Raw genomic sequence first — 55,538 nt, forward strand, 5'->3', positions numbered from 1 at the left:
TGATCTGGCACTTGACGTAATGGCATCGGAAGCCGCGGTGGCCGATTGGAGTGGTGTTGACCTTGAACTTCCTCAGCAGCCTCCGTCCGCCTCAGGAGAAGGCCCCCGAACACAATTGATGACAGTACAACTGCTGACTGAAGCGGCCATTCGCGATGCCAGTCTCGAGCTGATTGATGCCGCTCGCAGCGGTGACCGTCTCGATATGGCGGCCTTCTATCTCGCGCATCGACAGGTGATCACGGCGCTCAAGGAAGCAGAACAGCGAGGCGCGATGGTACGTGTGCTACTGGACCCCAACCGGGAGGCATTTGGTTTTGCCAAGGGTGGGCTTCCCAACCAACCGGTGGCAGCCGAGCTGCACGATGCCGGTGTCGAAGTGCGCTGGTGTCTGACGGCAGGCGAACAGTGCCACAGTAAGGTTCTGCATCTGGCGGCTCAGGGGGGCAAGGACCGCTTGATTCTCGGTTCGGCCAACATGACCCGGCGCAATCTGGACGATTACAACCTGGAAACCAGTGTGTTGTTGAGTGCCGATGCCTCCGAGCCGACCATGCAACAGGTCGATCGCTGGTTTGAGCAGCGCTGGCAATCCTCCCCGCAGCGGCGTACCAGCCGCCGCTGGCAGCCGACGCAGCGCAGTGGCTGGTTCGACAGCTGGCGTTATCGAATCATGGAAGCGACGGGGCTATCGACCTTCTAGTCAGCCCGCTGGAACCCCTCGTCAGGCCGACTTGACACCTCGTCGGGGGCAACCCATCTTTCCCTGGCATGGACAGCTCGCGCTGTCCCTGATTTAGATGACTGGCGGACAGGCCTTTGTTGACGTGATAGGGAGATGACCATGGAAAGATTCTGGTTGGTGCTCAAGGTCATCAGTCTTGCGCTCATCGCTATTCTGGTGGTGCAGAACATCGACATGGTGCACGTCCAGGTGCTGGGATGGACCATTACCATGCCGATGGCGCTGTTGGTGGTAGTGATCTATCTGCTTGGCATGCTCAGCGGGCGTGGTCTGATGGGGGTGATTCGTCGTCTTCGCCATCAGGAGCACAGGAACTGACCGATAGCAGCGGGGCTGTTCGGGCGCTTGGCGTGCCGGGCGGAACATGCCAGGGCAACCCAAGACGACTGTTGTGTTCCAGGTCGGCAATGACCTGGGCACCGAGCAGCAGTATCGCGGCACCGATTTCCAGACTGAGCAGAATCACCACCAGAGTGGCCAGCGAGCCATAGACCTCGTTGACCAGCGACAGGTTGGCAAAGTAATAGACCAGTACCAGGCGCGCGGCTTCCCACATCGAGGCTGCTGCGAAGCCTCCCGCCAGTGCACGGCGTAACGAGATTCTTACCACCGGAAGTATCTTGTAGATCGAGCTGAACAGCAGAAAGACACCGGTAAAGCTGATCAGGTTGAGTATCGGATCCTGAAGCGAGGCAACCGGCAGGGACTGGCCATACATTGCCATCCACAGCGCATTGGCGGTGTTTGCCAGGCTGACGGCGATGGCCAACGAAAACAGCAGCGCGGTCCATACCAGCATGAAACCGTAGGGTAGCAGGAAGGATACCCACAGGCTGCGGCGATGCTTGACGTCCGGCTTGTGGAAGATGATGGCCAGGGCATCTTCAAGCATACGGAAGGCAAAGGAACTGAACACCAGCAGTACTGGAATGCCATAGAGACTGATCAGTGCGCTGGAGTCGATCAGACGACTCACCGAGTCGAGCATGATGTCGGCGTGAGCTGGCGCAATATGCCTCGCCTGCAGCTCCAGCACCATCATCAATTGCTGTTCATCCACCACCTGAGCGATGGCGACCACCATCAACGCAAACAGTGGGACGGTCGACAGCAGGATATTGAAACCCACCCCTCCGGCCAGCAACATGCCGCGATTGTGAGCGAAATTGACCAGCACTCTCCAGAAGAACATCGCGAGACGCGGTGCCAGCGTAAGTAATGATAGATAGTAGCGGTGAGCCGGGCTCATGGGCCTGTCGTCCTTGAGTAACGGCCCATGATAGCTGCCTGGGCGGGGCCGACGTCAAACCTGGCCAAGCGTTGCCTTGATGTGCTGAATCAGCTTTTCAGGCACCGATTTCCATGCAATGTCATCGCCAGAGGAGGATTCTGTACTGAAATAACGCTGTTGATGAGTTAACACAAAACGGGAGATCCCTATGGGTAGTAACGATACGCAGGACAATTCACAGGATAGCCCTGAGGATAAACCACAGAACACGCCACAGGAGAAACCTCGACAGGAGGATACTCCGCGGGAAGGGGCCGGCGGGCAGCCGTCGGCGTCACTGGTTGGGTTATTCCGGGATAATCGGGTCAAGGGGCTGGCTGCTATCGCCGCAGTCTGTTTCATATGGGCTGTTATTGCGCAGGTCACCGCGAGTTCAAATGGCAGTGCTGTGGACGATCTGAGGGCGCAACTCGAGGATCGTCAGAGCGGGATGGTTGCACTGGAGGAGCAGGTTGCCGGTCTGGAGCAGGAGCTGGCCGACTGGCGTGAGTCCAGCACGACTCTCGAGCAATTGAGGGCAGACGCGGAGGCTCTGAAGGCAGGTATGGAAGCATCGCGTGCCGAGCGGGCCGCGGCAGAGGAAAATGCGGCTCTCGTCGAAGCTGAGCTTCAGCAACTCGAGGCGACGAGGGCCAGTGTTGAAGCCGAACTCGTGAAGGCACGCAACAGCCTCGAGCAGGTGGCGGAGGAGCGAGAAGCCCTGGCAAATGATCGCGATGCCCTTGCCGATGAGATGGGGACACTCGAGAGCAATATTGCAGAGGCTGAGGTTCGCGTTGAGGAACTGGCGACTGGTATCGAGGAGCGTCGCAGTACCATTGGCGGGCTGGAAGAGCAGGTCGCCACTCTTGAGGCTCAGCGACAGCAGGCTGAGGAGCAGCAACAGCAGGCGCAGGCCGAGCTGGAAAAGACGCTCGCAGAGATCGAGAGCCAGCGAAGTGCCGCTGAACAACAACTCGAACAGGCCAGAGCGGATGCTGAGCAGGCGGCGGAAACACGTGACCAACGGGAGGCCATGGTGGCTGAGCTGAACCAGAGCATTCAGGTTCGGCAGGGCCGCCTCCAGCAGCTCAATCAGCAGCTTGCAGCCTGGCGTACGTCTCTGACTGAGCTGGCCGAGTCGGTTCCTGAAGTGCCTTCAGCGCTGACCGACCAGGGCCGAGGAACCGATAGTGAAGGTGAAGACTCAGCGGCAACGGATAAGCCCGCTCGAGAGAGCGTTGAGTCCGGCGAGAGCGACGACGGGCAAGCCACTTCCGGCAAACCGTCTGACAGCGGAGAGTAAGCGTCCGCAGGTGAGGCGCCTTCTGTCCAGCATGGTATTTCGGATCGAGTATTTCGGACTGTCTCGATCCGTCGGCGGCGAGCCCCAGGGCTCGCCGTTTTTCGTGAACGCGCCGTCGGTTACGGCATCGCCTCAGCCAGGACGGGGGCGTATACTGCGGGGATGAAGTGAAGATGGCACGGTAGTTATCGTGCCCATCCCGACAACAGGAGCCAGTCGTGATCGAAGGGGTGAAGCATATTGTCGCCGTTGCCTCCGGAAAGGGAGGTGTCGGGAAGTCCACGGTTACCGTCAACCTGGCGCTGGCCATGGCCGCGGAGGGTTATCGTGTCGGTGTTCTGGATGCTGATATCCATGGCCCCAGTCAGGCGCAGATGCTGGGCGTTGCGGAGGGGACACGACCGAAGGCGATCGGTGAGAACCGCTTTCAGCCACTGGAGGCTCACGGTATTCAGGCCATGTCGATGGCATTCATGGTCGATGTCCGCGAGCCGATGGTATGGCGTGGCCCGATGGTCGCCGGTGCCTTCCAGCAGATGCTCAATCAGACAGCCTGGCAGGATGTTGACTATCTATTCATCGACATGCCGCCGGGTACCGGGGATATCCAGTTGACTCTGGCCCAGAAGGTGCCGGTATCCGGGGCGGTGATCGTGACCACACCCCAGGACATTGCTCTGCTGGATGCGCGCAAGGGCATCGAGATGTTCCGCAAGGTCAAGGTGCCGGTACTCGGCGTCGTGGAGAACATGAGCCTGCACACCTGCTCGCAGTGTGGCCATACCGAGCCGGTCTTCGGTGAGGGCGGCGGTGAGCGTATTGCCACGGAGTATCAGACCAGCGTGATCGGGCGGTTACCACTGTCACTGGATATACGTCAGCAGGTGGATGGTGGGCGGCCCAGTGTCGTTGCCGAGCCCGACGGCGAGGTCGCCACGACCTTCCGGGAGATGGCCCGTCAGGTGGCGGCGCGGATCGAGGCTGACAGCGGAGACGCTGGGCCCTCCATCAGCTTCAGCGATTGAGCTGCAGCATGCAGAAGGCCGAGCAATCGTGACGAGAACCGCCGGGGTGGGTATCATGTTGCCCCGTTTCCGAATCACCCAGCAGGAAGTCCCATGAGCATCAAGTCTGACCACTGGATTCGCCGTATGGCCGAGAACGAGGGCATGATCGAGCCGTTCGAGGCTGATCAGGTTCGCTACGTCAACGATCGGCGGGTCATCTCCTACGGGACCTCCAGCTACGGGTATGACGTGCGCTGTGCCGATGAATTCAAGGTCTTCACCAATATTCATTCGGCTGTCGTTGACCCCAAGGCCTTTGATGAGAAGAGCTTCGTCGACGTCAAGGGCGACGTCTGCGTGATTCCGCCGAATTCCTTCGCCCTGGCACGTACGGTGGAGTACTTCCGTATTCCGCGTAGCGTCCTGACCATCTGTCTGGGCAAGTCCACCTATGCGCGCTGCGGAATCATCGTCAACGTCACACCGCTGGAACCCGAGTGGGAAGGGCACGTGACTCTGGAGTTCTCCAATACCACCAACCTGCCGGCGAAGATCTATGCCAACGAGGGTGTGGCGCAGATGCTGTTCCTGGAATCCGACGAGGTCTGTGATATTTCCTACAAGGACCGCGGAGGCAAGTACATGGGCCAGCGTGGTGTAACGCTGCCGAGGACGTAAACGCCGAGGACCTGGGCGTCGAGACGTCTGGCGACGAGCTGTAAGCTGTAAGTCAGAAGCTGTAGGAAGAACACCCCGCCAGTACTGCTGGCGGGGTGTTCTCGTATCATGGCTTCAGAATGACAAGCTGGCTGCTTATAGCTTATAGCTTATAGCTTATAGCTTATAGCTTATAGCTTATAGCTTATAGCTTATAGTCATTCTTCCTCATCCAACTCTTCGGCGGCGTCCTCATGGGAAAGCCGCATACCTCCGAAGGGGAGCGGGTGCCCGTCGATGGTCGCCTGGTTGCCCTGGAGGCGCAGGCGGCCTTCAAGGAACCAGCGCACGGCGATCGGGAAGATCAGGTGCTCGCGAGTCAGCACGCGGGCCTTGAGGCTTTCCTCATCGTCGTCCGGCGTTACCTGGACGGCGGCTTGAACCAGCACCGGTCCCCCGTCCAGTTCCTCGGTGACGAAGTGAACGCTGCAGCCGTGGTCACTGACGCCGTCCTGCAGGGCGCGGCGATGGGTATGCAACCCCTGGTAGGCCGGCAGCAGCGATGGATGGATATTGATCATGCGCCCGAGGAAGCGCTGCACGAAACGCGGTGTCAGAATGCGCATGAAGCCGGCCAGTACCACCAGGTCGGGTTCATGGCGCTCAACCACCTTGATCAGAGCCGAGTCGAAGGCTTCCCGAGACTCGTACTCGTGGTGGGGGAGCGCGACAGCATCGATACCCGCATCGCGTGCTCGCTTGAGGCCGTAGGCATCGGCGACATTGGAAATCACCGCCACGATCTCGCCGCCCAACTCGTCATGCTGTTGGGCGTCGATGAGTGCCTGCAGGTTAGTGCCGCCGCCGGAAATCAGCACCACGACACGTGGTATGCGAGAGTCCTCGGGGGTGAAGCCATTCAGGGTGTCGTCACTCATGCTGCCGACATCTCCAGTCGAACCTGCTCCTCATCACCCTGGCGCGCCACGATCTGACCGATACGGAACACGCTCTCGCCCTGGCCCTGCAGGTGGGCACGCATCTGATCGGCCTTGTCGGCGGGGACCACCATGACCATACCGATGCCGCAGTTGAGGACCCGATACATCTCGCGATCCTCGACGTTGCCCTGTTCCTGCAGCCAGTCGAACACGGCGGGGCGTTGCCAGCTGTCGGTATCGATATGTGCAGTGAGATGCTCTGGCAGTACCCGCGGCAGGTTTTCCAGCAGCCCGCCGCCGGTGATGTGCGACAGCGCGTGGATCCGATAGTCGTCGTGACGCAGCAGTTCGAGCAACGGCTTGACGTAGATACGGGTCGGTGCCATCAACGCGTCGGCGAGACTCTGGCCGTCGATCTCGCGCTCCAGGTTGGCATCGGCGACTTCGAGAATCTTGCGAATCAGCGAATAGCCGTTGGAATGTGGGCCGGAAGAGGCCAGGCCCAGAAGCACATCACCTTCGCCGACCTGGCTGCCGTCGAGGATTTCATCCTTTTCGACGACACCGACACAGAACCCGGCGAGGTCATAGTCACTGCCCTCATACATGCCGGGCATCTCGGCGGTCTCGCCACCAACCAGAGCACAACCGGCCTGCTCGCAGCCAGCACCGATGCCGGTAACCACATCCGCGGCGATATCGACATCGAGCTTGCCGGTGGCATAGTAGTCGAGGAACAGCAGGGGCTCGGCACCGGCAACGATCAGGTCGTTGACGCACATCGCCACCAGATCGATACCGATGGTGTCATGACGACCGAGGTCCATGGCCAGACGCAGTTTGGTACCAACGCCATCAGTGCCGGTGACCAGCACGGGTTCGCGGTAGCCGCTGGGCAACTGGCAGAGCGCGCCGAAGCCGCCCAGCCCACCCATGACCTCGGGACGAGAGGTGCGCTTGGCGACGCCCTTGATGCGATCGACCAAGGCATTGCCGGCGTCAATATCGACACCAGCGTCCTTGTAGCTGAGGGATGCCCGTTCGGGGCGGGATGAGTCGCTCATGACAGATCCTGTGGATAGGGTTGCGCGCGCCGTTTTGAGCAGTGTTTCTGTTAGTGCGTCGCTGGGCGAGCGTGAGACAATAGGTGGATTCGGGGGCCGAATTGTAGCACTACGTTGACCGGCCCGCATCGCCAGGTCGCAGTTTCGCAAGGAGAGAGAAATGCGTAGGCAGTGGTGGATCGTTGCAGCGGTTGTTGCAGTCGCATTGTGGTTCTTCGTCAGTATAGAGCCTGTACTGGCACCGTTCTTCGTCAGCATGGTGCTGGCCTATCTGGGAGACCCGCTGGCTGATCGGCTCGAGGATCGCGGCCTGTCACGGCGGCTGGCGGTGACGGTGGTGTTTGTGCTGTTGAGCCTTGCGATCATCTTGACCCTGGTGCTGGTCGTACCGGTGTTGGGGCGTCAGGCCGGGCAACTGGTCGAGGCCTTCCCGGCGATACTCAACTGGATCCAGACGGCCGTGTTGCCTGAAGTGCAGTCGTTGACGGGACTTGATCTGAGCACAGACTTCGATGAGCTGCGCAAGGCGGTGGTCGAGAACTGGAAGGAAACCAGTACCATTGCCGCGACCCTGTTGGCTCAAGTGTCGCGTTCCGGTTTGGCACTGGTCGGCTGGCTGGCCAACCTGGCACTGATACCGGTGGTGACTTTCTATCTGTTGCTCGATTGGGATGTACTGGTCGGCAAGATTCGCCAGTCACTGCCGCGTCAGTGGGAGCCGGCAGCTGTGCGACTGGCGAGTGAATGCGATGAGGTATTGTCCTCCTTTCTGCGTGGCCAACTGATCGTGATGCTGTGTCTGGGTATCATCTATGCCATTGGCTTGACCTTGTTGGGAGTGCGCTTTGGTCTGTTGATCGGGCTGCTCTCCGGTCTCGCCAGTATCGTGCCTTACCTCGGGGTGATCGTGGGTATTACGGTGGCTGGCCTGGTGACCTTTTTCCAGTTCCATGACTGGTTGATGTTGCTCGGCGTGGCCCTGGTCTTTGGCTTCGGTCAATTGGCCGAGAGCGTGGTCCTGCAACCCAAGCTGCTCGGTGACAAGATTGGGCTGCACCCGGTCGCGGTCATTTTCGCTGTGCTGGCGGGGGGCCAGCTGTTTGGCTTCACCGGGGTTCTGCTGGCGCTGCCGGTTGCCGCGATGGTGATGGTAGTCTTGCGTTATCTGCACGAGAATTATAAAAACTCCACTCTTTATGATGCTGGACAGAAGGTCGCCGATCGACCCTCTGAGTCAGCATCCGACGAGGAGAATACATGAGTCGAGCGCCCGCGCAGTTACCCCTTGGGGTCGGGCTGCGTGATGATTCCACTTTCAGCAACTTCTACCCGGGCGCCAATGCCACTCTTGTCGATCATCTCAAGCGACAGTTCGAGGAGGACGGCGAGCCTTTCCTGTATCTGTGGGGGCCGCCCGGGTCAGGACGCAGTCATTTGTTGCAGGCTGCCTGTCACGAGGCCTCGGCACGGGATCTGCGTACGCTCTATCTGCCGTTGGAGGAGCTGGGGCATTTCCCGCCCTTGATGCTGGAAGATGTTGAACGCCTTGATCTGGTGGCTATCGACGACCTCGAGCGGGTGATTGGTCGCAAGCGTTGGGAGGAGGGACTGTTTCATGCCTTCAACCGCTTGCGTGACAGCGGCAGGCGTCTGGTGATCTGCGCGGATCGACCACCGCGCCAACTGGAGGTGACGCTACCGGATCTGGCCTCGCGCTTGACCTGGGGGGTGACCTTTCACCTGGCGCTGCCGGGAGATGAAGATTGTATGCGTGCCCTGCAGTTGCGGGCGAAACTCCGCGGCATGCAGCTTCCTGACGAGGTGGCGCGTTATATTCTGCATCGCGGCTCCCGTCAGTTCGGTGAGTTGTTGAGGTGCCTGGAGACGCTCGACAGTGAGTCATTATCTGCTCAGCGCAAACTGACCATTCCCTTCGTCAAGAAGGCATTGGGCTGGTAGTCGCCAATCCGAGTGACATGTGCAAGCAAGAGGCCGCCAATCTGGCGGCCTCTTGCTTGACGGTCGAGGGAATCTCGCGCATCAGCGATGCAGATCCACTTCCGTACGATGACCGTTGCGCAGCGTGGTTTCCTTGATGATGATCTGCCGCTGTCCGGTGGTGGGGTCGACGACAGTGCCGGAGACGTAGAAGTCGCCTGGCGGTAGATCTGTCAGTTGGAAGTAGCCGTTGGCATCGGTGCGGGTGGCGTGGGTGTATTCACGGGCACGAGGGTCGGCGCGTTCCACGGCTCGACCTGCCAGCGCCTGAGCGGCGGCCTCGGCGGAGTAGGTGGTGATCGGTGCCACGGAAACGCCTTCGTTGGCGCCAATCACGGTGCCGCCCCCGATATCCATGCTCAGGCGCCCGCTGACGGCTGCCGTGCCGGTGGTCGGCAACTGGGCATACTCTTCGGGATTGAAGACGACTTCACGCGCTACGCGGCCTTCGTCCTTCGGTGGCTCCTGGGTCTCGGGCGGTGGCTCGGTTGGGCCGGTGCCATCCTCGATATCAATCACTTCGGGCTGGCGAGTCGTGCCGGTGGGGGCGATCGTTCCACAGCCAACGAGGCTCAGGGTAACGATGGCGGCCATCGTGGCCAGCGGCCAGCGGCGCTGGGTAGTTGTCATATCAAGATCCCTCCTGGATGAAATGGCGTGGTGCCCTGTGGGTCAGCACGAGTTGCAGCATGCTGAACTCCCGCCGGGGCGGTGCGGTCATCGTTCCGGCGATGGCGTGGGTTGGTGACCTTGCGCAGCACCGTCCTTGAAATGCACGACGTTCTGATAGCCTAACGCAAAATGGCCCCCGGTCCAGTGACCGGGGGCCATGTCTTGATGTGAACCTGTCTTGTCAGGCCGACATCGAGAAGTCTACCGACAACTTACTTGGCGTTGGCTGCCTTGGTCGCAGTGTCGGTGGCCTTCTTGACGTTTGATTCGGTCAACTTCTGGCTCTCGGACACGAAGTCCTGCTGCAGAGCGACGACCTTCTCGGCATCACCCTTCAGGCGCTCGGTCAGCTCCTTGGCGACCTTCTGCTGGCCTTCCATGTAGCTGCGCAGGCCTTCAGCATCCTTCACCGCAGTGAAAGCGCGGACCTGAGCCAGGCCAGTGTCGGTGTAGGACTTGACGGCGTCCAGCTGAGCGTGAGCCAGCTTTTCGGTGAAGTCGACAGTCAGGGAAGTGTAGGCGCGAGCCGGAGCGAAGAACATATCTTCAAACTGGCTGGCGTCGAAGAAAGCCTTGGTGTCAAAAGTGCGCATCGTTGAATCTCCTGGGATGATGGAGGTTAGGTCAAGGCGTTGACCGTTTGGGTCGATGCCTTTCGTTTCTTCAAGAAATCTGTTGCAGGAAGTGGTCATCAAGCAAATATCCCTTCCTGTTGCAGTGCACAATAGCAAAGGGTTTTGTGCACTGCAATATGAATTTCCGATGGCCGGTTGCAGGAGGGCGCAGGTTGCCTGCCCGAGCACAGCATGCAGCGTCCGCACCTGAACTCAGGGCTTCAGTGCTGTTGGCAGGGTAGGCCGGGGTGATGACATTGAGATGACGCTTGAAAGTGACGTAGTGGGGCGCCATTGTGTCCAACGGACCGTGGCGCGACCCTTGTTTCAGGAGCAGTGCATGACTCAAACACGAATTGAACGCGACAGCATGGGTGAACTCGAGGTGCCGGTGGATGCCCTCTATGGTGCCCAGACTCAGCGTGCCATCAATAACTTCCCGGTCTCCGGTCAGCCCATGCCGTCGGCCTTCATCCACGCCATTGCACGAATCAAGCGTGCAGCGGCCACCGTCAATCAGCAACTGGGGCTGCTGGACGATGCCCGTGCCGCCGCCATCGTCACGGCTGCCGACGCCATCATTGCCGGGCAGCATGACGAGCAGTTTCCCATTGACGTCTTCCAGACAGGTTCCGGAACCTCGAGCAACATGAACGTCAACGAGGTAATCGCTCATCTGGCATCCACTGATTCACTGCAGGTTGGCCCCAACGATCACGTCAACATGGGGCAGTCCAGCAATGATGTGATTCCCTCCGCGCTGCACCTGTCGGCGGCTATAGAGGTGAATGCCACTTTGCGACCAGCGCTGGTGCATCTGCGTGAGACCATCGATGCCCGTGCAGCGGAACTGGATCAGGTGATCAAGACCGGTCGCACCCATCTGATGGATGCCATGCCGCTGAGCATGGGCCAGGAGCTGCGTGGCTGGTCGAGTCAGGTGGGGCAGGCCATCGAGCGCTTCGACAGTGCACTGGTTCGCCTGTGTCGCCTGGCCCAGGGCGGTACCGCGGTGGGTACCGGTATCAATGCCCACGCTGAGTTTGCCGAGCGCATCGCGGTGGAACTGGCCGCTCAGACCGGACTGAGCCTGACGCCCAATGACAGCTTCTTTGCCAGCCTGGCATCCCAGGATGCGGCCGTTGAGTTGTCCGGGCAGCTACGAGGCCTGGCGTGCGTAGTGATGAAGATCGCCAATGATCTGCGCTGGATGAACTCGGGGCCATTGGCAGGGCTGGGCGAGATCGAACTGGAAGCGTTGCAGCCGGGCAGCTCGATCATGCCGGGCAAGGTCAATCCGGTGATTCCCGAGTCTGCTGCCCAGGCGGCGGCCCAGGTCATCGGTCTGGATAGTGCGGTGACGGTTGCAGGGCAGAGCGGCAACTTCCAGCTCAACGTGATGTTGCCGTTGGTCGCCAATAACCTGCTGACTTCCATTCAGTTGATGAGCAACACTGCTCGGCTGCTGGCGGACCGGGCCATTGCTACCTTCAAGGTACGTGAGGATCAACTGCGTGAGCCTCTGGCCCGAAATCCTATCCTGGTCACGGCGTTGAACTCGGTGATCGGCTACAACGCGGCGGCGGCCATTGCCAAGAAGGCCTACAAGGCTGGTCGGCCTATCATCGACGTGGCTGAGGAAGAAACCGACCTGGCACGCGAGGAACTGGAACGTCTGTTGGACCCGGCTGCGCTGACCCGGGGCGGCATTCCGAGCTGAGTCGGCTTCGATCCCGCCGAGGTGGGATCGAGCTGCTCAGGTCTGAGGGCTGGAGAGCGACAGGGAGTCGCTGTCATCGGTCTGGTCTCCGGCCTCGATGCATGGATGCTCATCGTCGGTGATGCCTTGCCTGACGAGGTGGCTCTGCGCCGGCGCGAAATATTCCTCGAGACGTTGTTGTGCCTCATCGCCGAACAGGATTTCGCAGGCTTCACGCAGGCCCGGCGACTGCTGGATCTCAGCCTCGCTGACCACCAGCGAAATCTTCGAGCGGCGGCGCAGGAAGTCTTCCAGCCGAGTGACCATCTCGCGACTGCGAGCATGCTCCAGCTCGCAACGCAGGTACTCGGTGCCCTCGATCAGCAATTCCGCCTGACGGGGATCCTCGTTGATGCGCTCGAGCATGCTGAAGGCTTCCTCGCCATAGCGTCGCCACAGTCGTACGCTGAGAGACTCGCTGGAGGTTGTCGGCGTCCGTTCGTCCAGCCCGATCTGACCCGCACGCTCGATAAAGGCCTGACGCCGCTCGGCGCCGGGCTCCCCATACCAGCGTGCCTCCGGGTCGGGAATTTCGATGCCCAGTTGACGCACCTCCTCGACGACCTCCTCGCCGACATTCAGGCAGTCGGTGAGTTTGCCACCGAAGATGCTGATGTGTGCGTCTTCGGCGTTGATATCAACGGCATGCTTGCGCGACATCTGCAGGAAGTCACGTCCGCCGTTCTGGTCGGATCTGACTGCCAGAGGACGTACGCCACAGCGTGTGGAAATGATGTCATCACGGGTGAGAGGGGCTTCCAGGCGCAGACGCTTGTTGATGTTGTCGAGCACGAAGTTGATGTCGCCATCGGTGATCTCGACTTCGGGGCGCTCCTCGCGAGTGTCGGTGGTGCCGATGCAGGTGCGAGGCCCCATGGGAATCACGAAGAACAGGCGACCATCGTCGGCGAAGAAGGCCAGTACGCGACGCTGTTCGGTCAGCCGTGGCACGATCAGGTGAATGCCCTTGGAAAAAGCATGGTGATGATCGGTGCTCTGGCCGGTCAGCTGGTTATGCCGGTCGACCCAGGGACCGGCTGCGTTGATGACCACACGAGCTCGTACTTCAAAGCTGGACTGGTCTGTTACATCACGGACTCGGCAATGCCAGAGTCCGTCCTCGCGTCTGGCGCCGACGGACTCCACATAGTTGGCGGCACAGGCGCCTGCGTCCAGCGCATTGCGGATGAAGCTGAATACGAAGCGTGCATCGTTGTCGTGCAGGTAGGCATCGGAGTACTCGAAACCACCCAGCGCCTCATCGGTGTTGATGATCGACTCTTCGTGACGGATGTCCCGCGGTTTGAGAAAGCGCGGAATGCGAGTGAAGCCATTGCCCATCAGCCAATACAGCCAGGTGCCCGCCCAGAGCGTGCGAGGGTGGAAACGAAAACCCTTGCCGATGGTGGTAAGAAAGCGAATTTCCTGAACCGAGGAGGGGAAGCTCTCGATCAGGTGGTTGCGACTCCGGCATAGCTTGCGTACCAGCGCGAAGTCATGGCTCTCCATGTACTTGATACCGCCCCAGACCAGGTTCGAGGACTGCTGGCTGGTGGCGCTTGCGAAGTCGCCTCGATCGATCAGCGCCACCTTGACGCCCTTGCCGGCCAGGGCCGCAGCCGCCGAGGCGCCGTTGATGCCGCCACCGACGATCAAGACGTCGAAGGTATCATCCGACAGGCGTTGTAGATTGCTGTTGCGCAGTTGCATTGGCTTGGCTCCCCGGTGGCGCCTGTTGGTTAATCGCGTTCCCAGCCCATGGTGCGTTCCACGGCCTTCTTCCAGCCCTTGTAGCGCTGCTCACGGTCTGCGGGGGACATGGTCGGCGTGAAGGTGCGCTCGATCTCACCCTTGTGTGCGACCTCGTCCTGAGTCCACATTCCTACGGCGATACCGGCGAGGTAGGCCGCGCCCAGCGCTGTGGTTTCGGTCAGCTTCGGACGCTCGACATCGACACCCAGCATATCGGACTGGAATTGCATCATGACGTTGTTGGCGACCGCGCCGCCGTCGACCCTCAGCGACTTCAGGGTGATGCCGGAGTCCGCCTGCATGGCATCGATGATGTCGCGGGTCTGATAGGCCAGGGCATCGAGGGTGGCCCGGGTGATGTGTTCCTTGCTCGATCCACGGGTCAGGCCGAAGATGGCGCCACGGGCATACATGTCCCAATAGGGCGCGCCGAGCCCGGCGAAGGCCGGAACCACATAGACGCCACCGGAATCCTCGACCTTGCCGGCGTAGTACTCTGAGTCCTCGGCGGAGTCGATCATCTTCAGTTCATCGCGCAGCCACTGTACCGCGGCACCGGCGATGAAGATCGAGCCTTCCAGCGCATAGGTCACCTTGCCGCCGACTCCCCAGGCGATGGTGGTCAACAGTCCTGAACGCGAGGGTACTGGCTCTTCGCCGGTATTCATCAGCAGGAAGCAGCCGGTACCGTAGGTGTTCTTGACCATGCCCTTTTCGAAACACGCCTGCCCGAACAATGCCGCCTGCTGATCGCCGGCGATACCGGCGATCGGCATTCTGGCGCCACCGAACATCTCGCCATCCGTGTTGCCATAGATCTCGCTGGAGGGGCGTACCTCGGGCAACATCGCACGGGGAATATTCAGTGCTTCCAGCAGGCGGTCATCCCATTGCAGAGTATGAATATCGAAAAGCATGGTGCGCGAGGCATTGGTCACATCGGTGACATGGCGTTCGCCTCGGGTCAGGTTCCATACCAGCCAGGAGTCCATGGTGCCGAACAGTAGCTCACCGCGTTCGGCGCGTTGCTGGGCTCCCTCCACGTTGTCGAGGATCCAGCGAATCTTGGTGCCCGAGAAGTAGGCATCCACCACCAGACCGGTGGTATCGCGGATATGTTGCTCGAGCCCCTGCTCCTTGAGGGCGTCGCATAGGGGAGCCGTTCTGCGGTCCTGCCAGACGATGGCATGGTGGATGGGCTTGCCGGTTTCCTTGTCCCAGACCACCGTGGTCTCGCGCTGGTTGGTGATGCCGATGGCGGCCACTTGCGAAGGCTTCACGCCCTGGGTTTCCAGTACCTCGCGGGTAACGCCCATCTGGCTGCCCCAGATTTCCATGGCGTCATGCTCGACACGACCGGGCTTCGGGTAGTGCTGCTGGAACTCCTTCTGGGCGATACCGACGATGCGGGCGTCACGATCGAAGAGGATGGCACGACAACTGGTCGTGCCCTGATCCAGGGCGAGGATGTAGTTGGCGGTGGAACTGGTGGTGGAGTGGTCAGTTGGCGTGTTCCGGGCTTCCATGGTGGCGGCTCCTGAGTGGATCTAATTGTTGGGATGCAAGAGGTCGACAGAATCGTGTGAGTGTAAACGGGGCTCGAAGAGAGGTCAGTCGCAACCGTCGCGTTCGAGTGCTGCAGCCTGACGGCGGGCACCGATGACAGTCCAGGCCAGCCACAGGGCAAGGCCGCCAATGGCCAGACCCGGTAACAGCGTATCGCCACCGATGAAAACGTGGCTGTAGAACTGTGCTCCTGCGAGTCCACCAATCAGCGGGCCGACCACCGGAATCCAGGCATAGCGCCACTGGTTGCTGCCCTTGCCGGGAATCGGTAGCAGGGCATGGGCGATACGCGGCCCGAGGTCACGGGCAGGGTTGATGGCATAGCCGGTGGTACCGCCCAGTGACAGCCCGATGGCCAATACCAACAGGCCGACGATGAGGGGGTTGAGGCCGTCGGTGAAGCGATTGGCCCCGATAGCGAGGATGCCCAGCACCAGTACAAAGGTGCCGATGATCTCGCTGATCAGGTTGGCCAACGGGCGGTCGATGGCCGGGTCGGTGCAGAACACTGCACGTTTGGCGTCACTGTCGCTGGTGGCCTGCCAATGCGGCGCATAGTGCAGCCAGACCACGCTGGCCCCAACGATGGCGCCGAGCATCTGCGCCAGCACATAGCCAGGCACATCTCGCCACGGAAACTCGCCGATACTGGCCAGTGCCAGGGTGACGGCTGGATTGAGATGAGCGCCACTGAATTGACCAACCGCATAGATGCCCATGGCCACGCCGAGGCCCCAGCCAAAGGTGATGACGATCCAGCCTCCGGCAGCCGCCTTGGATTCCTTGAGCACGACACCGGCTACCACGCCGCCGCCAAAGATGATCAGTAGCATCGTGCCAACCAGCTCACCGACAAACGGAGTCATGAAGAGGGGTCTCCCATTTTTCAATACCGGGTCCATCAATGAGGCAATCAACCCAACACCAGAGCCTGCAGGGGCAATATCTCGGGTTTATTGATTTCGTGACCGGGTATCGGATGGTTTGTTGTAGTGAATCCCGAACGTCCAGATGTTCGAAATACGCCAATTAGGTTCGAATACGAACAAACAATAGTGCGATAGCGAACAACCGACAAGCCCAAAAGAGCTCGAAGGGCTACACCTTTGGTCGTAGGGATAGTTGCGAAGGTGGGCGCTGAAAAGGGTTTTATGGCGGTGAAATCAGCGAATGACGGGGCTAGTGGCTATGGCAGAGGGCGCAGCGGGTACCGCAGGAAGGAGCGGTGGGAAAGGCATGTTCGGTGTTGATATCGAAATGTTCGAAAATGATGGCTCAAACGTTCAGCCATCCTGTTGAGGGGCGCAGGAGCGGAGCGGTGACGGCCGTCCGATGACGGCGTCAGGCGATATGTAGACGTACATCATGCTCGCGCAGTAGACGCGTGATGCTGGTGGGTGGTTCTCGGTCGGTGAAAAGGGCATGGAGCTGCGAGACATTGCCCTGGCGGACTACTGGGTTGCGATGGAACTTCGAGTGATCGGCAGCAAGAAAGACCTGGCGAGAGTTGCCGATGATCGCCTGGGCGACACGAACTTCCTGGTAGTCGAACTCCAGCAGCGAGCCGTCCTCGTCGATGCCACTGATGCCGATCAGGCCGATATCGACCTTGAACTGATGAATGAAGTCGATGGTGGCCTCGCCGATGATACCGCCATCCCGAGCTCGCACCTGGCCGCCGGCGACGATGACATTGAAGTCTTCCTTGTGGTGCAGGATGGCGGCGACATTGAGATTGTTGGTAATAATCTCCAGGCCCTGGTGTTCGAGCAGGGCCTCGGCGACCAGTTCATTGCTGGTGCCGATATTGATGAACAGTGACGCATGATTGGGTACCTGATGGGCAACGGCAGCGGCGATACGTCGCTTGGCGTCCAGGTTGAGCGTCTTGCGGGTGGCATAGGCGGTATTGACGGTGCTGGATTCCAGGCCTGCTCCACCGTGTACGCGACGTACACGTCCTTCGGCGGCCAGGGCATTGAGGTCACGGCGTATGGTCTGGGGAGTAACCGCAAAGTGTTCGGTCAACTGTTCGATGCTGGCGTAGCCTTGCTGGCTGACCAACTCGACAATGGCCGCATGGCGTTGTTGTTGATTCATGGAGGGTTCCGTCTTGAGGGACCATGGCATGATCGTAAACGAACATACGAGTCTTGGCGATGGGGAGAGGAGCGGCAAAGCGATACTGTCTTCCTGTACGTAACTCAAGGACTTGCATTTGTCTGCCAGCTGGGTAAAATACGCATCCGTTGTCAGGGCAGTCATTGCCCCGGAGCAGCTACAGGACCATAGCTCAGTTGGTTAGAGCGCTACCTTGACATGGTAGAGGTCGGCGGTTCGAATCCGCCTGGTCCTACCAGTATGCTGTTACCCGCCGGACATTGCAGGACCATAGCTCAGTTGGTTAGAGCGCCACCTTGACATGGTGGAGGTCGGCGGTTCGAATCCGCCTGGTCCTACCAGATTCTGGCAGCTGGTTGTCTGACAGCCTGACGTTGAAGGCCGCAGCATCGAACATCGAGAGATGCTCAGCCGAGAAGGTCTTCAAGCAAGATGCTCTTCAAGAGTGATACTCTTCAAGAGAGTTGCTCTTGAAAGAGAAGGTTTCCAGGACCATAGCTCAGTTGGTTAGAGCGCTACCTTGACATGGTAGAGGTCGGCGGTTCGAATCCGCCTGGTCCTACCAGAACGAAGCCCCGCAGCAATCGCTGCGGGGCTTTTTCTGTTCTTGGGGAAAGAGCTGTAAGCTATAAGCTGTAAGTAGTCCTCCGAAGCAGAAGGGTTGCCGGAAGTTGTCGCAGATTGGATGCTTTCCACGGCTTACGGCTTACGGCTTACGGCTTACGGCTTACGGCTTACGGCTTACGGCTTCCCCAGCTCCGTCACTTCCCGAAACACTTCCACCAGCCCTTCGATACCTGCCTGATCGTGCTCGCTGAAGCGGTCGGCTTTCGGGCTGTCCAGGTCGAGGACTCCCCACAGCGCTCCGCTGGCGTCGATGATCGGTACTACCAGCTCGGATTGTGAGGCGCTGTCGCAGGCGATGTGGTCAGCTATGGCGTGGACATCGTCGATGCGCTGGGTCTGGCGGCTGCGAGCCGCGGCACCGCATACGCCTTTGGAGAAGGGGATGGGGTTGCAGGCAGGTTTGCCCTGGAATGGGCCGAGAGAGAGCAGTTCCGGCTGGCGTTGCAGGTAGAAGCCGGCCCAGTTGAGGTCGGGAATCTCCTGCATCAGAAAGGCGCTGGTCTGGGCACTGTTGATCAGCCAGTCGCGGGTGTCGAGCAGGGCTCTCAGTTGGCGGGCGAGCAGGGCGTAGTCGGTCATGGGTGTTGCGTTCCCGGTAGCCGGAATGGAAGAAGGCCGGCACAGTGCCGGCCCTCCATCGATCAATACTGCGATACTTGTCTCAACAGGATGCGATCATTCCCAACCGGGAACGGCGGCACCCTTGAACAGTTCTTCGGCCTTGGCGGCGACTTCGTCAGTCTGGTAGGCCTCGACCATTTGTTGAATCTCCTCGCGGTCTTCGTCACCGGCCCGTACGGCGATGATATTGACGTAGGGGGACTCGGGACCTTCGCTGACCAGGGCGTCATCCAGCAACAGGCCTGCTGGCTGGGCAAAGGTGTTGTTGATGAAGGCCATGTCGACATCGGGCAGGATGTGCGGCAACTGCGCAGCCTCGATTTCCTGGAAGTCGTAGTCGTGCGGATTCTCGACGATGTTGAGCGGCGTGACTTCGAGGTTTTCCGGGTCGTCGAGCGTAATCAGACCCTGGTTGTGCAGCAGGATCAGCGAACGGCCCTCGTTCGATGGGTCGTTGGGCAGAGCGATGGTGGCGCCGTCCGGCAGTTCGTCGAGGCTGTCGTACTTCTCGGAATAGGCACCGATCGGATAGACAAAGGTGCGCCCGGCGATGGCGAAGTCGAAGCCGCGGTCACGCACCATGGCGTTCATGTACGGCTCGTGCTGGTAGGCATTGGCGTCGAGGCTGCCGTCCGCCAGCGCGGCATTGGGCGTAACATAGTCGGTGAACTCGATGATCTCGACTTCGAGGCCAAACTTCTCCTCGGCGATATCCGCTGCCACCTGCATGACATCGGTTTCCGGGCCGGCCACGGTACCCACCTTGATGTGGTGTTCATGGGCCAGTGCCTGGCCGATGGACAGTGACAGAGTGGATAGCGCCAGCGCGCCGATCAGTGTCTTGCGCATCGTTGTGTCTCCCTTCAACTCTCGTGACCAACGTGTCTCGTTGGCAGGTTTCGTCAGTTATGTTCGCCCGTTCCATTCATCGCTGGCTACTGCTTGACGACTACTGATTGCCAGCTACTGGCGTCAGTAGGCCATGGCGATACTGGTGCCAATGATAACGGAATAAGCAGGGGCTGTGTAATGCTGTTTGGTTATCAGTCCGATCAAGTCACTTGTGGTTGCTTCTGCGCACCAGATAATCGCCCAGGCTCTGCAGACCCTGAACCATGACCACCAGAATGACCACAGTGATCAGCATGATCGTTTCGTTGTAACGCTGGTGTCCATAGCGGATGCCCAGGTCGCCGAGTCCGCCGCCACCAACCGCTCCCGCCATCGCAGAATAGCTGATCAAGGTGACCACGGTGATGGTCAGTGCCGTGTAGATGCCACCACGCGCCTCGGGCAGCAGTACCCTGGTGATGATCTGCCAGGGGGTGGCCCCCATTGATTGTGCAGCCTCGACCAGACCCGGTGAGATTTCATTGAGCGCGCCCTCGACCAGTCGGGCCACGAACGGAATGGCGGCAATGGTCAATGGCACAGCGGCAGCCATGGTGCCGATGGATGAACCCACCAGCAGGCGGGTGAAGGGCACGATGGCCACCAGCAGGATAATGAAGGGGATCGAGCGGCCGATGTTGGTGACCACACTCAGTACGGACTGCAGTATCGGCTGGGCCAGAATCTGTCCCGGGCGAGTGACATACAGCAGTACACCCAGCGGAATGCCTGCTAGCGCAGCGATGATGCCGGAAATGGCCACCATGTAGATGGTCTCGAGAGTGGCCTCGAGGATCAGGTTAATCATTGCGCTGGACATGACCAAGCACCTCCACGTTTAGATCATGGGCCATCAGATAGTCGATGGCGCGTTGTGTGTCGTCAGCGTCGCCCATCAGTTCGGCGATCATCAGGCCCAGGGTGCGTTCCTGGATCGACTCCACCTTGGCCTGGAGAATGCTGACATCGACCCCGCACTCACGTGCCAGGCGCGAGATCAGTGGCGTGGCCACGGCATCGCCGGAGAAGCCCAGGCGCACCACTGGGTGGGTGTGCTCTCCAGAGGCATCGAGCAGGCGATCGATCAGAGCTCGGGGCGGCTCCAGTTCGAGGAAGTCGTTGAGGAAGTGGCGGCCGAGGCGTGTACGCGGAGCGGTAAAGAAATCGCCGACATTGGCCTCTTCGACCAACTCGCCGTCACTGATCAGGCTGACGCGATGACAGATGCTCTTGACCACTTCCATCTCGTGAGTGATCAGCAGGATCGTCAGGTTCAGTTTGCGATTGATGTCCTGCAGCAGCTCGAGGATTGATGCCGTGGTCTGTGGGTCGAGGGCTGAGGTTGCCTCGTCGCACAGCAGTACACTGGGTCGGCTAGCCAGTGCTCGGGCAATGGCGACGCGTTGTTTCTGACCGCCGGATAGCTGCGCGGGATACTGGCGCGCCTTGTCGGTGAGGCCGACAAGATCCAGCAGGGGCGTTACACGCTCGCGGATCTCGGTGCGTGATACACCCATCAGCTCCAGCGGCAGGGCGACATTATTGAACACGGTGCGTGAGGTCAGCAGGTTGAAGTGCTGAAAGATCATGCCGATGCCGTGGCGGGCCTTGTTCAGGTCTTCGCCTGACAGGAGGGTCAGTTCCTGACCGTCAACATGAACCGTGCCAGTGCTGGGGCGTTCGAGCAGGTTGACGCAGCGGATCAAGGTCGACTTGCCGGCGCCCGAAAGCCCGATCACGCCATGGATCTGTCCTCGGGGAACCTCGAGGTTGATGTTCTTCAGTGCGGTGACCGCGCGCGGGCCACTACCGAAGGTCTTGGAAACATTCTGCAGTCGTATCATCTCAGCCACTCGGTGGTGCCGATGACTGCGGGGATGGGCAAGGGGAAGGCAGGGTAGCCAGAGGGGCAGGGTGAGCGAAAAAAAGGCCACCCTTACGGGTGGCCATCAACGCTGGACACACCCTTTTAGCTGCACTTCACCCGACAACGCCTTGTGAGCGCTGACGTGCTGGCGCCCGCAATCCGGGTACAAATCGGCGCCTAAAAATGTAGCGGGCAAGCATAGGGGCGGCGGGGGCAAGTGTCAATGATCTGTACAGTAGAGATGGATATTCTGGCTGGAGATCTACCTCATTGGAGAAAAGTCCACTGACCTTGCAGCTGTATAGAGGATCTCCTGCTACGTCACTCCGATGCCAGGCAGCGGTATGCCAGACGTTCTCCGGATGCGCGAGGCGGGGGAAAGTGGTATCAATGAGCGCCTTGCCGAGCGGCGTATTCGGATACCCGCAGGCCATCAGCGAAGGAAAGTGAAGGGAGAGATTGCATGTTTACCGGTATCGTTCAGGGCACCGCTCGGGTGCTGGCCATCGAGGAGGCCGAGCAGTTCCGCACCCATGTCGTGGCGTTGGAGGACGACCTGCGCCAGCGGCTCGAGCTGGGGGCGTCGGTTGCTCACAACGGCGTGTGCCTGACGGTGACCGCCATCGAAGGTGAGCGCGTCAGCTTTGACCTGATGCGCGAGACTCTCAGGGTCACCAACCTGGGCGCCCTGGTCGTTGGTGATCGCGTCAATATCGAACGCGCGGCACGCTTCGGCGACGAGATCGGAGGTCATGCCATGTCCGGTCATGTCTCAGGCATGGCCGAGATGATCAGTCTGGATGAGGCCCCCAACAACCGTAGGCTGTGGTTCCGGTTGCCTGATGGCCTCGAGCGCTTCGTGTTTGCCAAGGGTTATATTGGTGTCGATGGCATCAGCCTGACCATTGGCGATGTTCGCGCCTTTGAGGGAAAGCAGGGCCGCGAGTTCTGTGTTGACCTGATACCCGAGACGCTGTCGCGAACCACGCTGAGTGATCGTCAACCCGGTGATCACGTCAATATCGAGATTGACCCCCAGACCCAGGCTATCGTTGAGACCGTAGAACGAGTGCTGGCTACGCGTAACTGAGCGAAAGGTGACGAATTCCACGCGAGGCGCGCCTATACCGACATATTGCCTATTCTGGTAGAGTGTCGCGCTTTTGCGGACGGCCTCGTCTCGTGCCTGGGCGTTGACAGCAACAGGTGACATCCCCTTGCGGGGTTCACACAAGCGATAGCGATTTCCTTTCGGCGATCTCACTTCAGGATCTGGCACATGTCCCATCCCGACTCCAGCAAGACAGAACACCATAACAAGAGTCTTCTCGACCGCTACTTCCGGCTCAGCGAGCATGGCACCAATGTCAGAACGGAGGTGATCGCCGGTATTACCACCTTCCTGACCATGGCCTACATCATCTTCGTCAACCCCAGCATTCTGGCCGAGGCCGGTATGGATGGCGGGGCGGTGTTCGTGGCGACCTGCCTTGCAGCGGCCATCGGCTGTCTGGTGATGGGGTTGTGGGCCAACTATCCGATCGCGCTGGCACCGGGGATGGGGCTCAATGCCTTCTTTACCTATACCGTGGTGCTGAGCATGGGCCACACCTGGCAGGTGGCGCTGGGAGCCGTGTTTCTTTCCGGCGTGACCTTCTTCATTCTCAGTGTGCTGCGTATCCGGGAGTGGATCATCAATTCGATTCCGCTGACGCTGCGCCTGGGCATCGCCGCTGGTATCGGCCTGTTCCTCGCTATGGTGGCACTGAAGAATGCCGGCATCATCGTCGACAATCCGGCCACCCTGGTGTCGGTGGGAGATCTGGCTCAGCCGGGACCGTTGTATGCGCTGGCTGGCTTCTTCGTGATCACGGCGCTGGCCTATCGTCGCGTTACCGGTGCGGTGATGATCGGCATCCTCGGTGTCACTCTGGTGGCGATTGCGCTGGGGCACAATGAGTTCGCTGGCCTGGTTTCGATGCCGCCGTCGGTGATGCCTACCCTGATGCAGATGGATATCGCCGGCGCCCTGGATGTGGGCATGATCAGCATCATCTTTGCCTTCCTGTTCGTGGATCTGTTTGATACCTCCGGTACTCTGGTGGGGGTTGCCCATCGCGGTGGCCTGCTCGACAGGGATGGCAAGCTGCCGCGTCTGGGGCGTGCGTTGATGGCAGACTCCACGGCAACCATGGCGGGTGCTGCGCTGGGTACCTCGACGACCACCAGCTATGTCGAGAGCACCTCGGGTATTGCCGCTGGTGGGCGCACAGGCTTGACGGCCGTGGTCGTGGCGGTACTGTTCCTTGCCAGCCTGTTCCTTGCGCCGCTGGCAGGCTCGATTCCTGCTTATGCCACGGCTGGTGCCTTGCTGTATGTGGCTTCGCTGATGGCCGGCAGCCTGGCCAGTGCCGATTGGGACGATGCCACCGAAGCCGCACCGGTACTGATCGCTGCTCTGGCCATGCCGCTGACCTTCTCGATTGCCGAGGGTATTGCGCTGGGCTTTGTCAGCTACCTGGCCATCAAGACACTCGCCGGTCGTTTTTCCGACCTCAATCCCGCAGTGGTGGTGTTGGGTCTGCTGTTTGCGATCAAGCTGATCTTCATCGATTGATACCCTGCACACCAGCCCAGTGACGACGTGATTTCACTGGGCTGTGTGGAGCATGGTTTCCACCCCTGCGACGAACACCGCTTCAAAGAGACATGTGATGAGTATCTACGGCGACTATATCAAGTCAGTCATTCGTACCGTTCCCGACTGGCCCAGCCCCGGGGTCAACTTTCGTGATATCACGCCGTTGCTGCAGAACAGCTCGGCCTTCCGCAAGTTGATCGACAGCTTCGTGCATCGCTATCAGGAGATGGATCTCGACGCCATTGCCGCCATCGATGCCCGGGGATTCATCATCGGCGCGCCTGTGGCTTATGAGCTGGGCTGCAGCTTTGTGCCGGTGCGCAAGAAGGGCAAACTTCCCTTCAAGACCATCAGCCAGACCTACACTCTGGAATACGGGCAGGCTGAGGTGGAACTGCATTCCGATGCCTTCCGTACAGGCGATCGAATCCTGATCATGGATGACCTGATTGCCACCGGTGGCACCATGCTGGCAGCCGCCGAGTTGATCTCCCGCTCCGGTGGACAGGTCGTGGAAACTGCGGCCATCGTCGACCTGATTGAGCTGGGTGGCTCGCAGAAGGTTCGCGAGGCAGGGCACAGTGTATTCGCCGTATGTTCCTTCACCGAGGACGAATAAGCTCATGAGCAGCCGATATCACCAGCATTTCACCGTTTCCTGGGACCAGCTCCATCGCGATGTTCGTGAGCTCTGCCACCGGCTGATGGAGCGTGATCTCAAGGGCATCATTGCCATTACGCGTGGTGGCCTGATTCCCGCGGCACTGGTTGCCCGCGAACTTGATGTTCGCCTGATCGATACCGTGTGCATCAAGAGCTATGACCACATGGACCAGGACGAACTTCAGGTTCTCAAGGGTGTGGATCACGATGGCGAGGGCTGGCTGCTGGTCGACGATCTCGTCGATACCGGCAAGACCGCTCGGGCAGTGCGCGAGATGCTGCCGCGTGCGCACTTCGTGACCATCTACGCCAAGCCGGAAGGGCGCCAGTTGGTGGACCAGTATCTGACCGAAGTGGCTCAGGACTGCTGGATCCAGTTCCCCTGGGACATGGGTGTGGCCTATGTCGAGCCGCTGGTCGACCAGCATCGTTCCACGGCGAAATGATGGCACTACCCCGGACGTGGTGACTCTGTTCTGGGGTAGTGACTCTGTTCTGGGGTGGCGAATATGCTTCAGGGATGGTGAACATGGCTCAGGAGTGGTGACGATGACTCAAGTGCTTCCCGACAGTTGGCAGAGATGGCTGGGTAGCGAGTTCGAACAATCCTATATGCAGGCATTGCGTGAGTACCTGAGGCGCGAGAAGGCTGCCCACAAGGTAATCTATCCGCATTCCTCGGACTGGTTTCGTGCCTTCGAACTGACGCCTCTGGACCAGGTCAAGATCGTGATCCTGGGCCAGGATCCCTATCACGGCCCGGGCCAGGCTCATGGTCTGTGCTTCTCGGTCAGGCCTGGTGTACGAACGCCGCCCTCGCTGGTCAACATCTACAAGGAACTGGCCCAGGATGTCGGCTTTCGGCCGGTGAACCATGGCCATCTCGAAAGCTGGGCTCGTCAGGGGGTGTTGCTGCTGAATACGTCGCTGACGGTCGAGCAGGGCAATGCCGGTTCACATCGCGGACAGGGCTGGGAAACCTTTACCGACAGAGCCATTGCCACAGTCAGTGCCGAGGCACCGCCCTCGGTGTTCCTGCTGTGGGGCAGCCATGCACGGCAGAAGAAGGCGCTGGTCGACACCCAGCGGCATCTGGTGCTGGAGTCGCCACATCCGTCGCCGCTGTCGGCTCATCGTGGTTTCTTCGGCAACCATCACTTCTCGCGTGCCAACGCCTTCCTGGCGGAGCAGGGACGCGAGCCGGTGGATTGGCAGCTACCCGAGCAACCCTGAACCTCATCGGAACGTTACCCCGGGAGGCGGCTTTATCGAACGTTATAGATGCGGTTAAAATGGCGCGCAATTTTGGGTTCACTGGTGATCAGTCGGTGTTCCTGTCCTGCCCGTCATCAGAGAGGTCTGCCCATGAGCGTCCATGCCATCAATCATCCCCTGGTTCAGCACAAGCTCGGCTTGATGCGCGAAGCCGGTATCAGTACCAAGAGCTTTCGCGAGCTGGCAGGAGAGGTGGCCAAGCTGCTCACCTACGAGGCAACGTCGGATCTGGAAGTGGAAGACTATCCCCTCGATGGCTGGAGTGGCGAAACCATCAACGTCAAGCTGCTCAAGGGCAAGAAGGTCACCATCGTGCCGATCCTGCGTGCAGGGCTTGGCATGCTGGAAGGGGTCACTGACCTGATTCCCAGCGCGCGCATCAGTGTGGTGGGGCTCTACCGCGACGAGGAAACGCTCGAACCGGTACCGTACTTCTCCAAGTTCGCCGGCGACCTGGACGAGCGCATGGCGATTGTCATTGACCCCATGCTGGCAACCGGCGGCTCCATGGTGGCGACTCTGGATATGTTGCGTGAACGTGGCTGTACCCAGATGAAGGTGATCGTACTGGTTGCTGCGCCAGAAGGTATCAAGCGGGTTCAGGATGCCTATCCGGATATCGAGATCTATACCGCCTCGGTGGATGAGCGCCTGGATGAGAACGGCTATATCGTGCCGGGGCTGGGTGATGCCGGAGACAAGATCTTCGGCACACGCTGATTCTTCTCTGGTTGGTGTAACCCGCGGCGCATGATTTCCGCTGTAAGCGACATGAAAAGCCCGATGTTCGTTATTGAACATCGGGCTTTCTGCGTTCTGGGGGCGACAAATGGAGGTATTCTTTCGTCGAGGTAGACAAAAGTAGGTTTAACGGAAGAAATTATTGTTAATCAATGTTCTGAAATTTATTGGCTGTTCTTCAAGCGGGAAAATGTCCAGTTTCGTTTAAGGACATCCGAGCGCAACTTCGAATCCAGGATACGTTAAATGAGGTATGCCCTGGCATTATGCCGAGGGATGGATTCGACAGCAGGATGGACGAACGCGTACATGTCCCTGAGCCTGGAAGCGGTTTCCCGTGTGGTGGCCAATGAAACACACCTTGATCAGATTTCCCTGACTCTGGACCCCGGGTCCTTCAATGTGTTGCTGGGGCGAACCCTGGCCGGCAAGACCTCATTGATGCGCCTGATGGCAGGTCTCGACCGTCCGAGCAGTGGACGTATCCTGATGAGCGGTGAGGATGTGACCGAGCGCGGGGTGCGCCAGCGCAACGTCTCAATGGTCTATCAGCAATTCATCAACTACCCCCATCAGACGGTGTTCGACAACATCGCATCGCCGCTGAAGATTGCGCGCGTGCCGCGTGACGAGATCCAGGCTCGTGTACATGAGGTGGCGAAGCTGCTGCATATCGAGCATCTCCTCGAGCGTATGCCGTTGGAACTTTCCGGAGGGCAGCAGCAGCGTACTGCCATGGCCAGAGCGCTGGTCAAGGACGCTGATCTGGTGCTGTTCGACGAGCCGCTGGTCAACCTTGACTACAAGCTGCGTGAGGAATTTCGCGAGGAGCTGGGCACACTCTTTGCCAGCCGCGACTGCATCGCGGTATACGCCACCACTGAGCCTGCGGAGGCGTTGGCGTTGGGCGGCCATACGGCGATTCTTCACGAAGGGCGCCTGATCCAGTACGGCCCGACGCCCGAGGTCTATCGGCAGCCGATGTCGCTGACTGCTGCCGAGATGTTTTCGGAGCCGCCGATCAATGTGCTGGATGGCTATATCCGTGGTCGAGAAGTGACCTTTGATGAGGATGTGCACTTTCCCCTCGATGAGGCGCTGTCTGCCCTGGCCGAAGGCCATTATCGATTTGGTGTCCGCCCGTCACATCTGGCGCTGGAGCGCCAGGCTGTCGATGATCTGGTGCTGGATGTGCAGGTGGATCTTGCCGAGATCAGTGGTTCAGAAACCTTTCTCCACGTGCACAACGACAAGGTGTCGCTGGTGGCCCATCTAGCGGGGGTGCACAGTTTTGCGGTCGATCAACAGGTAAGCCTGTACTTCCCGGTACATGGGCTCTATGCCTTTGATGACAGTGGTGCCACCGTGCATGCACCCGACGCATCTCCGTCGGCCGGCTCCCGGGGAGGTAAATAGATGGCCGAGATCACGCTTTCGCAATTGGCTCATAGCTATCAGGCCCAACCCTCTGGGGAGGCAGACTACGCCATCCGGCGAATGGATCATGTCTGGGAAGAAGGTGGTGCCTACGCCTTGCTGGGGCCTTCCGGCTGCGGCAAGTCAACCCTGCTCAATATCATTTCCGGGTTGCTGGCGCCCTCGAGCGGTGAAGTGCTGTTCAATGGCCGGCGGGTCAATGAACTGCCGCCGGAGGAGCGCAACATTGCCCAGGTGTTCCAGTTCCCGGTGGTCTACGACACCATGACGGTCTACGACAACCTGGCCTTTCCGCTGCGCAATGTGAAAACACCGGAGGAGACTGTTCGCCAGCGGGTCATGGAGGTGGCTGACAGCCTCGACCTTGTGGCGCAGCTCGATCGCAAGGCCCGTAACCTGACCGCGGACGAGAAGCAGAAGGTTTCCATGGGGCGCGGCCTGGTACGCGATGACGTGACTGCCATCCTGTTCGACGAGCCATTGACGGTCATCGACCCGCAACTGAAGTTCAAATTGAGGCGCAAGCTCAAGGAAATCCACCAGCGCTTTGCCGTCACCATGATCTATGTGACCCACGACCAACTGGAAGCATCGACCTTCGCCGATCGCATCGCAGTGATGTACGACGGGCAGATCGTCCAGTTCGGCACGCCTCAGGAGCTCTTCGAGCGCCCGACCCACACCTTTGTCGGCTACTTCATCGGCAGCCCCGGCATGAACTTCATGTCCATGGCGCTGCAGGGGGAAGGTGCTGATGGAGAGGAGGGCGATGAGCTGGTGGCCGATGGCCAGTCATTGGTATTGAGTCAGGCATGGCAGCAGGCGGTGCGCAAGGCACTGGCGCAGACCGACAACGTCAAGCTGGGAATCCGACCAGAGTTTGTAGAACTAGCTGTAGAGATGGTTGACGAGGAGGGCGATGACCGGGTGGAGGCTTTCCTGACGATGGTGGTGGAACACAGCCAGGATCTCGGTACCTATGCCATCTTCACGCTGCAGCGCGACGACCTGCGCCTCAAGGCGCGCGTCGAGGAAGGCCACCCGCTGCCCTTTGATGTTGCCCCGGGAACGGAAGTTCGGGTGCGTTTCCCTGCTCAGCGCTTCGGGCTCTACGTCGATGAATATCGCTGGGAGGTAGAGGCATGAACAAGGTTCGCAACAACCGGGCCTGGTGGTTGATCCTGCCGATGCTGGCGCTGGTGGCGTTCTCGGCCATCATTCCTCTGATGACGGTGGTCAACTACTCGGTTCAGGACGTCTTTGATCCGCACACTCGCTTCTTTACCGGCACCGAGTGGTTTGTGCAGATGCTCAATGATCCGTCGTTGCAGGCGGCACTGCTGCGTCAGTTCGGCTTCTCGCTGACGATTCTGGCCATCGAGGTGCCGCTGGGGATAGGTATCGCCCTGCTGATGCCGAAACGTGGTTGGCAGGCCTCGGCGGTGTTGATTCTGGTGACCTTGCCGTTGCTGATTCCCTGGAATGTGGTGGGCAGTATCTGGCAGATATTTACCCGTGGTGACATCGGACTGATGGGCTGGAGTCTGCGCGAGGTTGGCTATGCCTACAATATTACCTCCAGTCCGCTGGATGCCTGGCTGACCATCGTGTTGATGGATGTCTGGCACTGGACCTCGTTGATCGCGCTGCTCTGTTACAGCGGACTGAGGGCCATTCCTGAAGCCTACTACCAGGCGGCGCGAATTGATCGCGCCTCGCGGTGGGCGATTTTCCGCTATATCCAGCTGCCCAAGCTCACCAATGTGCTGGTGATCGGGGTGCTGCTGCGTTTCATGCACTCTTTCATGATCTACGCCGAGCCCTTCGTGTTGACCGGCGGTGGGCCCGGAAATTCGACCACATTCCTCAGTCAGTCGCTGGCGGTGATGGCAACCGCCCAGTTTGATGTCGGTCCGGCAGCCGCCTTCTCGCTGATCTACTTCCTGATCATTCTGCTGGTGTGCTGGGTGTTCTATACCCTGATCATGAATATGCAGAAGGATCGCGTGCCGGGAGGTGACCATGGCTGAAGTCACCCGCAAGGGATTTGTGTTGCGCCGTACGCTGTTGATGGCCGCCTACCTGGTCTTCGTGCTGCTGCCGATCTACTGGCTGGTCAACATGTCACTGCAGAGCAATAGCGAGATTCTCGGTGAGTTGACGCTCTGGCCTCAGCAACTCACCTGGGCCAATTACGCTCGCATCTTCACCGACTCGAGCTGGTACATGGGCTATGTCAACTCGATCATCTATGTGTTGATGAACATGGCCATCAGCATGGCGGTCGCATTGCCGGCTGCCTATGCCTTCAGCCGTTACAGCTTCATCGGCGACAAGCATCTGTTCTTCTGGCTGTTGACCAACATGATGGCACCGCCGGCGGTCTTTCTTCTGCCGTATTTTCAGCTCTATTACACCGTCGGGTTATTCGATACCCACATCGCCGTGGCTCTGGCGCATTGTCTGTTCAATATCCCGCTGGCGGTGTGGATTCTTGAAGGCTTCATGAGCAGTGTGCCGCGGGAGATCGACGAGACGGCCTTCATTGATGGCTACAGCTTCCCGCGCTTTTTCGTGCGGGTGTTCCTGCCGCTGATTCGCTCCGGCATCGGTGTCACTCTGTTCTTCCTGTTCATGTTCTCCTGGGTGGAGTTGCTGCTGGCGCGGACTCTGACCTCGACGGAGGCGCAGCCGATCGCGTCAGTCATGACACGCACACAGACGGCGTCGGGCATTGATTGGGGGACGCTTGCCGCGGCGGGTGTGTTGACCATTGTGCCTGGCATCCTGGTGGTTTTCTTCGTTCGTCATCATATCGCCAGGGGTTTCGCCCTGGGACGTACCTGAGGAGGCGGCTATGGACTGGATGGTCTGGACAGTACCGACTGCCATCTTCTTTGCAGCAATCGCGGCCCTGCTGGTCGGCATGACCATCTGGGAGCTGGTGTCACCCACGGTGGAGCGGCGGGGGTTCCTGCCGATGGCCACTACCCGTGGTGATCGCTTCTTCATCGGTATGCTGTCCGTCGCCTGGATTCATCTGCTGATGGGAGGTTTTACGTCATTGAGCCTGTGGCTGGCACTGGGCGTTTCGGTGGTCTGGATGCTGGTGCTGGTGCGTTGGGGTTAGTGCGATATCAACAACAAGAGGTGATTATGAAAACGACGTACAAGGCAAGTGCCTGGCTGGCTGCCGGGGCAATGCTCGCCAGTATGGGTGTGCTGGCTCAGGAGGATCGAACCGCTGTCATTGAACGCCTGGCAGATGAAGTGTTCGCCGACTCCACCCTGAGTCGAGAAGAGAAGATTGCCGAGCTGGAATGGTTTGCCCAGGCTGCCGAGCCATTTCGTGGCATGGAGATCAATACCGTTGCCGAAGGTCTGACCACTCATACCTGGGAGCGTGACGTTCTGGCGCCGGCATTCGAGGAACTCACCGGGATCAATGTGACCCACAACATCATCGGCGAAGGTGATGTTGTCCAGAACATGCAGACTCAGATGCAGTCCGGGCGCAATATCTATGATGCCTATATCAACGACTCCGATTCCATCGGCACCCATATTCGCTATGGCGCGACGGTCAATCTGAGTGAGGCGATGGACAATGAGTGGAAGGATCTGACGCTGCCGACGCTGGACCTCGAGGACTTCATCGGTATCCAGTACACCACCGGACCTGACGGCAGTATCTATCAGTTGCCGGACCAACAGTTCGCCAATCTCTACTGGTTCCGCTATGACTGGTTCCAGCGCGAGGATCTCCAACAGCAATTCCAGGAGATCTACGGATACGACCTTGGTGTGCCCACCAACTGGACGGCCTACCAGGACATCGCCGAGTTCTTCTCGGAGCATGTGGGGGAGATCGATGGCACCAAGGTCTATGGTCACATGGACTATGGTCGCCGCGATCCCTCGCTGGGTTGGCGCTTCCATGACTCCTGGCTGTCCATGGCGGGCATGGGAAGTCCTGGCGTGCCCTTCGGTAACCCGGTGGACGACTGGGGGATTCGCGTCGACGAGGAGAGTCATCCGGTCGGAGCCAGTGTCAGCCGTGGCGGTGCCACCAATTCACCGGCTTCGGTGTTTGCGGTCACAAAAATGGTCGAGTGGTTGCGTGACTATGCGCCGCCTGAGGCACAGGGTATGACCTTTGGAGAGGCCGGACCGGTGCCTGCCCAGGGCAACGTTGCCCAGCAGATGTTCTGGTACACCGCCTTTACCGCTGACATGGTCAGCCCCGAGGTGGCGGTGACCGATGACGAGGGCAATCCCAAATGGCGGATGGCGCCATCACCGGTCGGACCGTACTGGGAAGAGGGCATGAAGGTGGGCTATCAGGACGTGGGCGCCTGGACCTTCTTCAACTCGACGCCAGAGGACCGCCGCAGTGCTGCCTGGCTGTTCGCGCAGTTCACTGTTTCGAAGACGGTCTCATTGGAGAAGCTGATGGCCGGTCTGACGCCGATCCGGGAGTCGGATATCTTCTCGGACCAGATGACCGAGATGGCACCGAAGCTGGGGGGGCTGGTTGAGTTCTATCGCAGCCCCAACGAGTCCAACTGGACACCCACCGGTACCAATGTGCCGGACTACCCACGCATGGCTCCACTGTGGTGGCAGAACCTGGCGCCGGCGGTGAATGGTGATATCTCGGCTCAGGAAGCACTGGACAATCTGGCCAATGATCTCGACAACATCATGGCGCGCCTGGCCCGGGCCAAGGTGTTCTCGACCTATGAGCCGATCCTCAACGAGCCGCGTGATCCCCAGGAGTGGCTCGATGAGCCCGGTGCTCCCAAGGCCCAATTGGAAGATGAGATGCCCCAGGGAACCACCGTGCCCTATGACCAGTTGATGGAAGAGTGGATGGCGGCGGGCAGCCGTCAGTAGGACTTGATAACGGCTTGATCCGGCCCCCGTTGACAACCGTCAGCGGGGGCCTTCTACTGCCGGCTACCCCAATAGGCCATCCAATTTCCGACCGGGCACTGATACCATACCCCGGCCTGCAACGACTCACTCCCGGAGCCTCCATGTCAGATTCTCGAACACCCGCGACCACTGTGTCTGCGGGATCATTGCCGCGCCTGGTTCTCACTGGTGCGCAGATGTTGTTTGTCGCTTTCGGTTCGCTGGTGCTGGTGCCGCTGTTGACCGGGCTTGATCCCAACGTGGCGCTGTTCACTGCGGGTGTCGGCACCCTGGTGTTTCATTTCACTACTGGCCTCAGTGTGCCGGTCTTTCTCGCCTCATCCTTTGCCTTCATTGCACCGATCAACAGCTCCATCGCCAACTTCGGATTGTCCGCTACGATGGGCGGGATGATCGCGGCGGGGTTGGTCTATGTTGCCATCTCCCAGGCAGTAAGGCTCAAGGGGACTGCCTGGTTGCATCATCTGTTGCCACCGGTAGTGGTGGGGCCTGTGATCATGGTGATTGGTCTGGCGTTGGCGCCTGTCGCAGTGCAGATGGCAACCGGTGCCACCAGTGAGGACATTGGCTATGGTCGTGCCATGGTGCTGTCGATGTCGAGCCTGCTGGTGACCCTGGTGCTGGCGGTATTCGGTCGCGGTCTGCTGCGGCTGGTACCGATCATGGGCGGAATCGTGTTCGGCTATCTGCTGGCGCTGGTGATGGGTGTCGTTGATTTCACTCCCGTTCAGGAAGCTGCCTGGCTGGCGTTGCCGTCCTTCACGGCACCCAGTTTCCACTGGGCTGCCATTCTGTTCATGATCCCGGTGGCCATCGCTCCTGCAGTTGAGCACATTGGTGATATGGTGGCCATCGGTTCGGTGACCGGGCGCAATTATCTCGACAAGCCTGGTCTGCATCGCACACTGTTGGGTGATGGTCTGGCCACCATTACCGCCGGTATCCTGGGTGGGCCACCCAATACCACCTATTCCGAAGTTACCGGGGCAGTCACCCTGACTCGTGCCTTTGATCCCCGGATCATGGTTGTGGCCTCGTTCACCGCGATTCTGCTGGCGTTCTTCGCCAGGATCGGTGCAGTGCTGCAGACCATTCCCGCCCCGGTCATGGGTGGCATCATGACGTTGCTGTTCGGTTCGATCGCGGTGGTGGGCATGAACACTCTAGTGCGTTCCGGCAAGCCGCTGACGGCGCCGCGCAACCTGGTTGTCGTATCACTGGTACTGGTATTCGGCATTGGCGGGATGCAGATCGGCGGTGGTCAGTTCGCGCTTCAGGGGGTCAGTCTTGCCGCCTTCGTCGGGATTGTTCTCAATTTGATCCTTCCGCCAGCGAAGGAAGAACCCCACCATTGAACAGGGTGGTGCCCGTGAGTTTCCATTCACGAGGCACCGCGCCCTGGGCGATGGTGATCAAAGGATGATGCTTGTAACAAGAGGGTCAGGCGTGATGGAGCTCCTGGCCACCATCGGAAAAGGTCGGAGGCGTGTTGGCGCTGACGATGACGCATTCCTGGTCGCCTCGATTGCGGAAGCGATGGGGGAGCCGTGAGTCAAAGTAGTAGGCATCACCCGGGCCAAGCAAACCGACTTCGCCATTGACGGTGATCTCGATCTCACCAGTGATGACCACACCACCTTCCTCGCCATCATGCTCGAGCATATCCTCACCGGTATCGGCTCCAGGCGGATAGCGCTCATGCAGGATCGACATGCGGCGATCCGGGCGTCGGGCTGCGACCAGTTGCCAACTGAGCTGGCCATCGCCGATGTCGGTAAGTTCCGAGGCGCGGTAGAACGGGCTGGGGTGGTTGGGCTCGTCGCCGGCAAAGAAGGCACTGATCGATACCGGTAGGGCGTCAAGGATCTTCTTCAGCGAACTCACTGATGGGCTGACATTGTTGAGTTCGATCAGCGAGATCGTACTGTTGGTAACACCAGCCCGCTTGGCCAGCTCACGCTGAGAGAGCTGTTTTTCCTGGCGCAATTGGCGCAGTCGTGCGCCAACGTCAAAGCCTTCTTCCATGCTGATTTCCATCGCGGCATTGCCGCTGTCTGCTTCAGGAGTTGGTGGGTTTCCGATCGGCCGCCCTGGGCAGCTGTGTGATATGTGCAACAGATGATACCTGCTTGTATGGATCAGCGACACAGCGCGTTCATTGCAGGGCTTGAGTGAATGGCAGTAGTGGCCTGCCTGAGGCATCATTGAGAAATCACCGGAAGGATGCCCGATGTCTCGAACCCCATCGAGGGTGGGGAACAGCATCGTATTTCACCAACCGCGTACTGGATGATCGTGACTGTGAGGCGTTCGGGATGCAAAGGGCTCAGGAGGGAATCATGGATCCGGGAGCCTTGACGGGCCTGGTGCTGGCCGGAGGGCAAGGGCAGCGTATGGGAGGTGTCGACAAGGGGCTGGTCGAGTTTGCCGGAGCTCCCCTGGTGAGTTGGGCAATTCGATGCCTCAGGCCCCATGTGGGAGAAGTCCTGGTCAGCGCCAATCGACACCTGGAGCAATACGCCGCCGTTGCGGATCGTGTTGTCGAAGATATAGAAGCGGGGTTTCACGGCCCCTTGATGGGGATCTACAGTGGCCTTCGTGCAGCACGCTCCGAGTGGGTGGTGATTGTCCCCTGCGACAGTCCTCTGCTACCCGACGATCTGGTGGCACGCCTCGCGAGAGTGGTCGAAGCCGGCGCCGACATTGCCATCGCCGATGACGGTGAACGACGCCATCCGGTGGTGGCCATGATGCGGCAGGCCCTCCATCGGGATCTGGGGCTCGCGCTGGCGTCCGGGGAGCGTAAGGTGGGGCGCTGGTATGCACGCCATGAGTGCCATCCGGTGGACGTGTCCGATTGCGCCGAGGCCTTTACCAATCTCAACTCCGAAGCCGAGCGAAGCGCGCTCGAGAGTCACCTGAGGAGGCAGCATGACGAGTTCCACTGACGGGCGGCTGACGCTCGACCCGACCCTGCCGATTCTTGGTCTCGCGGCCTGGAGTGGCACTGGCAAGACCACGTTGCTTGAACAACTGTTGCCGGCACTGGGGCATGCAGGTATCCGCAGTGCAGTGATCAAGCACGCCCACCATGCCTTTGATGTCGATCAACCCGGCAAGGACAGCCACCGACTCCGCCAGGCAGGAGCCACACCCATGCTGGTGGCCTCCAGTCAGCGGCTGGCGCTGATGCTGGAGACTCCGGGTGAGGAAGACGCCGACCTGGCGATGCTGGTGCGTATGGTCATGCCGTTGCAGCCGGACCTGATTCTGGTCGAGGGCTTCAAGGCCTGGCCGCTACCCAAGCTGGAGCTGCACCGTGCCAGTCTCGGTAAGCCGCTGCTGGCCGAGGAGGATCACTGGATCCAGGCGGTGGCCTGTGATGAACCGCCTGCACCGTCGCTATCGGTGCCGATGCTGGACATCAATGACCAGTCGGCTGTGGTCGACTGGGTGGTCAAGTGGGTGCGTGATTGGCCATCGACCTGTCGGACCCTGATCGAGGAACGGCGGCGATGACCGGCAGTCTGTCATGCTTCGACGTTGGAGAGGAGGCGCTGAGTGTCGAGACGGCACGCCAGGCTCTGCGCGGGCTGATTCAGTCACCCTTGACCGGCGAAAAACTGGGCTGCGAAAAGGTGAGTCTAGCGAAAGCGCATGGGCGTGTGCTTGCCGAAGCGGCCGTGGCGGAGTTTGATGTGCCCGGTTACAGCAATTCAGCGATGGACGGCATTGCGCTCAGTTGGCCGCAATCCGACGTGCCCGAAGCCGGCTTGCCCAGGAAAGAGACCATGGCCCGGACATGGCGGCATGTCGGCGAGGCTCTGGCCGGACGCCCCTTCGTTGGTCGAGTCGGTGCTGGCGAATGTGTGACCATTACCACTGGAGCGCCGCTGCCTGAAGGCACCGACACGGTGATCATGCAGGAGCAGGTCACCTTGAGCGATGGCCGGGCGCTAGTGAAGGATGCCGACCGCGTGTGTGTCGGCCAGAATATCCGTCGTGCTGGTGAGGACATTGCCGCTGGTGAGGTGGTCGTGGTCGCTGGTAGACGACTCGATGCTGCTGCGCTTGGTATGCTCGCCTCTCTGGGGGTGGCCGAGGTTAGTGTGAGGCGTCAGCCCAGGGTGGCGATATTTTCCACCGGCGATGAAGTCATGGCACCGGGAGGTGAACGTACCGAGGCCTGCATCTATGATGCCAACCGTTTTTCACTCATGGGGTTGTTGCAGGAACAGGGGGCCGAGGTCATTGATCTCGGGATCATCGATGATGACCGTCAGGCGCTGATCCGTACTCTGCGAGAGGCCGCAGCTGACGCGGATCTGGTGGTCTCCAGCGGTGGTGTGTCGACAGGCCGGGCCGACCATACCCGAGCGGCGCTGGAGGCACTGGGGCGACTGGCCTTCTGGCGCCTTGCGCTGAGGCCGGGGCGCCCCCTGGCCTGTGGCCTGTTGACGGAGCGCGAAGTGCCATTTCTGGGTCTGCCTGGCAACCCCGTCGCCTGCATGGTCACTGCGCTATTATTCATGGTACCCCTGCTGCGTGAGATGCAGGGCATGAAGGCGATGACAGAGGTCTGGCAAGGTATTGCCGAGAGCCATTTCGATAGCCGTGCCGGGCGCACCGAGTTCAGTCGCGGCATCTACCGCGTGGATCCACAAGGGACCTTGCGCGTGGTCAAAACAGGTGCGCAGGGTTCCGGTATTCTATCGTCGATGATGGCGGCCAATTGTCTGGTCGAAATCAGCGAACAGAGCCAGGGAGTGGTGCCAGGTGATATGGTGACCATTCACCCATTATTCATATTTGCGTGAGGCACAGTTCAATGACGCTTACCCATCTCAATGCGCGTGGCGAGGCCAGCATGGTCGATGTGGGCGACAAGGCCACCACTCGACGGGAGGCGACGGCGAGCGGTGCGGTCTACATGGCGCCTGGTACGCTGGCGTTGCTGACGGATGGCAAGCTTCCCAAGGGTGATGTGCTGGCCACGGCGCGCATCGCCGGTATTCAGGCTGCCAAGCGGACTCATGAGTTGATCCCGCTGTGCCATCAGTTGGCGCTATCCAGTGTCGCTGTCGACTTTGATATCGATGATGATCAGGGCTGTGTTCGAGTATCGGCGAGCTGCCGCCTGGCGGGACGCACCGGGGTGGAGATGGAGGCGCTGACGGCGGTGTCGGTGGCATGTCTCACCTTGTATGACATGTGCAAGGCCGTCGACAAGGATATGGAAATCGGCGAGATTCACCTCGATACCAAGGTTGGAGGTCGTTCGGGGAGTTACCAGCGTGGTGACCGGCCGGCTGAATCCCGTGGCGCTGTGGTGTCTGCCGCCGGTGAAGCGCCTATCGTCACAGGGCCTGGTATGGGCGGCGAGATGGACCTGGGGTTGGTGCCTGGCGCGGAGCCCTGTGTACGGGTGAAGTGTCTCGCCGAGCTGCGTGAGCGTCTCGGTATCGGCGAAGTGGTCGTTCCGCTGGAGCGTTTGCCGAGTGCCGATATTGCGGGTTTGAAGACTGCGCTCAAGGCCATGGATGAGCGCTTTGCCAGACTTGATCAGGGGCGAGTGCTGTGTGCCGTCAATCAGGTCATGGCAGGGGAGGGTACGCACCTGACCAGTGAAGATGAGGTTGCGTTCTTCCCACCGGTGACGGGAGGTTGAAATGATACGTGTGCAGCAGGAGCCGTTCGATGCCGGGCTGGAACAGCAGGCGCTGGTGGCCGGGCGCACGGACATCGGGGCGGTGGTCAGTTTTACCGGTCTGGTGCGTGACTTCAATGAACGCCCGGAAGTCGAGGCGTTGACCCTGGAACATTACCCGGGCATGACCGAGGCGAGCCTTGCCGAAATCATCGAGGAAGCCCGTCAGCGTTGGCCGTTGACTGGTGTGACTCTGATTCATCGAATCGGCCGCCTGACACCCGGAGATCCGATTGTGCTGGTGATCGTCGCCAGTGCCCATCGACGCGATGCCTTTGAGGCCTGCGAGTTTCTCATGGATTACCTGAAGACCCGTGCCCCGTTCTGGAAGAAGGAGCATACCACCAGTGGTGATTACTGGGTGGCGGAGCGTGAGCAGGACCACGCCGATGCCAGACGTTGGGAGGTGAGTGCATCATGACTCAACAGTTGATCGACGACTTCGGTCGGCGCGTTTCCTACGTTCGTCTTTCGGTTACGGATCGCTGTGACTTTCGCTGTGTCTATTGTATGAGCGAGGAGATGACCTTTCTACCTCGCGCACAAGTGTTGACGCTGGAGGAAATAGCCCAGGTAGCCAGAGCCTTCACGGAGTTGGGGGTCGAGAAGATTCGGCTGACGGGTGGCGAGCCCCTCGTGCGCCGCAATATCGGCGATCTGGTCAGCACCATTGGTCAACTGCCGGGACTCACGGACTTCGCCATGACCACCAATGGCGCTGGTCTGAGGCGTCACGCAGTGGCACTGCGCCAGGGCGGCATGACACGACTCAATATCAGCCTCGATTCCCTGGATCCTGAACGCTTTCGGCGTCTGACTCGCACCGGTGACCTCAACAAGGTGATCGATGGCATTCATGCGGCGAAGGATGCAGGGTTCGAGCGCCTCAAGCTCAATGCAGTGGTGCTCAAGGGGCGCAATGACGATGAAGTGGTCGACCTGGTCGATTTTGCCCGTCGCCATGAACTGGATATCAGTTTCATCGAGGAAATGCCTCTCGGTGATGTGTCCGATCACTCCCGGGCAGAAACCTTCTGTTCCAGCGATGAGGTTCGGGAACTGATCGAACAGCATTATCCTCTGACCCAGACGACAGAAGCCACTGCTGGTCCTTCGCGCTACTTTCGCATGGCTGACAGTCATACTAGAGTCGGGTTCATTTCTCCGCATAGCCACAATTTCTGCAGCAGTTGCAATCGTGTTCGCGTGACTGTGGAGGGTCGCCTGCTGTTGTGCCTCGGCAATGAGCATTCAGTGGATCTACGAGCGATACTGCGCCGCTATCCCGGCGATAACGAGCGACTCAAGCAAACCATCATCGACGCCATGGCACTGAAGCCTGAACGCCACCATTTCAGCACCGACGGCGACGTGCAGATAGTGCGCTTCATGAACATGACGGGCGGTTAGCCGATCTGAGGTCACTGACTTTTCATTGGTCGGCCTTTATCCCCGATTCCTTATCACTACACCCAAGTGTCTGCTGATTGCAGGATGGCTCATGTGACGGTTGGTGCATGGGCCTTTGGCCGTATGGGGTAGTGAAAAGGATTGATCGAGAATGTTCCGACCCTCAGCGCACAAGGTATCAATGACCCAATGGAATCCCTGGACGCCACGGCGTTCTGGAGTTTTCCGAGACACTGAATTATTTGAATATGCAGTGACTACTTCCAACGGATACGAAAAGCAGTATTGTCGAGGGAGGAACTTGACAGTCCGGTTGTCTGAAACATCGTGGCGACCGCGGGTATTTTTTTATGGACATTAAAAAAAATCTCAACGATATTCTTGCCAAGACTAGTGGAGAGCATATACTTTTCATCAAGTGAATATTGCTATCCTGTGATCGTGTGGAAAGGCATGGAGGGATAATATGTCCAGTGAATCTCTTGAGCGTATTGCTCGGAACAAGAATGTGGCACGTGCCGCAGCTCGTCAGCTCAGCATGGAACAATTGCAGAAGCTGGCTGAGGTCGTCGAGGAAGTGATTGCACAGAAGAAGGATGAAGATCGCCAGCGCCTGGAAGACGAAGCACAGAAGGCACGCAAGCTGGCAGAGATTCGTGAGCAGATCACTGAAGCTGGATTGTCTCTGGATGATCTGGTCGCGGAGCAGCCCAAGCGCAAGCGTGGTCGTCCGCCGAAAAACAAGCAGTGATCAGCGACGCTTCAGGTCTTCAGGTTGGCAGTCAACAGAGGCCTGTAGCAAGCTGTTGAACGTGGATGCGTCAGGTGAGTGATAGCGGTCTGTATCCATGGTCGCTGCCGACATCGTAGAATCCCGGCAAGCCGGTTCGAGATGAAGATTCTCGAACCGGCTTGTTGCATTACAGGGGGCGTCGGTCGTGAAACAGGAGATGGAGACGTCAGCCGAGCAGATGGACGGTTGCTGTCTCGGTAAGGCTCAGGTTGGCACACATAGGGGGCGTCATCTATGGCAATAGCATTCGCCATGGCGCCATTGGGAGTCGGGCTCAGGTAGGCAACCCATCGAGCAGAAACTCGGCTTCGGTGGCCACCAATTGCAGCTGCACGTCGGGCGCATGTTGCACATGTTCGGACAGCCAGTGCGTGATTCTCGAGTGCAGTAATCGACGTAGGCCTGAAAGCGTATCGGTGGTGATCTCGTCGAGTTGCTCGTCCATCCACTCACAGAAGCTGTCTTCATCCAGTGGGCTACTCTCACTGTCATCCAGCATCAAGCGCCCGATCCGTGTCCAGCCCGTTGCGGTAGCGGCAAGTGTCATGGCGACAAACAGTGTGCCATGGGCCGACACTCGGGCATTGTCCGATGCATTCATGGGGCTCAGTGCATTGCGCTGGACCAGGCAGACCTGTTGAGGGTGGCGCTGTTCGACACTCAGGCCGGTTTCATCGAAGTGGACGACATCGCCGTTGGTCGGCACCAGGTCTGCGGTAATGCCCAGTCCTCTTGCAAGCTCTATATGTGCGGTCTGGTGGATGGGCTCCCCATGTACCGGTAGCAGGTAGGCGGGCTGTACCCAGCGGTATAGCTGCTCGAGTTCCTGCTGGGCCGGGTGACCGGAAGCATGTAGTTGCGGATGGGTGAACTCGTCAAGGATACGGACGTCGAAACGGGCCAATCCCTTCTTGAGGCGTTCGATGAGGTGCTCGTTGCCCGGAATGGCCTTGGCCGAAAAGATCACACTGTCACCGGTGGTCAATTCGAAATGGGGGTGCCTCCCCTGAGCCAGACGAGACAGAGCAGCGCGTGGTTCGCCCTGGCTGCCGGTGGCAATGACCAGCACTTCCTCCGGGGGCAGGTAGCCGAGATCGTTGACAGGAACCAGCGGAGGGAAGTCGTCGAAATAATCGAGCTGACGTGCCAGTGCCACCATGCGCTCCATCGAACGTCCCAGCAGACTGACACGTCTGTTGCATCGCGTGGCAGCGCGAGCGATCGACAGGACGCGAGCGAGGTTACTGGCGAAGCAGCTGACCACTACGCGTCCCTCGCACTGACTGATGGTGTCGATAAGGGCCTGGGCAACCTCGTGCTCGCTGTGCGAGTGTCCCGGGACATTGGCATTGGTGGAGTCACCCACCACCAGGTCGACGGGCGCCAGGCTGCGGAACAGCTGTTCGTCCACGGGGGAGCCGATCACCGGCTTCGGGTCGAGTTTCCAGTCACCGGTGTGCAGGACACGGCGAGAGCCTGCCTCGATGAGTAGTGCACAGCTTTCCGGGATGGAGTGGGGGACCGGCAGTAGCCGAACATTGAAGGCGTCGGTACGGCAGGCATCACCGGGCTCAATGACCCTTATGGCAGAAGCGGCCAGTCCCTGCTCGGTGAAGCGTGTGCGGAGCATCGCCGCGGCGAGGGGCGTGGCGTAGATCGGACAGCCCCAGTGAGGCCATAGCCATACCACCGCACCGATGTGGTCTTCATGCCCATGGGTAATGATCAGGGCTTCCGGTGAGAGGTTCAGCGCCTTGATGGCCTGTGGGTCAGGCACCTGTAGCGGGTTGCCGTCGAGGTCCTGACGGATGAGCATGCCGCAATCCACAGCAATCCAGCTGTCGAGATAGCCATACAGGGTCAGGTTCATGCCGACTTCGCCACAACCTCCCATCGGTAGTATGCGCAGTGGTGGGCGGCGGCGGCGGCGGATCTGAACCTTGGGTGTCGGCATCGCATCAGGCATCGTGGACGGAATTCCACCACTATACGGGAAGCGTCGAGGTCCTCTCAATCGGTGTGACTGTTCTGCGTCATGGCACCGTGCCGTACGCAGGGGTTTTCGCTACAATGCCGCTCCTCAGAGACCTGTTTCCATCGAGAGTGTACCCATGTCGCATTTTTATCGTCTGGTGGTGTCCTGCCCTGATCGTCTGGGCATCGTGGCCAGAGTGTCGAACTTCATTGCCGGCCACGGCGGCTCCATCACCGAGGCGAGTCAGCACTCGGATCTCGAGACCGGGCGGTTCTTCATGCGCTACGAGATTCTTGCCGACTCCATCGGTATGTCGCTCGATGAGCTGCGTGACGCCTTTGCGCCGGTGGCGAGGGAATTCGATATGCAGTGGGCGCTGCGCGATACACAACAGCGTCAGCGCGTGGTGTTGATGGTATCGAGGGAGTCCCACTGTCTGGTCGACCTGTTGTATCGCTGGACGGCGGAAGGCCTCGACTGCGACATCGTGGCGGTCATCTCCAACCATGATGACCTGCGCGGCATGGTCGAGTGGCATGGTATTCCCTACCACCATGTGCCGGTCAGCCCGGATAGGAAAGACCAGGCGTTTGCCCGGGTGGAAGGGCTTATTGAAGAGTACCGGGCGGATGCCATCGTGCTGGCGCGCTATATGCAGATTCTACCGCCGGCCCTGTGCCGGAACTATGCCGGACAGGTGATCAATATCCACCACAGCTTCCTGCCGTCCTTCGCTGGTGCCAGACCCTACCACCAGGCCTACCAGCGCGGGGTCAAGTTGATCGGCGCCACCTGCCACTATGTTACCGAGGAGTTGGATGCCGGCCCGATCATCGAGCAGGATATCCATCGAGTCAGCCACTGCCACACCCCTGCTGATCTGGTGCGTTTCGGCAGGGATGTGGAGAAGACCGTGCTGGCTCGAGGGCTACGTTGGCACCTCGAGGATCGTGTCATCATTCACGGCAACAAGACAGTGGTCTTTGCCTGAAGGCAAGGCCCTGGCGAAGCCCTGCGAAGCGGCGCCGAGGGCTCAGCCGCAGCGTACCCTTGAGGGTAGCGGTTGAGCCTCGGCGTGAACTGCGCAATCCGGGTTGTAATGTAGTCCGCGGGATTCGCGTCTCTGCTGAGCGCTGGCAACGGTCAACAGGGACAAGGTCAGCGCCTGGCGGCAGGCCATCAGGCTGACGCTGGGCGCGGCCTCAATGTTACTTTCCTCGATTTCCTTCTCGAGCTGCTGGAGTTGCGCCAGAGCACTGGCCAGTCCGGCGTCGCTGCGCACGATCGCCACTCTGGCACTCATGATTTCGCGCATGTGCTCACGCCACTGCAGGATCTGCGATTCGGAGACACTCCTGCTTCCCCAGCGAGCCGGGACAATATCCGCCTTCTGGTGTGCCCTGGCCTGTTGCAGATGATGTGCCGCGGCACGGGCAAAGACCAGGCATTCAAGCAATGAGTTGCTGGCCATGCGGTTGGCGCCATGCAGGCCAGTGTAGGCGACTTCCCCCACCGCATGCAGTCCTTCCACTGCTGTGGCGCCGTTCAGGTCGGTAGCGATGCCGCCACAGCTGTAATGGGCGGCAGGCACAACCGGAATGGGCTGCTGGGTGATGTCCAGGCCGCGGTTCAGGCAGTGGTTATGAATGGTGGGGAAATGGTGGCGGATCGCCTCGGCCCCCAGGTGGCGAATGTCGAGCAATACATGATCGGAACCGTATTGCTGCATCTGGGCATCGATGGCGCGTGCGACCACATCGCGTGGTGCCAGTTCAGCTCGCTCGTCGATGCCCGGCATGAAGCGCTGACCGTGAATGTTGAGCAGGATACCGCCTTCACCGCGAACTGCCTCGCTGATCAGGAAGGGCGAGCCTTCGGGGTCATACAGGCAAGTGGGGTGAAACTGCTGGAATTCGAGGTTGGCCAGTTCGGCGCCGAGGCGCCAGGCCATGATCATGCCTTCACCGCTCGCCGGGCTGGGGCTGGTGGTGTGGCGGTACAGGCCGCTGGCGCCACCGGTGGCCAGCACCGTGTTCTCGGCAAGAAGTTCATGGACGTTGCCTGTGTCATCCAGGCAGCGAGCACCACGGCAGGTGCCGGCCGTGTCGCCGATCAACTCGATGGCCGTCAGGTCGTCGCGCACCTGAATGGAGGAGTGCGCCAGAGCCTTGTTGAGCAGCGTATCCGTTACCGCTCGTCCGGTAGCATCATCGGCATGGATGATGCGCCGCGCATTGTGGCCGCCTTCTCGAGTCAGGTGATAGGGATATCCCGACTCGGGGTCGGAGTCCGGCGTGAAGGGCACACCCATGGACAGCAGCCACTGGATGGCTGCAGGGCCCTGCTCGACGGTGAAGCGCACGGCGGGCTCCTCGCACAGTCCGTCACCGGCGACGAGGGTGTCCTGAATGTGTGCTTCGACATCGTCGGTGGGTGACAATACCGCCGCAATCCCCCCCTGGGCCCAGCGACTGGCTCCCTGAGCCTCTTCCCCGGGACGCAACAGCGTGACCCGCCGATGGTCGGCAATTTCCAGCGCCATGGACAGGCCGGCGACACCGCCGCCGATGATCAGTACCTCAATGGGAGCCTGGGTCATTCTGACTTCCTTCCTTGCTGTCGAGGCGCTGAGCCTCGTGAAGCCCGTGACGACCTGCGCGACGACGCAGGCGCTTGCTGGGTAGGCGCTCAAGACTGGCCAGGCGTTGCGCTGTGCTTGCCGCCACTCGAGCCAATTCGCGATTCAACCATAGATAGCCGCTGGGACTGAACAGCATGCGGCCATCGGTGCCGCGTGCACCCACTGCCAGCTCGGCAAAGCTGTGTAGCTCGAAGGGGCTGATATCCGTTGATATGGGCTGCCCGGTGCGGACTTGAAAGGCGAGGGTGCCGAGGTCTCTTGCCAGACTGTGTTGCTGGTCGCGCAGTCCCTGCATGGCATTGATTCGGTCATGGCCCTCGCGAGTGGTCCAGTGGGACTCCAGCAGCAGCTCGATGGTGGACAGCATGCGTCGCTGATACGAGATCAGTTCGTCGACTTCACCGCGACTCAGGCGACCTTCACGATGAACGGCGTCAACCAGCCCGCGTTGCTTGACCAGCAGGGCGCTGGTGGCCTTGAGCAGTTCGCGGGTGTCGACCCCCGGCGCGGAGGTAGCCGAGGTGTGGGCATGATAGAGCCTGGCCAGGCGATCGAGATTGTCGGCCAGCATGAAGCGCAGAACGTCAGTGGCCTTGTGGGGCAGTATCACCAGAGTGGCAGCAATGCCGATCAAGGTTCCGATCAGCACATCGGCACTGCGCCACAGGGCGACACTGAAGTCCGGGGCGCCGTTACCGATAACCAACAGCAGGCTGATGGCAAACATCAGGCCGGCATAGGCCTGCCGGCTCGAGAATACCAGCCAGGTTGCAATGGCAATCGCCACCAGGGCGCCGATCTGGACTCCCCTGCCGGGGATTGGCAGGCTGATCAACAGCAGACCGATCCCCGCTCCGACCAGGGTTCCGAGCAGGCGCTGTCGTCCCTTGTCGAGTACCCCACCGATATGTGGCAGGTTACCCATCACCATTACGGTGCTGACCAGTGCCCAGCTACTGTGCTCCAGGGGAAACAGGTGAACAACGGCGAAGGTGACGGTCAGGGCGATGCTGACACGCAGCACGTGAAAGAGTCGCCGATGGCGATAGTTGATGTAGGGGTCTCGCAGGCGGCCCAACAGCATTCAGCAAGCCCCCCGTGGTCGAGTGGACAATCGCTGGGCGAGGGTCTTCAGAAGGTCGCTCAAGGTCGTCGATCTGCCGGCTGATTCACGAACATGGATGGGGGCGATATTCTACCATGGAGCCCGTCTGGCGTCGCGGACGCGGGGCGGTGGCGCAGGGATGTGCCGCCGAAAATCAAATCGATCACGATGAGCTATTTGATTGCCATGTTAATAATAAGAGCTGTTGGTGGAAATGGCTGGGTGGCTTGAATGTTCAGCCAATAGTCACCTTCGCTGCCAGAAAGTCCAGAAAGGCTCGCACCCGCAAAGGCAGGTAGTCACCCTGTCCGACATAAAGGGCGTGGATCTCCTCCGTATCCCCCGGGTTGCAGTCCTCCAGTACCGCCACCAGTCTACCGCTAGCGAGGTCCTCTGCGGCCTGAAATTCCGCCAGCCGAGCCAGGCCCATCCCCGCCAGTGTCAGTCCACGCAGGGCTTCACCGTCACTGACCTGCGCATTGCCCGAAGGGATGACCACCTGCTCTCGGCCAGCGTACCGCATGGGCCAACCTTGTTGAGCTCGTGTGTAGTTGGCACTGAGCAGGTTGTGGTTCTTCAGGTCACCCGGGGCGTGGGGGGTACCGTGTTGTTGCAGGTAAGCGGGGGCCGCCACCACTATCATGCGTGTCTCACCGAGCTTGCGCGCGACAAGAGACGAGTCCTTCAATGGGCCGGCACGGATCGCCACATCGGTACGCTGCTCAAACAGGTCCATGACGGTATCAGTGAGCACGATATCAAGCTCCACCTGGGGGTAGCAGTCGGCGAACTCCGGTACCAACGGAAGCAGGAAGTGGTGGCCGAAGGGCACATTGGCATTGACTTTCAGGTGGCCGCGAGGAGCATTGCGTGCGCTGACGCAAAGTTCGGCTTCTTGCAGGTCGGCGAGGATGCGCACACCTCGCTCGTAGAAGGCGCAACCTTCCGCCGTGAGTTGCAGTTGGCGTGTTGAACGATGGAGCAAGCGAGCGCCCAGGCGATCCTCGAGGCGTGATACCAGCTTGCTGACGGCCGAGGGTGTCATACCGCTCGCACGAGCGGCCGCTGAAAACCCTCCCAGGTCGACCGATCTAACGAAGATTTCCAGTTCACCTGAGCGGTTCACATCCTGGCGTGCCATGACGAAACATCCTGTGATTTCAATTCATGAATGTTGTTCCTTTATGCAGTCTAGTTGAAGGGGAGAATTGAGCCCATCATTACGACATTCATTGTCGATGAGGGCACCAGCATGAAAAGCATCCGTCAGTTCAGTCAGGTCTTCGCCATGGCGCTGGTCCTGGTGCCAGGTCTGTTCTCGCCGATGAGTCAGGCGTCGGGCGAACGCTCGAATTGGGTCGCCACCTGGAGTGCCAGCCCTCAGCCGGTATGGGGGGATGAGCTGTTGTTTCCGACGCGGGTACCTGAGCAGTTGGAACAGCAGACCGTGCGTCAGGTGGCGCGTTTGAGCCTGGGAGGCAAGCGTCTGCGCATCGAACTTTCCAATGCCTACGGCTCACGACCGGTCACCATCGGCAAGGTCAGCGTGGCGTTGGCGGGTATGCAGGATGCGATTGACGCAGAGACGTTACGTCAGGTGATGTTTGATGGTAGCCCCACTGTCACGATTCCTGCAGGTGCCTCCATGACCAGCGATCCCGTAGCTCTGGCGGTGGAGCCGTTGGGGCGAGTGACGGTCAGTACCTATCTGCCCGAGGAGACACCGTTGACTACCTTCCATTGGGATGGTCGGCAGACCAGTTGGTTTGTTGAAGGAGACCAGGCTGATGCTCCACAGCTGGTGCGTGGTGATGACGTAGCGGAAAGCACTACCGCACGAGTGCTGTTGACGGGTATCGACGTTGCGGTCGACACCGATGCTGATGCACGAGCGGTGGCAGTGATCGGTGACTCCATTACCGATGGTGCCGGGGCTAGCCTGGACGGCGACACTCGTTGGCCGGACTTTCTTGCCGAAAGGCTCGCGCCGCACGGTGTTGCGGTCATCAATGCCGGTATCTCCGGTGGACGTCTGTTGTCTGATGGAATGGGAACGAGGGTGGTAGATCGCCTGCGCCGGGATGTGCTGGACAAGCCGGGGGTGCAGGATGTCATCGTTCTGGTGGGTATCAATGACATCGCCTGGCCCGGAACTGCCCTGTCTCCCAATGGGGTATCACCAAGCCTGGAGGCAATGACCGAGGGGTATCGGCAACTGGTCGACCAGGCTCATGTACGGGGCATTCGCGTCATTGGAGCGACGCTCACTCCTTTTTCAGGCGCCTTGCCTGGCACTGTGCTGGACAACTACTACGATGCGAAAAAGGACGCGCTGCGACAGCAGGTGAATGAATGGATTCGCTGCAGCGGAGTGTTCGATGTCGTTATCGACCTTGATGCGGCCTTGAGAGATGAGTCCGCGCCGTCTCACCTTGATGAGAGATTTGATTCGGGAGATCGCCTGCACCCCGGTGACGAGGGGAATCGGGCCATGGCCGAGACGGTTGATCTTGATAATCTGTTGTCGGTCCAGGGGGAAGGGAACGCGACTCCACTGCCTGCCTCCTGCGCTGGATCTTGAGATATGTACCGACGTTATGCCATCCATTGCCAACAGGATTGATCTACATGAGTGACTGGACTTGCCGAACAGGAGGTTGCCGATGCGGACGATTGCGCTTTCGCATCACGGCCTCGCCGATCATGACCATGGCTTGCCATTGCCGAGGCTGCCAGCGCATGACGGCCAGTGCTTTCTCGCTCAGCCTCACCGTGCCCGACGCCGGTTTCGCCATCGAGAAGGGGACACCGGTCGCGGGTGGCGCCCGGGAGCTGGAAGGGCTGCAGCATTCCTGCTGTGATCACTGCAAGAGCTGGGTCTTTACCCGCTTTCCCGCCATGATGGGGGAATACGTCAATGTCCGCAGTACGCTGCTCGATGAGATCGACGATATTGCTCCCTTCATGGAAACCTGTACCGCCGAGGCGCTAGGCTGGGCCCGTACTCCGGCAGTGCATCGCTATGAGGGATTCCCGCAGGCCGATGAGTTCCACACCCTGATGGCGGAGTATGCGGAGCGTTAAGACACCCTGGAGCGTGATGAGCGACTGAGAGATCGCTTTTCTGGTGGGGAAGGGCGCAGGATCCTGGCCTGGAACTGCAGTGGTGATGTGTCGGAATGGCACCGCTGCAGTTTTACTGAGTTTTCCAAAAGCGTTTGACAGTCACCGACTTATACGTATAATACGTCCTCGAGTCAGGCGGGAATAGCTCAGTGGTAGAGCACAACCTTGCCAAGGTTGGGGTCGCGAGTTCGAATCTCGTTTCCCGCTCCATCTCCAATAGAGATGCCGACTCAGTGAGGCTGGATGGCAGAGTGGTCATGCAGCGGACTGCAACTCCGTGTACGCCGGTTCGATTCCGACTCCAGCCTCCATTTTTCTTCTGATGTGCCCCGCGATACGCTCGAACTCCCAGCCCGGATGGCGAAATTGGTAGACGCAAGGGACTTAAAATCCCTCGGTGGCAACACCGTGCCGGTTCGAGCCCGGCTCCGGGCACCAATCACATCAATCCTGTTCTCTCTCCGCTCTCTCCATATTCCGGTCGACGATATCGGGCCGCATTGCTGGCTCCGTATGCGTATTTCGACCAACTGATGAGCTCCACATCAAGTTGTAGACGCGAGTACCGATGGGGCACGACGCCATCGGCAGGCCCATGTACGAAAAAAGCATGTATGAAAAAAAGCATGTGTGAAAAAAAGAGAGTTGTGCCCGTTCCGGCATAGCGGTCGTCGATTCACGGGATCATCATGGTAAGGTGCTGGAAGCCTGCAGTTCCTGTTGCTCAGGCTTCCGGAGGGGGGCTCCTCTGGGCTCCCGCTGGCATCAACATGGAGGATGCGCCTTGCTGTCCATTGCTCTCGCGACTGTCGCCACCCTGCTCCTTGGTATCACTCTCCTGGCCCGTCTACCCGTCCATTGGTGGTGGATACGTGCTTGCGAGTTTCCGCGCATGCAGATCGCCTCCCTGGCACTGATGACACTGCTGCTTGCGCCTTTTGCCGAGACACCCTGGCAGTGGCTGGCTCTGGTGGGCGGGCTTGCCACGTTGGTGATTCAGGCTTGCTATATCCTGCCCTGGACCCGACTCTGGCCGGTTCAGGTACAGCGTGCAGAGTCTGGCCATGACGAGCGCTGCGTGCGTCTGTTGGTTGCCAATGTGTTGACGCCCAACCGCAATGCGGAGGGGCTGATTGCTCTCATCAATCAGCATTCGCCGGATATCGTGTTGACGCTGGAATCCGACGACTGGTGGGGGCAGCAACTTGACGCTGCTCTGGCGAGCCAATGGCCCCATGCCGTGCGCATTCCCCAGGACAACCTCTATGGCATGCATCTCTATTCACGGTTGCCGCTGGTATCACCGCAGATCGAACGGCTGATCCAGGATGACATCCCCTCCATCTCGACCGGGGTCACTCTAGATTGCGGGGACGACATCCAGTTGTACGCCGTGCATCCACGCCCACCGGCGCCAAATGAAAGCAAGGAGTCCTTGTGGCGTGATGCTGAACTCCTGCTGATCGGCAAGCGCATCCGTGATGACTCCGTACCGACGCTCGTGGCCGGAGACCTCAACGACGTGGCGTGGTCGCGCACGACCCGTCTGTTCTGTCGCGTCAGTGGCATGCTCGATCCTCGTCGCGGCCGCGCCATGTTCAATACTTTCCATGCCCACTATCGGTTGCTGCGCTGGCCGCTCGATCACGTCTTCTCGAGCGAACATTTCACGCTACGTGATCTGCGGCGCCTGCCCGAATTCGGGTCGGATCATTTTCCGATTCTCACGACACTTTGCTACCGTCCATCTCGCGCCGATGAGCACGAGAATCCCGAGGCAGATCACGACGAACATCAGCAAGCCAATGAGACGATCCGGGAAGGCAAGGCACGCGGTCAGGAAGACTGAGCTGCTGCCATTTCAAGGCGATGCGGCGTGTGCTTTCAATGGCAGGAGTGGGGCGCACAGGTCCGGGATTGGCTGTACCGGGGTAGAAAAGCACGACGCCAGCATGAGCTGGCGTCGCGGTACTGGTATATCGATCTACGCCGAGGCGTTACATCGAGCGGCTCAGTTCCGGCCAGGCGGCCCGCAGATACTGAATCATCGACGATAGGGTGAGCAGGGCGGCGACGTAGAGTATCACCACGCCGAGTTCGGCAATCAGATGGCCCGCCGGGAAAGCGAGCAACAGCAACAGTGCCACCATCTGCAGTGTGGTCTTGACCTTGCCGATCCAGGAGACGGCCACCGAACCGCGCTTGCCCATCTCTGCCATCCACTCACGCAGGGCAGAAATGACGATTTCCCGGCCGATGATCACCAGGGCGGGGAGCGTCAGCCACATGGCATCGTAATCCTCGATCAACAGCGCCAGTGCGACCACCACCATCAACTTGTCGGCCACCGGGTCAAGGAAGGCGCCAAAAGGCGTTGACTGGTCCCAGCGGCGGGCCAGGTAGCCATCCAGCCAGTCGGTGATTGATGCCAGAGCGAACAGCGCCGCTGCCACGGGCATGCTCCAGGAGAAGGGAAGGTAGAACAGCACCACCAGCAAGGGAATGAAAACGATGCGAGCGAGTGTCAATAGATTGGGAATGTTCATGGATAACCGCTGTCCTTGCTGCTGTGCCATTGTAGGGGGCCAGGCATCTGAAAGTGCCTTATTCTATCTGCGAAGGCGTTGTTCATCCATGCAGGGAGCGATGAATTGTTTCCGCCATGGTGGTGCTGATGCCGGGAACTCGGGCCAACTCTTCCCGTGTTGCCTGGCGAATTCCCTGCAGCCCCCCAAAGAAACGCAGCAGCTCGCGCCGGCGTTTGGGGCCAATGCCAGGAATATCCTGCAGGGTTGAAGTACGCCTGGCCTTGTCCCGGCGTGCACGATGCCCGGTGATCGCGAAACGGTGTGATTCATCGCGAATGTGCTGGATCAGATGCAGCCCCGGGGACGTGGGTGGCAGAGCAAGACTGCGGTTCTTGGTCTCGAAGGGCCGGGTCTCGAGGGGCCGGGTCTCGAGGGACTGGGTCTCGATGAACAGGGTCTCCAATCCGGCCTTGCGGGTGGTGCCCTTGGCCACACCAAGCAGCATCAGGTCGTTGATGCCCAGTTCCCTGAGCACATCTCTGGCCATATTGAGCTGCCCCTTGCCGCCATCAACCACCAGAATATCGGGCAGGATGCCTTCACCGGACTGCAGACGCTTGAAGCGGCGCGTCAGCGCCTGCTGCATGGCGGCGTAGTCGTCTCCGGCGGCCACGCCGGTGATATTGAAGCGGCGATAGTCGCTCTTGCGAGGACCATCCTGATCAAATACCACGCAGGAGGCTACAGTAGCTTCTCCGTGGCTGTGGCTGATGTCGAAGCATTCCAGACGTTGAGGCGTTTCTTCCAGTTCCAGAGCCTCTCGCAGGGCCTCGAAGCGTTTGGCCAGTTGCTGCTGGTTGGCCAGTTGAGCGGCGAGTTGCTGCTCGGCATTGGTGCGTGCCAGCTCGCGCCATTGGGCACGATGACCCCGTACCTTGTCGGTGACCCGCACGCGACGTCCGGATTTCTCGCTCAGTGCTGTGGCGATCAGGCTGGCGTCGGGAATGGTATGGCTGGTCAGGACTTCCACTGGAATCTCGTGGGGCTGGCCGAAGTAGTACTGGCTGATGAACTCGCCAAGCAATTCCGCCTCACCGATATCCAGACCATTGCTGGGGCTGTAATGACGGGCGCCAAGCATGCGTCCCTGGCGAATGGTCAGCAGCGAGATGCACAGTGCGCCTGACTCACTGGCCAAGGCGAAGATGTCGGCATCACCGCTGCCGGTGTCGACGATCTGGCGTTGCTGTAGACGGCGCAGATCCTGCAACTGGTCGCGCAGGCGGGCGGCCTCCTCGAAATCGAGTGCCTTGCTGGCGGCCTCCATTTCCCGGGACAGTTCCTCGCTGACCGCTTCACTGCGTCCTTCCAGGCACTGGATGGCATGCTCCAGGTCGCGGCGATAGTCCGCCTCGCTGATATAGCCGACGCAGGGCGCTCGGCAACGCTGGATCTGATATTGCAGGCAGGGGCGAGTACGATGCGCGAAGACGCTGTCCTCGCAGTTGCGAATACGGAATACCTTCTGCATCAGAGACAGCGTCTCACGTACTGCGCCGCTACTGGGGTAGGGACCGAAGTAACGGCCATCCTGGTGGCGAGTCCGCACGCGCTTGTGCTCGAGTGCCGGAAAGGGGTGGTGGTCGCTGGCAAAAACGAAGGGGTAGGACTTGTCGTCACGCAGCAGAATATTGTATGGCGGACGCAGTTCCTTGATCAGCGTCTGCTCGAGCAGCAGCGCCTCTGTCTCGCTGTTGGTGACCGTTACCTGGATATCGGCAATACGCCCCACGAGGGCCTGGGTCTTGGTGTTGAGAGCGCCACGAAAATAGCTGGCGAGACGCGCCTTGAGCCGACGAGCCTTGCCGATGTAGAGGGTGTTGCCCTCGCTATCGAACATACGATAGACGCCGGGCGCCTCGCTTACTGTGTCGAGAAATCGTCGTGAATCAAAGGTCATGATGCGGTCGCGCCGACTGGGCTCAGTGACTTCCAAGACAGCCCCTGGACATATGGGGATATGCTAACAGAATCAGGCAGGCAAGCCCTACTGTCCTGTGAGCTTGATTGCGGATGGTGGCCGGGCCTGAAGACTCATCGGCAGCCTGACTACCGGTCAATCTTCCTTGAACCCTTCGACCAGACCATGGCGCAGGCCCAGATGGGTAAGGGCGACATCCGAGTTGACGCCGAGCTTTTCGAAGATTCGGTAGCGGTAGGTGTTGACGGTCTTGGGGCTGAGGAACATCTGATCAGCAATATCCGAGACGCGTTGGGCGTTGACGATCATCATTGCCACCTGAAGTTCACGCTGTGACAGTTGGTCGAAGGGGTTATCCTCGTGATCGATGCGCGAAATCACCAGTCGCTGGGCGATCTCAGGGCTGACAAAGCGCTGACCGGCAAACACACTGCGAATCGCGTGCACCATCTCGTCGTGGTGCGACCCCTTGCTGATGAATCCGTGGGCCCCAGCCTCGAGCAGACGTTGAGCGAAACTTTCTTCGATGAAGGCGGTGAGCACCAGGATACGGATGTCTGAGGTCAGGCGGCGAATCTTGCGCGTCGCCTCGAGTCCGCCGATGCCCGGCATGCGGATGTCCATCATCACCACATCGGGGTTCAGGCGCCGAGTCTGGGCGATGGCTTCTTCACCATCAGCCGCCTCGCCGATCACGCAGATGTCCTTCTCCGCGTTCAGCAGGTGCGCAATGCTGGTTCTAACCAGATGATGGTCGTCTGCAACGAGAACCCTTATCAAAGCCACTGCTCCTGAAAAATGAACACAATAGAGTGATGCTGGCCATGGGGGGAAATGGCTTCCCCGTTATAGTGATTGCTAATGTTTTCCACGGATGCCGCCTAGACTGTCACAGATTGATCCTAAGGGGAATTGGCCATCCTACGGATGACTACTACTCCGGCACAGCTTGTGCGCAGGAAAATATGCGCAGAATGCGGTGTATGCAAGGATTTCAGTATATGGCATCCGGGCTGGTTATTAACCCGGCATGCTTTCATGTTGGGTTAATGGCGGCACAGGGAAGTGCCGCCGTCGGCCATCAGGCCGACGCGAGACC

At 59.7% G+C, this 55,538-nt stretch carries 52 protein-coding genes, 6 tRNA genes and 1 pseudogene (1 of these 59 running past the window's edge); 38 read left to right on the top strand and 21 right to left on the bottom strand.

What is annotated here, in order from left to right:
- On the top strand, nt 1–703 hold the end of the coding sequence (locus BUE38_RS02700; RefSeq protein WP_073433462.1) for a phospholipase D-like domain-containing protein. 764 nt of this gene lie to the left of the window's left edge; only the last 703 of its 1,467 coding nucleotides appear in the window; the start codon falls outside the window, past its left edge; it ends in the stop codon at nt 701–703.
- 141 nt (nt 704–844) lie between these two features.
- Nucleotides 845–1,063 carry a LapA family protein gene (locus BUE38_RS02705; protein ID WP_073433463.1) on the top strand — a complete coding sequence of 73 codons (219 nt, stop codon included), beginning with the start codon at nt 845–847 and terminating at the stop codon, nt 1,061–1,063.
- Here the strand turns inward: BUE38_RS02705 and BUE38_RS02710 are convergent.
- Nucleotides 1,002–1,994, bottom strand: coding sequence for a YihY/virulence factor BrkB family protein (locus BUE38_RS02710; RefSeq protein WP_073433464.1), 993 nt, complete (start codon nt 1,992–1,994; stop codon nt 1,002–1,004). The genes BUE38_RS02705 and BUE38_RS02710 overlap by 62 nt on opposite strands.
- Nucleotides 1,995–2,184: 190 nt before the next feature.
- On the opposite strand from BUE38_RS02710, the gene BUE38_RS02715 reads away from it, so the two are divergent.
- From BUE38_RS02715 to dcd, 3 genes and pseudogenes are all read left to right on the top strand, one after another.
- The gene (locus BUE38_RS02715) at nt 2,185–3,321 is read left to right on the top strand and encodes a coiled-coil domain-containing protein (protein WP_073433465.1); all 1,137 of its coding nucleotides are present in this window, start codon (nt 2,185–2,187) and stop codon (nt 3,319–3,321) included.
- A gap of 212 nt (nt 3,322–3,533) precedes the next feature.
- Nucleotides 3,534–4,346 (top strand): annotated as a pseudogene (gene apbC / locus BUE38_RS02720) (iron-sulfur cluster carrier protein ApbC); the annotation flags it as partial.
- A 93-nt stretch (nt 4,347–4,439) separates the two neighbouring features.
- Nucleotides 4,440–5,006, top strand: coding sequence for a dCTP deaminase (gene dcd, locus BUE38_RS02725; RefSeq protein ID WP_073433467.1), 567 nt, complete (start codon nt 4,440–4,442; stop codon nt 5,004–5,006).
- 197 nt (nt 5,007–5,203) lie between these two features.
- Here the strand turns inward: dcd and purN are convergent, their stop codons facing one another.
- Together purN and purM are read right to left on the bottom strand one after the other, a co-directional pair.
- Nucleotides 5,204–5,923, bottom strand: a complete 720-nt coding sequence (gene purN / locus BUE38_RS02730; protein ID WP_073433468.1) for a phosphoribosylglycinamide formyltransferase — start codon at nt 5,921–5,923, stop codon at nt 5,204–5,206.
- On the bottom strand, nt 5,920–6,990 hold the full coding sequence (purM, locus tag BUE38_RS02735; protein WP_073433469.1) for a phosphoribosylformylglycinamidine cyclo-ligase: 1,071 nt from the start codon (nt 6,988–6,990) through the stop codon (nt 5,920–5,922). Before purM ends, purN begins: the two co-directional genes overlap by 4 nt.
- A gap of 160 nt (nt 6,991–7,150) precedes the next feature.
- Between purM and BUE38_RS02740 the strand changes: the two genes are divergently transcribed.
- Entirely contained in the window at nt 7,151–8,251 is a 1,101-nt protein-coding gene (locus BUE38_RS02740; RefSeq protein ID WP_073433470.1) for an AI-2E family transporter, read from the top strand.
- The gene (gene hda / locus BUE38_RS02745; RefSeq protein ID WP_073433471.1) at nt 8,248–8,949 is read left to right on the top strand and encodes a DnaA regulatory inactivator Hda; all 702 of its coding nucleotides are present in this window, start codon (nt 8,248–8,250) and stop codon (nt 8,947–8,949) included. The genes BUE38_RS02740 and hda overlap by 4 nt, the downstream gene beginning before the upstream one ends.
- Before the next feature lie 81 nt (nt 8,950–9,030).
- Here the strand turns inward: hda and BUE38_RS02750 are convergent, their stop codons facing one another.
- Entirely contained in the window at nt 9,031–9,618 is a 588-nt protein-coding gene (locus BUE38_RS02750; RefSeq protein ID WP_234986741.1) for a hypothetical protein, read from the bottom strand.
- A 254-nt stretch (nt 9,619–9,872) separates the two neighbouring features.
- On the bottom strand, nt 9,873–10,253 hold the full coding sequence (locus BUE38_RS02755) for a phasin family protein (protein ID WP_073433472.1): 381 nt from the start codon (nt 10,251–10,253) through the stop codon (nt 9,873–9,875).
- 361 nt (nt 10,254–10,614) lie between these two features.
- On the opposite strand from BUE38_RS02755, the gene BUE38_RS02760 reads away from it, so the two are divergent.
- Complete coding sequence (locus BUE38_RS02760; protein WP_073433473.1) at nt 10,615–11,994, top strand: class II fumarate hydratase; 1,380 nt, start codon at nt 10,615–10,617, stop codon at nt 11,992–11,994.
- 36 nt (nt 11,995–12,030) lie between these two features.
- Here BUE38_RS02760 and BUE38_RS02765 read toward each other — a convergent pair whose 3' ends face one another.
- The 4 genes from BUE38_RS02765 to BUE38_RS02780 form a co-directional block, all read right to left on the bottom strand.
- Nucleotides 12,031–13,743 carry a glycerol-3-phosphate dehydrogenase/oxidase gene (locus BUE38_RS02765; RefSeq protein ID WP_084541673.1) on the bottom strand — a complete coding sequence of 571 codons (1,713 nt, stop codon included), beginning with the start codon at nt 13,741–13,743 and terminating at the stop codon, nt 12,031–12,033.
- Between the two features lie 29 nt (nt 13,744–13,772).
- Entirely contained in the window at nt 13,773–15,311 is a 1,539-nt protein-coding gene (gene glpK, locus BUE38_RS02770; protein ID WP_073433474.1) for a glycerol kinase GlpK, read from the bottom strand.
- Nucleotides 15,312–15,395: 84 nt separating this feature from the next.
- The gene (locus tag BUE38_RS02775) at nt 15,396–16,217 is read right to left on the bottom strand and encodes an MIP/aquaporin family protein (protein WP_073433475.1); all 822 of its coding nucleotides are present in this window, start codon (nt 16,215–16,217) and stop codon (nt 15,396–15,398) included.
- Between the two features lie 475 nt (nt 16,218–16,692).
- Nucleotides 16,693–17,451 carry a DeoR/GlpR family transcriptional regulator gene (locus BUE38_RS02780; RefSeq protein ID WP_073433476.1) on the bottom strand — a complete coding sequence of 253 codons (759 nt, stop codon included), beginning with the start codon at nt 17,449–17,451 and terminating at the stop codon, nt 16,693–16,695.
- A gap of 182 nt (nt 17,452–17,633) precedes the next feature.
- On the opposite strand from BUE38_RS02780, the gene BUE38_RS02785 reads away from it, so the two are divergent.
- From BUE38_RS02785 to BUE38_RS02795, 3 genes are all read left to right on the top strand, one after another.
- Nucleotides 17,634–17,710: transfer RNA gene (locus tag BUE38_RS02785), tRNA-Val, on the top strand.
- Between the two features lie 26 nt (nt 17,711–17,736).
- Nucleotides 17,737–17,813 (top strand) — tRNA-Val (locus BUE38_RS02790).
- 147 nt (nt 17,814–17,960) lie between these two features.
- A tRNA-Val gene (locus BUE38_RS02795) sits at nt 17,961–18,037 on the top strand.
- 176 nt (nt 18,038–18,213) lie between these two features.
- On the opposite strand, the gene BUE38_RS02800 is transcribed toward BUE38_RS02795, so the two are convergent.
- The 4 genes from BUE38_RS02800 to BUE38_RS02815 all read right to left on the bottom strand — a co-directional run bounded on the left by BUE38_RS02800 (nt 18,214) and on the right by BUE38_RS02815 (nt 21,455).
- Nucleotides 18,214–18,678 (bottom strand): GAF domain-containing protein, encoded by a 465-nt coding sequence (locus BUE38_RS02800; RefSeq protein ID WP_073433477.1) that lies wholly within the window; start codon nt 18,676–18,678, stop codon nt 18,214–18,216.
- A gap of 96 nt (nt 18,679–18,774) precedes the next feature.
- Complete coding sequence (locus tag BUE38_RS02805; protein ID WP_073433478.1) at nt 18,775–19,569, bottom strand: MetQ/NlpA family ABC transporter substrate-binding protein; 795 nt, start codon at nt 19,567–19,569, stop codon at nt 18,775–18,777.
- A 208-nt stretch (nt 19,570–19,777) separates the two neighbouring features.
- Nucleotides 19,778–20,431, bottom strand: a complete 654-nt coding sequence (locus BUE38_RS02810; RefSeq protein ID WP_073433479.1) for a methionine ABC transporter permease — start codon at nt 20,429–20,431, stop codon at nt 19,778–19,780.
- Nucleotides 20,412–21,455, bottom strand: a complete 1,044-nt coding sequence (locus BUE38_RS02815; protein WP_073433480.1) for a methionine ABC transporter ATP-binding protein — start codon at nt 21,453–21,455, stop codon at nt 20,412–20,414. The genes BUE38_RS02810 and BUE38_RS02815 overlap by 20 nt, the downstream gene beginning before the upstream one ends.
- 486 nt (nt 21,456–21,941) lie before the next feature.
- Between BUE38_RS02815 and BUE38_RS02820 the strand changes: the two genes are divergently transcribed.
- The 13 genes from BUE38_RS02820 to BUE38_RS02880 all read left to right on the top strand — a co-directional run bounded on the left by BUE38_RS02820 (nt 21,942) and on the right by BUE38_RS02880 (nt 34,528).
- On the top strand, nt 21,942–22,568 hold the full coding sequence (locus BUE38_RS02820; RefSeq protein ID WP_073433481.1) for a riboflavin synthase subunit alpha: 627 nt from the start codon (nt 21,942–21,944) through the stop codon (nt 22,566–22,568).
- A gap of 189 nt (nt 22,569–22,757) precedes the next feature.
- Nucleotides 22,758–24,095, top strand: coding sequence for an NCS2 family permease (locus tag BUE38_RS02825; RefSeq protein ID WP_073433482.1), 1,338 nt, complete (start codon nt 22,758–22,760; stop codon nt 24,093–24,095).
- A gap of 97 nt (nt 24,096–24,192) precedes the next feature.
- Complete coding sequence (locus tag BUE38_RS02830) at nt 24,193–24,738, top strand: adenine phosphoribosyltransferase (protein WP_073433483.1); 546 nt, start codon at nt 24,193–24,195, stop codon at nt 24,736–24,738.
- Nucleotides 24,739–24,742: 4 nt separating this feature from the next.
- The gene (gene gpt / locus BUE38_RS02835; protein WP_073433484.1) at nt 24,743–25,228 is read left to right on the top strand and encodes a xanthine phosphoribosyltransferase; all 486 of its coding nucleotides are present in this window, start codon (nt 24,743–24,745) and stop codon (nt 25,226–25,228) included.
- Nucleotides 25,229–25,331: 103 nt separating this feature from the next.
- Entirely contained in the window at nt 25,332–26,015 is a 684-nt protein-coding gene (gene ung / locus BUE38_RS02840) for a uracil-DNA glycosylase (protein ID WP_073433485.1), read from the top strand.
- A 132-nt stretch (nt 26,016–26,147) separates the two neighbouring features.
- On the top strand, nt 26,148–26,777 hold the full coding sequence (gene upp, locus BUE38_RS02845) for a uracil phosphoribosyltransferase (protein WP_073433486.1): 630 nt from the start codon (nt 26,148–26,150) through the stop codon (nt 26,775–26,777).
- Nucleotides 26,778–27,107: 330 nt separating this feature from the next.
- Nucleotides 27,108–28,214, top strand: coding sequence for an ABC transporter ATP-binding protein (locus tag BUE38_RS02850; protein WP_073433487.1), 1,107 nt, complete (start codon nt 27,108–27,110; stop codon nt 28,212–28,214).
- Complete coding sequence (locus BUE38_RS02855; protein WP_073433488.1) at nt 28,215–29,381, top strand: ABC transporter ATP-binding protein; 1,167 nt, start codon at nt 28,215–28,217, stop codon at nt 29,379–29,381.
- The gene (locus BUE38_RS02860) at nt 29,378–30,265 is read left to right on the top strand and encodes a carbohydrate ABC transporter permease (protein ID WP_073433489.1); all 888 of its coding nucleotides are present in this window, start codon (nt 29,378–29,380) and stop codon (nt 30,263–30,265) included. The genes BUE38_RS02855 and BUE38_RS02860 overlap by 4 nt, the downstream gene beginning before the upstream one ends.
- The gene (locus BUE38_RS02865) at nt 30,258–31,082 is read left to right on the top strand and encodes a carbohydrate ABC transporter permease (protein WP_084541674.1); all 825 of its coding nucleotides are present in this window, start codon (nt 30,258–30,260) and stop codon (nt 31,080–31,082) included. Before BUE38_RS02860 ends, BUE38_RS02865 begins: the two co-directional genes overlap by 8 nt.
- A gap of 10 nt (nt 31,083–31,092) precedes the next feature.
- On the top strand, nt 31,093–31,365 hold the full coding sequence (locus BUE38_RS02870; RefSeq protein ID WP_073433491.1) for a DUF2160 domain-containing protein: 273 nt from the start codon (nt 31,093–31,095) through the stop codon (nt 31,363–31,365).
- 26 nt (nt 31,366–31,391) lie between these two features.
- A complete protein-coding gene (locus BUE38_RS02875) occupies nt 31,392–33,131 on the top strand; it encodes an ABC transporter substrate-binding protein (RefSeq protein WP_073433492.1) in 1,740 nt (579 codons plus the stop codon).
- A gap of 143 nt (nt 33,132–33,274) precedes the next feature.
- Nucleotides 33,275–34,528, top strand: coding sequence for a uracil-xanthine permease family protein (locus BUE38_RS02880; RefSeq protein ID WP_073433493.1), 1,254 nt, complete (start codon nt 33,275–33,277; stop codon nt 34,526–34,528).
- 85 nt (nt 34,529–34,613) lie between these two features.
- On the opposite strand, the gene BUE38_RS02885 is transcribed toward BUE38_RS02880, so the two are convergent.
- Nucleotides 34,614–35,198 carry a cupin domain-containing protein gene (locus BUE38_RS02885; protein WP_073433494.1) on the bottom strand — a complete coding sequence of 195 codons (585 nt, stop codon included), beginning with the start codon at nt 35,196–35,198 and terminating at the stop codon, nt 34,614–34,616.
- 314 nt (nt 35,199–35,512) lie between these two features.
- Between BUE38_RS02885 and mobA the strand changes: the two genes are divergently transcribed.
- From mobA to BUE38_RS02920, 7 genes are all read left to right on the top strand, one after another.
- Nucleotides 35,513–36,121 carry a molybdenum cofactor guanylyltransferase MobA gene (gene mobA / locus BUE38_RS02890; RefSeq protein WP_234986742.1) on the top strand — a complete coding sequence of 203 codons (609 nt, stop codon included), beginning with the start codon at nt 35,513–35,515 and terminating at the stop codon, nt 36,119–36,121.
- Nucleotides 36,105–36,692 carry a molybdopterin-guanine dinucleotide biosynthesis protein B gene (gene mobB / locus BUE38_RS02895; RefSeq protein WP_073433496.1) on the top strand — a complete coding sequence of 196 codons (588 nt, stop codon included), beginning with the start codon at nt 36,105–36,107 and terminating at the stop codon, nt 36,690–36,692. Before mobA ends, mobB begins: the two co-directional genes overlap by 17 nt.
- Complete coding sequence (gene moeA, locus BUE38_RS02900; protein ID WP_073433497.1) at nt 36,689–37,990, top strand: molybdopterin molybdotransferase MoeA; 1,302 nt, start codon at nt 36,689–36,691, stop codon at nt 37,988–37,990. The genes mobB and moeA overlap by 4 nt, the downstream gene beginning before the upstream one ends.
- An 11-nt stretch (nt 37,991–38,001) precedes the next feature.
- The gene (moaC, locus tag BUE38_RS02905; protein ID WP_073433498.1) at nt 38,002–38,841 is read left to right on the top strand and encodes a cyclic pyranopterin monophosphate synthase MoaC; all 840 of its coding nucleotides are present in this window, start codon (nt 38,002–38,004) and stop codon (nt 38,839–38,841) included.
- Between the two features lies 1 nt (nt 38,842).
- Nucleotides 38,843–39,301 (top strand): molybdopterin synthase catalytic subunit MoaE, encoded by a 459-nt coding sequence (gene moaE, locus BUE38_RS02910; RefSeq protein WP_073433499.1) that lies wholly within the window; start codon nt 38,843–38,845, stop codon nt 39,299–39,301.
- Nucleotides 39,298–40,290 (top strand): GTP 3',8-cyclase MoaA, encoded by a 993-nt coding sequence (gene moaA / locus BUE38_RS02915; RefSeq protein ID WP_073433500.1) that lies wholly within the window; start codon nt 39,298–39,300, stop codon nt 40,288–40,290. The genes moaE and moaA overlap by 4 nt, the downstream gene beginning before the upstream one ends.
- Before the next feature lie 466 nt (nt 40,291–40,756).
- Entirely contained in the window at nt 40,757–41,041 is a 285-nt protein-coding gene (locus BUE38_RS02920; RefSeq protein ID WP_073433501.1) for an H-NS family histone-like protein, read from the top strand.
- Nucleotides 41,042–41,357: 316 nt separating this feature from the next.
- On the opposite strand, the gene BUE38_RS02925 is transcribed toward BUE38_RS02920, so the two are convergent.
- The gene (locus BUE38_RS02925; RefSeq protein ID WP_073433769.1) at nt 41,358–42,953 is read right to left on the bottom strand and encodes a ribonuclease J; all 1,596 of its coding nucleotides are present in this window, start codon (nt 42,951–42,953) and stop codon (nt 41,358–41,360) included.
- A gap of 241 nt (nt 42,954–43,194) precedes the next feature.
- Between BUE38_RS02925 and purU the strand changes: the two genes are divergently transcribed.
- Entirely contained in the window at nt 43,195–44,049 is an 855-nt protein-coding gene (purU, locus tag BUE38_RS02930) for a formyltetrahydrofolate deformylase (protein ID WP_073433502.1), read from the top strand.
- A gap of 42 nt (nt 44,050–44,091) precedes the next feature.
- Here purU and nadB read toward each other — a convergent pair whose 3' ends face one another.
- The 3 genes from nadB to BUE38_RS02945 form a co-directional block, all read right to left on the bottom strand.
- Nucleotides 44,092–45,657, bottom strand: a complete 1,566-nt coding sequence (nadB, locus tag BUE38_RS02935; RefSeq protein ID WP_073433503.1) for an L-aspartate oxidase — start codon at nt 45,655–45,657, stop codon at nt 44,092–44,094.
- Nucleotides 45,638–46,783 carry an FUSC family protein gene (locus BUE38_RS02940; RefSeq protein WP_073433504.1) on the bottom strand — a complete coding sequence of 382 codons (1,146 nt, stop codon included), beginning with the start codon at nt 46,781–46,783 and terminating at the stop codon, nt 45,638–45,640. The genes nadB and BUE38_RS02940 overlap by 20 nt, the downstream gene beginning before the upstream one ends.
- Nucleotides 46,784–47,039: 256 nt before the next feature.
- The gene (locus tag BUE38_RS02945) at nt 47,040–47,945 is read right to left on the bottom strand and encodes a LysR family transcriptional regulator (protein WP_073433505.1); all 906 of its coding nucleotides are present in this window, start codon (nt 47,943–47,945) and stop codon (nt 47,040–47,042) included.
- A 111-nt stretch (nt 47,946–48,056) separates the two neighbouring features.
- On the opposite strand from BUE38_RS02945, the gene BUE38_RS02950 reads away from it, so the two are divergent.
- From BUE38_RS02950 to BUE38_RS02975, 6 genes are all read left to right on the top strand, one after another.
- Complete coding sequence (locus BUE38_RS02950) at nt 48,057–49,385, top strand: SGNH/GDSL hydrolase family protein (RefSeq protein ID WP_073433506.1); 1,329 nt, start codon at nt 48,057–48,059, stop codon at nt 49,383–49,385.
- 47 nt (nt 49,386–49,432) lie between these two features.
- Nucleotides 49,433–49,888, top strand: a complete 456-nt coding sequence (locus tag BUE38_RS02955; protein ID WP_073433507.1) for a GFA family protein — start codon at nt 49,433–49,435, stop codon at nt 49,886–49,888.
- A 177-nt stretch (nt 49,889–50,065) separates the two neighbouring features.
- Nucleotides 50,066–50,140, top strand: a tRNA-Gly gene (locus tag BUE38_RS02960).
- 27 nt (nt 50,141–50,167) lie between these two features.
- Nucleotides 50,168–50,241: transfer RNA gene (locus BUE38_RS02965), tRNA-Cys, on the top strand.
- A 40-nt stretch (nt 50,242–50,281) separates the two neighbouring features.
- A tRNA-Leu gene (locus BUE38_RS02970) sits at nt 50,282–50,368 on the top strand.
- Nucleotides 50,369–50,714: 346 nt separating this feature from the next.
- Nucleotides 50,715–51,779: an endonuclease/exonuclease/phosphatase family protein gene (locus tag BUE38_RS02975; RefSeq protein WP_073433508.1), complete on the top strand. Its 1,065-nt coding sequence runs from the start codon at nt 50,715–50,717 to the stop codon at nt 51,777–51,779.
- Between the two features lie 148 nt (nt 51,780–51,927).
- Here BUE38_RS02975 and pgsA read toward each other — a convergent pair whose 3' ends face one another.
- From pgsA to BUE38_RS02990, 3 genes are all read right to left on the bottom strand, one after another.
- A complete protein-coding gene (gene pgsA, locus BUE38_RS02980; RefSeq protein ID WP_073433509.1) occupies nt 51,928–52,476 on the bottom strand; it encodes a CDP-diacylglycerol--glycerol-3-phosphate 3-phosphatidyltransferase in 549 nt (182 codons plus the stop codon).
- An 82-nt stretch (nt 52,477–52,558) separates the two neighbouring features.
- Nucleotides 52,559–54,418, bottom strand: coding sequence for an excinuclease ABC subunit UvrC (uvrC, locus tag BUE38_RS02985; RefSeq protein ID WP_073433770.1), 1,860 nt, complete (start codon nt 54,416–54,418; stop codon nt 52,559–52,561).
- Between the two features lie 156 nt (nt 54,419–54,574).
- Nucleotides 54,575–55,219, bottom strand: coding sequence for a response regulator (locus BUE38_RS02990; protein WP_073433510.1), 645 nt, complete (start codon nt 55,217–55,219; stop codon nt 54,575–54,577).
- Nucleotides 55,220–55,538 lie beyond the last annotated feature (319 nt).

The sequence above is a fragment of the Halomonas cupida genome (assembly GCF_900142755.1).
Lineage (GTDB): Bacteria > Pseudomonadota > Gammaproteobacteria > Pseudomonadales > Halomonadaceae > Halomonas > Halomonas cupida.

Coding starts and splice junctions, on each gene's coding strand:
- BUE38_RS02870 (WP_073433491.1), top strand. CDS start 31,093: ATGGACTGGATGGTCTGGACAGTACCGACTGCCATCTTCTTTGCAGCA.
- moaA (WP_073433500.1), top strand. CDS start 39,298: ATGACTCAACAGTTGATCGACGACTTCGGTCGGCGCGTTTCCTACGTT.
- BUE38_RS02705 (WP_073433463.1), top strand. CDS start 845: ATGGAAAGATTCTGGTTGGTGCTCAAGGTCATCAGTCTTGCGCTCATC.
- dcd (WP_073433467.1), top strand. CDS start 4,440: ATGAGCATCAAGTCTGACCACTGGATTCGCCGTATGGCCGAGAACGAG.
- nadB (WP_073433503.1), bottom strand. CDS start 45,657: ATGACCCAGGCTCCCATTGAGGTACTGATCATCGGCGGCGGTGTCGCC.
- BUE38_RS02780 (WP_073433476.1), bottom strand. CDS start 17,451: ATGAATCAACAACAACGCCATGCGGCCATTGTCGAGTTGGTCAGCCAG.
- BUE38_RS02855 (WP_073433488.1), top strand. CDS start 28,215: ATGGCCGAGATCACGCTTTCGCAATTGGCTCATAGCTATCAGGCCCAA.
- BUE38_RS02805 (WP_073433478.1), bottom strand. CDS start 19,569: ATGCGCAAGACACTGATCGGCGCGCTGGCGCTATCCACTCTGTCACTG.
- BUE38_RS02955 (WP_073433507.1), top strand. CDS start 49,433: ATGAGTGACTGGACTTGCCGAACAGGAGGTTGCCGATGCGGACGATTG.
- upp (WP_073433486.1), top strand. CDS start 26,148: ATGAGCGTCCATGCCATCAATCATCCCCTGGTTCAGCACAAGCTCGGC.
- BUE38_RS02715 (WP_073433465.1), top strand. CDS start 2,185: ATGGGTAGTAACGATACGCAGGACAATTCACAGGATAGCCCTGAGGAT.
- BUE38_RS02760 (WP_073433473.1), top strand. CDS start 10,615: ATGACTCAAACACGAATTGAACGCGACAGCATGGGTGAACTCGAGGTG.
- BUE38_RS02885 (WP_073433494.1), bottom strand. CDS start 35,198: ATGGAAGAAGGCTTTGACGTTGGCGCACGACTGCGCCAATTGCGCCAG.
- mobB (WP_073433496.1), top strand. CDS start 36,105: ATGACGAGTTCCACTGACGGGCGGCTGACGCTCGACCCGACCCTGCCG.
- BUE38_RS02940 (WP_073433504.1), bottom strand. CDS start 46,783: ATGCTGTTGGGCCGCCTGCGAGACCCCTACATCAACTATCGCCATCGG.
- BUE38_RS02750 (WP_234986741.1), bottom strand. CDS start 9,618: ATGACAACTACCCAGCGCCGCTGGCCGCTGGCCACGATGGCCGCCATC.
- BUE38_RS02825 (WP_073433482.1), top strand. CDS start 22,758: ATGTCCCATCCCGACTCCAGCAAGACAGAACACCATAACAAGAGTCTT.
- BUE38_RS02875 (WP_073433492.1), top strand. CDS start 31,392: ATGAAAACGACGTACAAGGCAAGTGCCTGGCTGGCTGCCGGGGCAATG.
- purN (WP_073433468.1), bottom strand. CDS start 5,923: ATGAGTGACGACACCCTGAATGGCTTCACCCCCGAGGACTCTCGCATA.
- BUE38_RS02865 (WP_084541674.1), top strand. CDS start 30,258: ATGGCTGAAGTCACCCGCAAGGGATTTGTGTTGCGCCGTACGCTGTTG.
- BUE38_RS02815 (WP_073433480.1), bottom strand. CDS start 21,455: ATGATACGACTGCAGAATGTTTCCAAGACCTTCGGTAGTGGCCCGCGC.
- ung (WP_073433485.1), top strand. CDS start 25,332: ATGACTCAAGTGCTTCCCGACAGTTGGCAGAGATGGCTGGGTAGCGAG.
- BUE38_RS02740 (WP_073433470.1), top strand. CDS start 7,151: ATGCGTAGGCAGTGGTGGATCGTTGCAGCGGTTGTTGCAGTCGCATTG.
- BUE38_RS02860 (WP_073433489.1), top strand. CDS start 29,378: ATGAACAAGGTTCGCAACAACCGGGCCTGGTGGTTGATCCTGCCGATG.
- mobA (WP_234986742.1), top strand. CDS start 35,513: ATGGATCCGGGAGCCTTGACGGGCCTGGTGCTGGCCGGAGGGCAAGGG.
- uvrC (WP_073433770.1), bottom strand. CDS start 54,418: ATGACCTTTGATTCACGACGATTTCTCGACACAGTAAGCGAGGCGCCC.
- BUE38_RS02925 (WP_073433769.1), bottom strand. CDS start 42,953: ATGAACCTGACCCTGTATGGCTATCTCGACAGCTGGATTGCTGTGGAT.
- BUE38_RS02880 (WP_073433493.1), top strand. CDS start 33,275: ATGTCAGATTCTCGAACACCCGCGACCACTGTGTCTGCGGGATCATTG.
- moaE (WP_073433499.1), top strand. CDS start 38,843: ATGATACGTGTGCAGCAGGAGCCGTTCGATGCCGGGCTGGAACAGCAG.
- pgsA (WP_073433509.1), bottom strand. CDS start 52,476: ATGAACATTCCCAATCTATTGACACTCGCTCGCATCGTTTTCATTCCC.
- BUE38_RS02710 (WP_073433464.1), bottom strand. CDS start 1,994: ATGAGCCCGGCTCACCGCTACTATCTATCATTACTTACGCTGGCACCG.
- BUE38_RS02850 (WP_073433487.1), top strand. CDS start 27,108: ATGTCCCTGAGCCTGGAAGCGGTTTCCCGTGTGGTGGCCAATGAAACA.
- BUE38_RS02810 (WP_073433479.1), bottom strand. CDS start 20,431: ATGTCCAGCGCAATGATTAACCTGATCCTCGAGGCCACTCTCGAGACC.
- BUE38_RS02945 (WP_073433505.1), bottom strand. CDS start 47,945: ATGGCACGCCAGGATGTGAACCGCTCAGGTGAACTGGAAATCTTCGTT.
- hda (WP_073433471.1), top strand. CDS start 8,248: ATGAGTCGAGCGCCCGCGCAGTTACCCCTTGGGGTCGGGCTGCGTGAT.
- BUE38_RS02820 (WP_073433481.1), top strand. CDS start 21,942: ATGTTTACCGGTATCGTTCAGGGCACCGCTCGGGTGCTGGCCATCGAG.
- purM (WP_073433469.1), bottom strand. CDS start 6,990: ATGAGCGACTCATCCCGCCCCGAACGGGCATCCCTCAGCTACAAGGAC.
- moaC (WP_073433498.1), top strand. CDS start 38,002: ATGACGCTTACCCATCTCAATGCGCGTGGCGAGGCCAGCATGGTCGAT.
- BUE38_RS02800 (WP_073433477.1), bottom strand. CDS start 18,678: ATGACCGACTACGCCCTGCTCGCCCGCCAACTGAGAGCCCTGCTCGAC.
- BUE38_RS02755 (WP_073433472.1), bottom strand. CDS start 10,253: ATGCGCACTTTTGACACCAAGGCTTTCTTCGACGCCAGCCAGTTTGAA.
- moeA (WP_073433497.1), top strand. CDS start 36,689: ATGACCGGCAGTCTGTCATGCTTCGACGTTGGAGAGGAGGCGCTGAGT.
- glpK (WP_073433474.1), bottom strand. CDS start 15,311: ATGGAAGCCCGGAACACGCCAACTGACCACTCCACCACCAGTTCCACC.
- BUE38_RS02920 (WP_073433501.1), top strand. CDS start 40,757: ATGTCCAGTGAATCTCTTGAGCGTATTGCTCGGAACAAGAATGTGGCA.
- gpt (WP_073433484.1), top strand. CDS start 24,743: ATGAGCAGCCGATATCACCAGCATTTCACCGTTTCCTGGGACCAGCTC.
- BUE38_RS02765 (WP_084541673.1), bottom strand. CDS start 13,743: ATGCAACTGCGCAACAGCAATCTACAACGCCTGTCGGATGATACCTTC.
- BUE38_RS02830 (WP_073433483.1), top strand. CDS start 24,193: ATGAGTATCTACGGCGACTATATCAAGTCAGTCATTCGTACCGTTCCC.
- purU (WP_073433502.1), top strand. CDS start 43,195: ATGTCGCATTTTTATCGTCTGGTGGTGTCCTGCCCTGATCGTCTGGGC.
- BUE38_RS02775 (WP_073433475.1), bottom strand. CDS start 16,217: ATGACTCCGTTTGTCGGTGAGCTGGTTGGCACGATGCTACTGATCATC.
- BUE38_RS02950 (WP_073433506.1), top strand. CDS start 48,057: ATGAAAAGCATCCGTCAGTTCAGTCAGGTCTTCGCCATGGCGCTGGTC.